Raw genomic sequence first — 52,456 nt, 5'->3', positions numbered from 1 at the left:
CCGACGATCATGGGCGAGGTCCGTCGGCATTTCCGGGACAACAGCTGGTCGGTCAAGGTGCCGCGCCGGCTCAAAGAGCTGCACCTGCGGCTCGGGTCGGCCACCGCCGATCTCTCCCAACGCCTGGGCCGGGCGCCGACCGCAACCGAACTGGCCCGCGAGCTGGAGATGAGTCGCGAGGAGGTCGTCGAAGGGCTGGTGGCGGGCAGCTCCTACAACACGCTGTCCATCGACAGCGGCGGCAGCTCCGACGAGGACGACGTCCGATCGATCGCCGACACCCTCGGCGACATCGACGCCGGGATGGACCGGATCGAGGATCGCGAAGCGTTGCGGCCGCTGCTCAACGGGCTTCCCGAACGGGAACGCACTGTGCTGGTGCTCCGGTTCTTCGAATCGATGACCCAGACGCAGATCGCCGAACGGGTCGGCATCTCGCAGATGCACGTATCGCGGCTGCTGGCCAAGTCCTTGGGCAAACTGCGCGATCAACTGGAGTAGCCGATCCTCAGCCGCCCAGCGCGTTCTGGACGGTCAGCGACGACATCACCGCGTCCGGGCCGTCGAAGCTGTCCTTCTTCAACGCCCGCAGGGTGTCGACCAGCTTCGGCTCGGCGCCGTTGTCCCGGGCGTGATCGGCGAGCTGCTCCGCCGTGCCCGGATAGTCGAAACCCGCAAGGCACTTCTGCACTTGGGTCACCTCGAAGCCCATCCCTGCGCAGTACCCGGCGGCAGCGCCCCGGAAACTCCCCGTCGGCGCAGTCCGTAGATCTCCGACCAGGTGCGAATGAGCTCGGATTCGTGCGCACCGCCGAACATGTAGACCGGTGAGGCGATCGGCAGCACCCGTTCGACGCGGACCAGCACCGCCTCGCGGCAGGGGAACTGTGGCCCCTGGGTCTCGGTCACCCACTGCCGCAGCCACTCGTAGACATCGTCGCCGGGCGGACGCAGTTGCGCCGTGCCCTTGAAGCGGTAACCGCGGCGTCGCAGGAAGTCCACCACGTTCACCTCGATGCGCGGATCGCGGCGCAGGTCGGCCACTGTGGTCGGCGAGGCCATGTGCATGAACGCCAGGTGCTCGTCGCCGTAGACCAGCAACGACTCCTTCGGCGACAGGTTGGGTGAGCCGTCCTCGCAGATGGTGGCCACGAATGCCAGCTTGGCGCTCGCCACGATCAGGCGCATGTCATCGTCGATGATGCACACCGCTCACCTCATCGTTTCGCAGCCGTCGTTCACCGCCCAGCGGTCGATTACCCGCCCGGGCCGGGAGTGAACCTCAGCTGCCCGGGGTCAGGCCGCGGGTGGCGGGACCCTCCAGCAGGGTGCCGTCGGGGGCGAAGCGCGAGCCGTGCAGCGGGCACTCCCAGGCCCGATCGGCGTCGTTCCAGGTGACGATGCCGCCGAGGTGCGGGCAGACCGGCGAGACGCGGTGCTCGACGCCGTCCACCCGGCAGTGGGCCTGCAGGTGCCACGGCGGTCCGCTGACCACGCCGGCGGCATCGTCGCCCAGGCCGTGCCGGCCGATCCGGGCCGTCGGGGCGATCCAGCCTTTCGCGAGGTTCACGCCGACTTCGAGATTGGCCGCCACGGCGGTGGGCAGGCCTCGTAGCTCGCGGGTGCTCCAACTGGCGAACGCCCGGTCCCAGGACGGTCGCCGGCCCAGCAGCCGACCCGACAACGCCAGCGCGGCGGCCGCCCCGTTGGTCATGCCCCATTTGTTGAAACCCGTTGCCACATAGATGGTGTTGCTGTCGGGAAGGATGGGGCCGACATAGGGCAGCTCGTCGATGGGCGCGTAGTCCTGCGCCGACCACAGGTGTGTGCGGGCCGCGCCCGGGAAATGCCGGAGCGCCCACGACTCGAGTTCGGCCACCCCGTCGCTGGGATACTTGGCGCGGCCGACGGTGTGACCCGCCCCGCCGACCAGCAGGCGCTCGGAGCCGTCGGCCGGGGCGTAACGCAGTGACCGGGTGGGGGAATCGGTGGAGATCATCATCGGGCGGGGGATCTCGCCCGGCACGTCGAACGCCATGCAGTACGACCGGCTGGGTTTGACCCGGGCGAAGTATCCGCCGCGGTCCAAAATCGGGATCCCGGTGGCGAGCACCAGTTGGGCGGCCCGCAGTTCGGTGTCGCCCCGAGGGCCGTCGACATTCAGTCGGAGGCCGTCGTGTCCGCTGGAAACACGTTGCAGCCGAGTGTGTTCCGCAAGTTGGCCGCCGGCGGCGAGGAATTCGGCGCGCAGCGCGTCCAAGAACTGCATCGGATCGAACTGCGCCTGCCCTTCCAGCCGTACCCCACCGTGGTAGGGGAACGGCACGTCGGCCCGCGGCTCCCAGCTCACCGGCAGCCCCAGTTCGCGGCACGCGTCGTACTCGGCGCGCGCCGCGGCCACCCCGCCCTCGGACTGGGCGTAGCTGTAGGCGTCCTCGCGCTGCACCGCGACGCCGGCCGTCGCGCAGAACGACAGCAGCCAGTCCTGGCCGGCGCGATTGCCTTCCAGGTATCCACCGGCGCGTTGCCGGCCCTGCTTGGCCGAGATGCTCGAGAGCTGGGTGGCCTGCAACAGGCTGATCTTGGCGGTGGTGTTGCCGGTCGCGCAGGCGCCGACGGTCCGGGCCTCCAGCACCAGCACCTCCCGGCCGGCGCGTGCCAGCAGCACCGCGGTCATCAGTCCGGTGATACCGGCGCCGGCCACCACGACGTCGGCGCGGCCCGGGAGGTCGGCCGCGGTGTCGGAGGCCGGTGAGGTGGTGATCCGGTCGGCGAGCCACAACGAGGTCATGGCCGATCAGTTACCCGGTAGCACGGCGGTGAAACGTATAGCCGCAACGAGCAGCGGGTTTCGGCCGTGCTGCGCTGGGTATGCGATCGCCACGAATCGGCAGCCGTACCCCGGAAGGGACAGTCATGGACGCACTGACGTTTCTACGTGCCGACCACGAAAGCGTGTTGGGGATGTTGGAGGTGCTCGACGGCGCGCCGCAGGGCGACGGTGCGCGGGAGAGCGGCCTGGCGACCATGGTCACCAATCTGGTGATCGCCGAATCCCAGCACGAGGCCATCGAAGAGCAGCTGTTCTGGCCGGCGGTCCGGGCGGCACTCGAGGACGGCGACCACTTGACGGACCACGCCATCGCCCAGGAGGAGGCCGGCAAGACGCTGCTGCAGCTGCTCGAGGATGGCACGCCCGGCGAGCTCGAATACCACCGCGCGCTCGATGAATTCGTGGTGGTGGCCCGAGAGCACATCGAATACGAGGAGAATGTGGTGTGGCCGCGATTCAAGTCGGCGGTCAGCGCGCAACAGCTCGAGCAGTTGGGCGACAGACTGCAGACCGCCAAGAAGATCGCACCCACCCGGCCGCACCCCAACGCCCCGTCGGGTGGATTGGCGCAGAACACCGTGGGCGTGGCTGCTGCCGCCGTCGACCACCTGCGCGATCAGCTCAGCGGCCGGGCGGCGGACAACCCGCCCGACGCCCCCAAGAGCTGAGCGCGGTCAATCCGGCGGTTCGTCCGTCGAGCCGTGCTTGCGCGCCTCGCGTGCCCTGGCCTCGGTGTCGTATTCCTCGGCGGCTTTGGCATCGAGCCGGTCGACGGTGTTCTCCAGTGACGTCGGCTGTTCCGGCTGTTGGTCACGCTGTGTCATCGGACCGGCTTCGCGCGCTCGTCGGCGTTCTCCAGGTGACTGAACTCCTTGTTGTGAACGAACATGGTGGCTCCCTCGGCCAACGACGGATCTTGAATGCCCGCGGCGTACCCGTAACGACCGTCGTCAAACATTCGCTCGACGTCGGTCCCGAGCGTGTTTGTGCTGCGGTGTGCGCGGGTAGCCCGGCGATGTTCGCCGGAGACGGATGTTGGCGAGAGACGACGGAGGCGATCCGAATGCGGGCAGTGACATGGCAGGGCAAACGCAAGGTCCAGGTCGACACCGTGCCCGACCCGGTGATCGAGAAATCGACCGATGCCGTCATCGAGGTGACGACCACCAACATCTGCGGCTCGGACCTGCACCTCTACGAGGTGCTCGGCGCGTTCATGGACCCCGGCGACATCCTGGGCCACGAACCGATGGGCATCGTGGCCGAGGTCGGCAGCGCGGTCACCAACCTCAAGGCCGGTGACCGGGTGGTCATCCCGTTCCAGATCGCCTGCGGGCATTGCAGTATGTGTCGCCGCGGCCTGCCGACCCAATGCGACACCACCCGGGTGCGTGAGCAGGACACCGGTGCCGCACTGTTCGGCTACTCCAAGCTCTACGGCCAGGTTCCCGGCGGGCAGGCGCAATACCTGCGGGTGCCGCAGGCGTCCTACACCCACATCAAAGTGCCCGAGGGGCCGCCGGATTCGCGGTTCGTGTACCTGTCCGACGTGCTGCCCACCGCGATGCAGGCGGTGGACTATGCCGAGATTCCCGAGGGCGGGTCGGTGACGGTGCTGGGGCTCGGGCCGATCGGCGACATGGCGGCCCGGATCGCCGCCCACGCCGGCGTCAGGGTGATCGGCGTGGATCTGGTGCCCGAGCGGCTGGGCCGGCTGGCGCGCCGCGGGATCGAAACCATCGACCTGCGTGAGGCATCCGATCTCGGTGAGGTGATCCGCGACCGCACCGACGGGCGGGGGACCGATGCGGTTATCGACGCCGTCGGCATGGAGGCGCACGGCTCCGGCGGCGCCAAGGCGGTGCAGCAACTCAGTTCGCTGCTGCCGGATGCGGTCGCCGGTCCGTTGATCAGCAAAGCCGGCATCGACCGGCTCGCCGCGCTGTACTCGGCGATCGACATCGTGCGTCGCGGCGGCACCATCTCGATCATCGGCGTCTACGGCGGCAAGCTGGATCCGCTGCCGATGTTCACCCTGTTCGACAAGCAGGTCACGCTGCGGATGGGGCAGGCCAACGTCAAACCGCGCGTCGAGCGGTTGATGCCGCTGCTCACCGACGCCGACCCGCTGGGCGTCGACACCTTCGCCACCCACGAGCTGCCGATGGAGGAGGCGCCGCGCGGCTACGAGATCTTCCAGGAGAAGCGCGAGGGTGCGGTGAAGATCCTGCTCAAGCCGTAACACTCAAGCCGTAACACTCAAGCCGGTGCCGGCCAACAGGTGCGCGGACTCGAACAGCAGTGCATGCGCGAACGCCTGCGGCAGGTTGCCGCGCAGCTGACGCTGGCCGACGTCGTACTCCTCGGTGAGCAGCCCGGGCGGGCCACACGCAGTGCGGCCCCGCTCGAACCACTGCAGCGCCGCGAGTTCGTTGCCCTGCTGATGGTCTGCCAACGCCATGGCGAAGTTGCACAGCAGGAACGCCCCTTCGGCCTCGCCGAGGTCGCGCCGGTCTGGTCGGTAGCGGTAGACGAAGCCATCGCGGGTCAGCTCCCGGCGCACCGCGGCCAGCGTCGCCAGCGTGCGGGCATCATCGGCCGGGACGGCTCCGCGCAGTCCCGGCAGCAGCAACGCCGCGTCGATCCCCGGATCATCGGGGGCGCGCTGCCATCTGCCGTCGCGGTGCAGGCAGTCGTTGCTGGTGTCACTGACCAGCTTGTCGGCCAACTGCTGCCAGCGGGCGCCTTCGGCCAGAGACGCGACGCCGGCGATGCGGCGCAGCCCCGCCGCGCAGATCAGCCGGGAATGCGCCCAGCGTCGGTTGTCGAGCTCCCACACCCCGGAACCGGGTTCACCGCAACGGTTTTCGATCGCCTCCACCAGAATGTGCACCGCGCCCCAATGGGTGCTGTCCAGCCGGTCCAGTCGGGCCGCGGCGGCCAACAGCAGCAGCACCTCGCCGAACGTGTCGAGCTGGAACTGTTCACCGACCCGGTTGCCGGTCCTGGCGGCAGCACCGGGGTAGCCGGGCAGATGATCCAGATCCCGTTCGGGCGGCGGTGCGGCGGCGTCGACGCGGTAGGCCGGCCGCAGCTCGGGCCCGTCGGTCAACACCCGCTCGGACACGAACCGGACGGCGTCATCGAGCAACGGATGCGCCCCGGCGACGGCGATCGCCTGCCCGGTGTAGCACTGGTCGCGGATCCAGCAGTAGCGGTAATCGAAATTCCGCCCGGCGCTCGCCCGCTCCGGCAACGACATCGTCGCCGCCGCCACCATCCCGCCGCCGGTGCTGGTCAGGCCGCGCAGCACCGCGTAGGCCTGCCGGACATCGACGTCGGCGAGGGTCCCGGTGAACTCCGGAACCGCTTGCCGCCAACCGCTTTCGGTGACATGCCAGGCCCGCCCGGCATCGACCGGACGGTCCGGTAGTTCACGATCTGACAGCTCGAGCACCAGATCGCGATCGTGGCCCGGCAAGACGTCGACCACCATGCGCAGTGACCCGTCGGCGGCCCGGCGAGCCTGCCCGGCGCCGGTCCACCGGAACCGGTGCGGACCGGACCGACCGGTCCACCCCCCGTCGCGGCAGGACAGCCCCGCCATCGCCGTGGCGCCGAAGTCGGCCCGGACGTCCAATGCCACCTGCATCCGCGCCGGCCGGTCGAGTGCGGTGATGCGACGCAGCACCACGGCGGTGTGCGGGTCGCCGGGGAAGGCCAGCGCCTCGCGGCACTCGACGATGCCGTCGGTGGTGACCCAGCGGGACCGCCAGATCAGCGACCGCTCCTCGTACTGGCCGCCCCACACGTAGCGCAGCTGCGGGGTGACGGCGTACACCCCGCCGCCGCCGAGCAGCGAATTGAACACCGCCGGACTGTCCCACCGGGGCAGGCACATCCAGCAGAAGTCACCGCGCGGCCCGACCACGATCCCGCGCTCGCCGTCGGCGATCAGCGCGTACTGGCGCAGCACCTGCGGAGGGAACCGCTCCAGCAGCGATTGCCCCTCATCCATGGCCGGGTGCATACCCGTCGCCGGGGCCGGGTAGTCACCGAACCATGAGCCCGCTGCCCCCGGCGCCCGTCGACTCGGTGGACGTCGGCGTCTACACCGTTCCCACCGACACCGAGGAGTCCGACGGCACCCTGGTCTGGGACTCCACCACGCTGGTGCTGGTGTCGGTGCGCGCCGCCGGATGCGCCGGCACCGGCTACACCTACGCCGGCACGGCGGCGGCGACGGTGGTGCGTGACATGCTGGCCGGAGTCATCGCCGGCGGCGATGCGCTGACGCCGCCGGCCCGCTGGGTCGACATGCTGCACGCGGTGCGCAACCTGGGCCGGCCCGGACTGGCCGCCGAGGCGATCGCCGCGGTCGACATCGCGCTGTGGGATCTGCGGGCCCGGCTGCTGGACGAGTCGCTGGTCGTCGCGCTGGGTGCGGTCCGGGAGGACACCCCGATCTACGGCAGCGGTGGGTTCACCTCCTACGACGACGACACGCTGCGCGGCCAACTGGCGGGCTGGGTCGAGGAGGGCATCGGCCGGGTCAAGATGAAAGTCGGTCGCGACCCGGCCGCCGACCCGGCCCGGGTGGCGGCGGCCCGCTCGGCGATCGGCGATCGGGCCGAGTTGTACGTCGACGCCAACGGCGCCTACCACCGCAAGCAGGCGCTGGCCTGCGCCCAGCGCTTCGCCGAATGTCGGGTGCGCTGGTTCGAGGAACCGGTCAGCTCAGATGATCTGGAAGGCCTGCACCTGTTGCGCGAGCGGGCGCCCGCGGGCATGGACATCGCGGCCGGCGAATACGGCTACGACCTGCCGTACTTCCAGCGCCTGCTCGACGCCGGCGCCGTCGATTGCCCGCAGGCCGACGTCACCCGCTGCCTGGGCATCACCGGCGTGCTCAAGGTGGGCGCGCTGTGCGATGCGCGCAGCGTGGATCTGTCGCTGCACTGCGCACCGCAGATCAGTGCGCACGTCGGGACCGCACTGTGGCACCTGCGCCATCTGGAGTACTTCCACGACCATGTGCGACTCGAGCGGATGGCCTTCGACGGGGTGCTGCGCCCCGAGCAGGGCGGAGTGTTGCGTCCCGACCGCGGCGCGCCCGGCCACGGGCTGACGGTCAAAGCGGCGGATCTGGAACCGTTTCGGGTGGCCTGAGCCGTTCCGCGGCGAAATCCGCCGCCTGCGCGGTCATGCCGTTGCCCGCATAGGCCGCGTGCGCGGCGCCATCGGCACCCGCCGAGCAGACCGGGTCGCCGGGCGCGCACAACTCGATCGTCTTGTCCGCATAACCGGGCCCGATCGTCAGCGGCGGCGCCCCCAGCGAGTGCAGGAACTCCGCTGACGGCCGGCCCAGCAAAGCGACGGCGGCGACCCGGTCGGCCGCCTCGGGCCCCGGCGGGGGCGGGAACCCGTCGGCGACGGGCGCGGGCCCGGTGAGATAACCCATGAGCGCCGCGCCCCGCGAATATCCGCCGAGCACCAGCGCGGTGTCCGGGCACCCCGCCGCCATGTCGGTGATGTGGCCGGCGGCGTCGGCCACCCCGGCGACCGTCGGACCGAATTCGGGCACCGCCGGAAAGTCGACCGGGTGGACGCCCACCGAACGGCCGCCGAGGCGCCACCGCAGCGCGTCGATGAACTGCTGGCCCATCCATCCGACGCCGGGCGGTTCGGCGGTGCCGCGGGCGAACACCACCTCGACATCGGGGCAGCCGAACGCGGCCGCCTCCCCGGCGGGCCAGCACGGCAGCAGGCAGCCCCACAGGCAGGCCGCGGTGAATATCCGACTGATCACAGCAATTCCTCCGATACCCACAGCGCCTTGGCGGCAAACCGTGGTTTAGCTCGGGCCAAAACGGCAAGCCTACGTCGGTACCGTCACCGACGGGACTTTAGCCGAAGGGGATAGATCAATGATCACAACGTCTTTGACCAGGCTAGCTGCCGGCGCCGGTGGCGTGGCGCTGGCCCTGTCGGCCGCGGGCGTCGCGTCCGCGGATCCGGCGCAGGATCCAGCGGTCAGCACCACCTGCAGCTACTCACAGGTGGTAGCGGCGATGAACGCGCAATCACCGGAGACCGCAGCACAATTCAATTCCACACCGATGGCCCAGACGTTCCTGCAGGACTTCCTCGCCTCGCCCCCGCCGCAGCGTGAGCAGATGCTGCAACAGGCTCGGGGCGTGCCCGAGGCGGCGCAGTTCGTCAACATGGTCGGACCCATCGCCAAGACCTGTGACAAGTACTGAGTGATGGCTCGAGCTACCGGAGCCGGCAACACCATCGCCGATGCGGCCAAACGGGAAGCCGACGCCTACCGCGGCGACGACCCGCGGCCGCTGGGGGGATACGCGCTGGTGTTGCTGGTGTACGGCGGGTTGGTCGCGGCGGTTACCGTGGCCGCCGCGACCACCGGCCGCCAACTGCCGCAGCGGTGGGCGGCCGGGGATCTGCTGACGGTGACCCTCGGCGCTCACAAGCTGTCCCGCACCCTCACCAAGGACGCGGTCACCAGCCCGCTGCGGGCGCCGTTCGCCCATTACGCGGGCACCGGCGGCCCCGCCGAGGTGATGGAGGAGACCCGCCATTCCAGTCAGCTGCGGCACAGCCTCGGCGAGTTGTTGACCTGCCCGTTCTGCCTGGACATGTGGGCGGTCACCGCGTTCACCGCCGGGCTGGTGTTCGCGCCGCGGTTGACCCGGCTGGTCGCCGGCACGTTCACCGCGCTGGCCGGCGCGGATTTCCTGCAACTGGCCTACGCGAAGGCGCAGCAGATCACGCAGGAGTGAGTTCATGAGCGGTATCGCGTTCAACCTGCCCCGGGTGGTGACGCTGACCGCCGACCTCGCGCTGCTGGGTCTGGCGGCCACCCACGGTTACGTGTTGGCGACAACGGCGAGCCCGCCCGGCTATTTCGCGGTCTACTGCGTTGCGATGATCGTCGGCTGCCTCGCCGCCGCGGCCACCACCTGGATCGACGTCGATGACGTCGTGCCGGCGTTGGGGTGGCTGGCCGGCACCGTCAGCTGCGGCACATTCGTGATCGGCTATCTGGTCAGCCGGCTGGTCAGCCTGCCCGGACTGCCGACGGTGACCGGGAGGTGGGATCTGGCCCCCGGCAGCCTCGCGCTGGCCTGCGCGGGGGGTTTCCTCGCGCTGCAACTGTCGGTGCTGTCGGGAGTCAACGTCGCCTTCGGGCAGGGCAGGGCCTGGTACGACTGATGCTCGACTTCCCGGCGTGGCTGCGCGTCGAGCACTGGCTCAACGTGCTGTTCCTGACGCTGCTGATACGCAGCGGCATCGAGATCCTGTCCACGCACCCGAAGCTGTACCGGCACGACGACAGCGCGCCCGGAACCGAATGGGCGCGGTTCACCCGCAAGGTCATGCCCACCGACAAGCTCTACGACACCTTGGACGAGGAAGAGGACTACCACCCGGTGATCGCGCTGCCCGGCCACGCCCAACTGGGCATGGGGCGGCACTGGCACTTCTTCGCGGTGATCGGCTGGATCCTGGTCGGACTGTCCTACTACATCCTGCTTTTCGCGACCGGACAGTGGCACCGGTACTGGCCGTACTCCTGGTCGATCTTCGCCGACGCGTGGAACGACATCGTCACCTACCTCAGCTTCAACCTGCCGCCGCTGCTGCCCGGCGAGCCGCTGGACGCCATCCAGAAGCTGACGTACGCCGCGGTACTCTTCCTGCTGGCGCCGTTCCAGATCCTCACCGGCGCCGCGCAGTCACCGGCGATCGAGGCCCGATTTCCCCGCTACGTCCGGCTGTTCGGCGGACGGCAGAGCGCGCGCAGCCTGCACTTCCTGGGCCTGGCAGCGTTCGGGGTGTTCATCGTGATCCACCTGTCGATGCTGTTCTTCTGGGGGTGGGGCCGGCTGTGCGCGTTGATGATCTTCGGATCGGTCCGCAACACCTACTGGGCGACAGCGCTGTCACTGTTGATCGTCGCGGTGGTCGTCGCGGTGCACATCGCGGCGACGGTCTGGAGCCTGCGCAGCCCGGCCTCGGTGCGCCGGGTGCTCGGCGCGGTGATCGCCGTGCTGCGTCGGGGCCTGTTACGCCGGTTGGACTCTCGGCAGGACTACCCGGAGCGGATGCTCTCCGCCGAGCACCGGGTCAACGGCAAACCGCCCACCGCCGAGAACTACAAGGTGATGGCGGTGCACAACTTCGTCGATTGGCGCCTTCGGGTCGGTGGGCTGGTGGAGCAGCCGGCGACGCTGGATCTGGCCGGCCTGCGCGCCCTGGCCGCACCGCAGACCCAGCGGGTGCTGCACAACTGTGTGCAGGGCTGGACGTCCATCGGCGAATGGACCGGGGTGCCGCTGGCCGCGCTGCTGGATCTGGTGCGACCGCTGCCGCAGGCCCGCTACATCTGCTTTATGACCATGCAGGACAACAGCACCGACGAGCCCAGCGCACACGGCGGTGGACAGTTCTATGAGGTGTTCGACCTGAAACTGGCGCACAAACCGCAGATGCTGCTGGCGTATGCGATGAACGGCCGGCCGCTGCCGATCGAACACGGTGCGCCGCTGCGGCTGCGCGCCGAGACGCAGGTGGGTTTCAAGATGGCCAAGTGGATCAACCAGATCGAGTTCGTCGACGACTACGCCCACATCGGGAAGGGACGCGGCGGCTGGCGTGAGGACAACGTCTACTACAGCATGGACGGGGAGATCTAGCCGTGACCACCGATACCGCCGCCCGCCCCGAGCTGATCGACGTCGAAGCCGCAGCCCGCGAACGGGTCTCGGCGCTGGTGCGGGTACGCGGCGGACACTGCGCGGCCTGCGGCGGCACCGAGTTCGCGGTGGGCCAGGCGTTGTATCTGGGGTTTCTGTTCCTCGACGAGGACAACGACGCCTACCTGGTCGCGCTGACCTGTCGTGACCCGTCCTGCCCGCAACCGCGGACAGCGATCCGGCTGCGGCGCAAGGAATTCCTCGATTAGGCAACCACCGCGGCGTCAGTCACGCCGGCAGGTCGGGGCGGGCGAGACCGAACCGCTCCACCAGGTGGGCCACGCTGCGCAACTCGTCGCACACCGCCGCGACCCGGCGCTCGGCGTCGTCGTCGAGTTGGCCGCGGTCGTGGTAATACGCCAGCCGGCGCAGCCGCCCGGCCAGCGCGGTGCCCCACCGGATGCTCAGGTCGTAGATGTGCCAATCGTGTACTTGGGCGCGTTGCCCCAGTTCCCGCAATGCCCGCACCTGGTCGGTGAGCACCGCGACATCGTCGTCGATGCGGATCCGTTCGATCGAGCTCAAATCGGACCTCCCGTCGTCACAGCCGGGGCTTGGCGACACTTGCCACGACCGGCTGGCCCCGCAAGGTCAGATAGACGCGGTCGGGCCCGATCGCCATGCCGGACAGAGGGGCGGACCGGGCCGGCCCGGACGGTAGACCGGCCCGGTAGTCGATGACACGCAGCACCGGGATGCTGCCGTGTGGATAACCGGTGAACGGCGCCGACTCGAACACCGTCACGGCGGTGTCGGTGGCGGCATACACCCGGTTGTCGTCGGAACCCAGATAGCGGATCGGCGAGGAGACCGGCGAACGGCCGATCTCCTGCAAACCGTGTCCACCGCGGGCGGATTCGACGGCGTAGAGCGTGTCGCCACGGCTGTCGGCCAGATAGACCCGGCTCGCCGCGGTGCCGTCCCCGGCGGCTGCCATGACGGCGGTCTGGTAACGGCCGCGGTGCTCGGGCGGCGATGCGGGGCCCTTGTAGTAGGAGATGCCGTGCGGTCCGTAGACGTGGAATTCGATGGCGCGCCCGCGGTTGGCGCCGTCGACGACGCCGGTGGCGCCGGCGGCCACCCGGGTACCGGGCAATTTGCGCAGCCCGTGCTCCTCGACCGGGGTCACCGTCGCCCCGTCGGCGGACAGTGCCAGCAGCACCCGCAGGCCCGAAACCTCGGACAGGTAGGCCGGGGACGGGCCGGCGTCGATGTCGCCGATCTGCTGCAGGCCGGCCAGCTCGATCGCCGCGACCCGGTTACGCGCCGGCTGGGGCACGAATACGGTCTGGTCGTCGGCGCGGCTGATCTGCACGTTGCGCCCGGCGTGCAGCGGCGCCGAGAATCTGCTGGCCGCGCCGGGCCGGTCGGGGTTGTCGACCGCGGCCAGCCGACCGTCGTCGGTGAGCGCGATCAGCGAGCCGGTCGCAGACGACCACACCGGGTCGCGCAGCGGGGTCTGCACCGGTACGGCGGCGGCTTCGGGCGCGCTTTGCAGCGACCGCCCCGGCAGCGAGCAGCCGGCGCAGACGAGCACGCCGACAGCCGCAGCGCCGCACCACCCCCGCCATGTCATTTCGCGGGGATACCCCCACCACCCGCCGGCTACACCGGTCCGTTTGTGCGGCTGGGGCATCGGGTATGGGGACGTCAAGCACATGAGCTGCCCGAAAGGGCCTGAGCTGCCCGAAAAGAAAGGGAGAGGCCGATGTCCGGATCGCGAGAGGGACTCCGCGTGGCGTTTCTGGTGGCGCCCGAAGGGGTCGAGCAGGTCGAGTTGACCGAGCCGTGGCGCGCGGTCGCCAAGGCCGGGGCGTCCCCGGTGCTCGTGTCGACGACCGCCGGACCGGTTCAGGCGTTCAACCACCTGGACCGCGCCGACGAATTCGACGCCGATCGGGTGGCCGACGACGTCTCAGCGGATGACTTCGATGCGTTGGTGCTGCCCGGCGGGGTGGCCAACCCCGACCAGTTGCGCACCGACCAGCGTGCGGTCGCGCTCGTGCGGGAGTTCTTCGATGCCGGCAAGCCGGTCGCTGTCATCTGCCACGGCCCGTGGACCCTGGTGGAAGCCGGGGTGGTGGCCGGGCGGCGGCTCACATCGTGGCCGAGCCTGCGCACCGACATCGTCAATGCCGGCGGGGAGTGGGTCGACGAACAGTTGGTGCGCTGCGACTGCGGCCCGTCGATCCTGCTGTCGAGCCGCAAGCCCGACGACCTGCCCGCCTTCTGCGACGCGTTGGTCACCGAGCTGGAGTCGTCGAAGGCGGCGCTGTGACCGGAGAACCGATGCCGGTGCCGGTCGACACCGACAACCATCGCGCTCGGCTCTGGGTCAACTGGGTGACGGCGCTGCTGACCGCCGCCGGAGCGGCCCTGGTGATGGTGGTCGCGACCGGGGCGGTGATGAGCACCGCCGCCTGCAGCACCACCGAGTGCCCCGACATGGGCCCGAGCGGCGTGGTGTTCGGCATCTTCTATTACGGTGCGCCGGTCATCGCCGCGCTGACCATCCTGATCTCGTTCTGGACCGCGGGCCGGCGGCGCGGATTCCTCGTCCCGTTGGCCGGTTGGGCGCTGCTGGGCCTCGATCTGCTGGCGCTGGTGATCGCCTTCCGGCGCTAGGAGAGCCCGACACTAGGAGAGCTCGGCACTAGGAGAGTAGGGCTTGCGGCGCCAGCTCTTTGAGCATGGTGGTGGTCCAGTCCAACTGCCGCAGCGTCTCGGGGTGGCACTGCGAAGCGAGCTCGAGCAGCGCGCCGTCGCGGGCGGCCCGGGCGCCCTGAGTCAGCAGCACCCAATCCACCGATACCGCCGCGGAGTGCAGGTGCAGGCTGCGGAGATCGGCCAGCAGCAGCAGGCCCGGCTCGGGCCGCCGGGCGAGCACCACGCTGGTCAACCGGCGCAACCACGACAACAGCCGCCCGGGCCGGGCCGGGGACTCGGCCAGCCGTAGCCCGTGGTCTCGTCCGGCCTGCGCGAGCCGGCGAACATGATCGTCTGACCACGCCGCGAGATCGGCACACAGGTGGAAGACGTCGTGGTCGGTCTTGTGTCGTTCGCCCACTCGGCGGAACCGGCGCGCCAGCGACGTCTCGGAGCGGTGCAGCTCCCGCAACGCCAGGTCGAGTTTCACCAGCCGCTCGGATCTGTCGCGGCGCGCTTGCGGATGCGCGCCACCGACGTCTTGAACAGCGGCTGCTTGGACACCGGATCCCAGTCGGTGATCGTCAGTTCGTTGGCCGCACGGTGGTGGCCCGCCCCGTCGGCGGCATCCCAATAGCCGTAGTGAAACGGCAGGAACGCCACCCCGTCCCGGATGCCGCCCACCCGGGCGCGGGCGTACACACTGCCGCGCGCCGAACGGATTTCGGCCATGTCACCGTCACCGATCCCGCAGCGTTGGGCATCGGCCGCCGACAGCTCCACCCACACCTGCGGGGCCGCGTCGTTGAGTTGCGGTGCCCGGCCGGTCTTGGTGCGGGTGTGGAACTGATAGACGGTGCGGCCGGTGGTCAGCCACAGCTCGCCGGCGCCGGGCAGCTCATGCGGCGGGGTGTAGCCGGCGGCCCGCAACACCGCCTTGCCGTCGGTGTTGGCCGCCCGGTACTCGGTGGGCCCGATCGCCGCTCCGGTGACCAGGTCCTTGCCGTAGCTCTCGCAGTAGTCCGGCTTGCTGAAGAACGCGCCGTCGGCATACAGCCGTTCGGTACCGTCGGGATGCTCGGCGTCACAGGGCCATTGGATTCCGCTGCCGCCGCGCAGCTTCTCATAACTGAGCCCGGTGTAATCGCAGGGGCGCCCGGCGCTGCAGCGCTGCCAGGCCGCGAACGCCGACTCGGGATCCTTCCAGGAGATCAGTGGGGCGCCGTCGCGATCACAGAAGTCCATCCGCTGCGCGTAGTCGCAGAAGATGTCCAGATCGGGGCGGGCCTGCCCGGGCGGGTCGACGGCCTTGTCGGAGAGGTGCACCGTGCGGTCGGCATTGGTGAACGTTCCGGTCTTCTCGCCCCACGCCGCCGCCGGCAGCACCACATCGGCGAGTTCGGCGGTCTCGGTGCGGAAGATGTCCTGCACCACCAGGAACAGCCGCGATTGACCGAGGATCTGCCGGATGCGGCGCAACTCCGGAAGCGACACCGCCGGATTGGTGGCGCTGACCCACAGCATTCGCAGACTGCCCTGCTCGGCGAAGCGCAGCATCTGCATGGCGTGGGTGTGCTCGGAGTAATGCGGGATCTTCGCGGGATCGACGTTCCACAGCCGGGCCAGCTCGGCGACATGTTCGTCGTTCTGCCAGTTCCGGAACGCCGGCAGATCACCGTTGGCGCCGCATTCGCGGGTGTTCTGCGCGGTCGGCTGCCCGTTCATCTGCAGGATCCCGGCACCCGGGCGGCCCAGCATGCCGCGAATCAGGTTGAGGTTGTTGACCTGAACAGCCGCCGCGGTCGCCTGATGGGATTGGTAGAAGCCCTGCAACACCGTTGACAACAGCCGCTGCGCATGACCGAGGATCTCCGCGGCCCGCCGCAGCTGCCCGGCCGGCACATCGCAGATCCGCGCCACCCGCTCCGGCGGATACGGCGCGACGCAGCCGGCCAGTTCGTCGTAGCCGACGGTGTGGGCGGCGACGTAGTCGTGGTCCACCCAGTCGTTCGCGATCACCTCGTGCAGCAAGCCGTTCATCAACGCCAGGTTGGTGCCGGGGACCGGCGCCAGGTGGACCGTCGCCGCTTTGGCGACCGCCGTTTCGCGCGGGTCGACACAGATGAGCTGCGGCGGGTCGGCGCCGGCCAACCGGTCCAGCATGCGTGACCACAGCACGGTCTGCGTCTCTGCCACGTTGTGGCCGTACAGGGCGATCACGTCGGCGTGATCGACGTCGGTGTAGGAGCCCGGCTGGCCGTCGCAGCCGAACGTCTCCTTCAGCGCCCACTCGGCGGTGGCGGTGCACAACCGGGTGTTGCCGTCGATGTGATTGGTGCCCAGCCCGGCGTGGGCGATCACCGCGAGCGTGTAGTACTCCTCGAGCAGCAGTTGACCGCTGGTGTAGAAGCCGATCGCGCTCGGGCCGATATCCCGCAGCAGTGCCTGCGTGGTCGACACGATCCGATTCATCGCGGTGTCCCAGTCGGATTCGACCAGCCGGCCGCGGTCCCGCACCAGCGGCACCGTCAACCGATCGGGGGAGTTGTTGGCCTGCCAGCCGAACAGGTCCTTGGGGTCCACCCGGCCGTGGTTGACCCGGTCGACGCTGCGGCCCCGCACCCCGACGATCCTGCCGTCGTGCGCGGCGATGTCGATACCGTCGCCGTTGGAATGCAGAACCGCCGCCGACTGCGTCCAGTCCACCTCGTCGGCGCCCAGGCCGTCGCTGAGCTCGGTGTCGACCCGGTCGGGCCATCGCTGCCCAGCGGCATACGGTGTCCGCGCACCCCAGGGCTCGGCGATGCGGTCGGTCATGACGTCCGGTTACCCGCTGATCGTCGTGGGTATGCCTAGCCGATATGGCCGAGATGGATCACCGCCGAGCACCTGTGCTGGAAGCCCTGGCCGACTACCACCGCAAGGACCGGTACGGCTTCAGCCCGCCGGGACACCGTCAAGGCCGCGGTGCCGATCAGTCGGTGCGTGATGTGCTGGGAGCCGACCTGTTCCGCGCCGACGTACTGGCGCGCGGCGGGCTGGACGACTGGCAGGCGCGCGGCGATGTGCTGACCGACGCCGAGCAACTGATGGCCGACGCGGTCGGCGCCGAGATGGCGTTCTTCTCCACGTGTGGCAGTTCGCTTTCGGTGCGCGCTGCGATGATGGCGGTGGCCGGCGGTGCGTCCGGCGGACTGCTGCTACCACGCGACAGCCACAAATCGATCGTGGGCGGTTTGATCTTCTCCGGCATCCAGCCGCGCTGGATCACCCCGCGCTGGGACGCCGAGCGACATTTCTCTCACCCGCCGTCACCGGATCGGGTCGCCGGGGCGTGGGAGGAACATCCGGATGCCGCGGGCGCGCTGATCGTCAGCCCGTCGCCCTACGGCACCTGCGCGGACCTGGCCGCTATCGCCGAGATCTGTCACCAGCGCGGCAAGCCGCTGATCGTCGACGAAGCCTGGGGCGCGCACCTGCCCTTCCACGACGACCTGCCGACCTGGGCGATGGATGCCGGCGCCGACGTCTGCGTGGTAAGCGTGCACAAGATGGGAGCCGGGTTCGAGCAGGGTTCGGTGTACCACATCCAGGGTGATCTCATCGACCGCGAGCGGCTCACCGCCTGCGCCGACCTGTTGATGACCACCAGCCCGAGTGTGCCGATCTACGCGGCGCTGGACGGCTGGCGCCGTCAGATGGTGCAACACGGGAACGAAATGCTGGACGCCGCATGCAAGTTGGCGCGGGACGTGCGCGCGCGTATCGACGAGTTGCCCGACGTTGCGGTGCTCGACGATGTGCTGTTGGGTGCGGAGGCCTCCCACGACCTGGACCGGCTGCAGGTGCTGGTGGACGTCGCGGCGACCGGCACGTCGGGTTACCAGGCGCGGGACTGGCTGCGCGAACAGCGCTGTCTGGACGTGGGATTGGCCGACCATCGCCGGATCCTGGCCACCCTGTCCTTCGCCGACGACCGCGGCAGCACCGACCGGTTGCTGGACGCGTTGAGCGGATGGCGGGATGCCGCACGGTCTTTCGACCCGCCGGCTCCGATCCGGCTGCCCTCGCCCGAGGAGATGCAGCTGGAGAGTGTGCAGCTGCCCCGCGACGCGTTCTTCGGCCGCACCGAGATGGTTGCCGCATCGCAGGCCGCCGGCCGTATCGCGGCCGAGCAGCTCACGCCCTATCCGCCCGGCATCCCGGCGGTGGTGCCCGGCGAACGCCTCGACACCGCGGTCATCGACTATCTGCGGTCCGGTCTGGCGGCCGGAATGGCGTTGCCGGACGCCGCCGACCCCGCCCTCGAGCACATCCTGGTGGTGGCGTGAGCGTTTCGCCCTTGGCGGGCCGGGGTAGTCGGTAGCCATGACTCAGACGTCCTTGCAGAACCCGGTCGACGTGGTCGATTTCCTGACCGGCCAACATGAACGGATCAAGGCGCTCTTCGACGAGACGTTGCGGGCCGCCGGTGCCGAACGCGAGGAATCCTTCGTCCGGTTGCGCCGGCTGCTGGCGGTGCACGAGACCGCCGAAGAGGAGATCGTGCACCCGCGGGCCGCCCACGAACTCGACTACGGTCGCGAGATGGTCAAGGCGCGGCTGGCCGAGGAGAAGCAGGCCAAGTCGGCCCTGGCCGAGCTGGAGGACGTCGACGTCGATTCGGAGTTCTTCACCGAGAAGCTCCGGGAGCTGCGCGACGACGTCATCGAGCACGCCGGCCACGAAGAACGCGACGAGTTCGCCGGGCTGCGTGCAGAACTCGGCGACACCGAACTGCAGCTGCTGGAACGGGCGGTCGAGCTCGCCGAGGCGATCGCGCCCACCAGACCGCACGCCGGAGTCGAGAGTGCACCGGCCAATGCGTTCGTGGGGCCGTTCGCCTCGATGGTGGACCGGGCCCGCGACGCGATCCTGGGGTACGCCTCATGATCGGACTCGGTTTGCTGCTGCTGATCCTGGGGCTGGTGTTCGACGTCTACCTGCTGTGGGCCATCGGGATCGTCTTATTGGTGATGGGCGTGGTGTTCTGGGTGCTGGGAGCGGTCGGGCGTCCGGTCGGCGGCAGGCGTTACTGGTACTGACCGCCATGGCAGCCGTGCTGGAACGCGATGTCGCCGACGGCGTTCACCGGCGCGGCGGTCAACGTCTACCTGATCGAGGACGACAGCGGTGTCACCGTCGTCGACACCGGCCTGCCGGCCACCTGGAGACCGCGCTGGAACGACTCGGCCGCCAGACCGGTGACGTGCGGGCGGTGGTGTTGACCCACGCCCACTTCGACCATGTCGGTTCGGCCAAGCGGGCCCGCGGCCGGTGGCAGGTGCCGGTGTTCGTGCACGCTGCCGACCAGTACCCCGCCGGCGCGCTGTTCGTGCTGCCCGGCCACGGCGAGCCCTGGCACCACGGCATCGCCTCGGCTGCCGAAGCCGCGTTGCGGGCCGGGCCGTCCTGAGTATCAGACCTGGCCGCCGGCCCCCAACGTGCGCTGCATGTCCGGCTTCATCGCCACCAACTGCGCGTTCCAGTAACCCCAGCTGTGTACCCCGTTGGTGTCGAGGTTGAAGGTCGCGTTGTGGCCGCCCGCGCCGGTGTAGGCGCCCCGAAAGGCGTTGTTGCTTTCCATGACCACCTGCTCGATCACCTGACCCGGCAGGCTGCCTTCGCCGATCTCCGACGGGGTGCCGTTGCCGCTGTAGACCCACAGCCGGGTATTGGCGCCCGCCAGTCGTCCGGCCTGGACCGTCGGATCGTTGCGCTGCCAGCCCGCGCTGCCGGTCGGCCCCCACATGTCCTGCGGGTTGAAGCCGCCCTCGTCGTTCATGGCCATTCCGATCAGCATCGGGCCGTTGCCGCTGGACGGGGTCAGCAGCGCCGAAAGCGAGGCGGCGTAAGCGAATTGCTGCGGATGGTAGGCCGCCAGGATGAGCGCCGAGGATCCGGACATCGAAACGCCGACCACCGCGTTGCGGGTGGAGCGCACGCCTCGGCCGGCCAGGAAACTCGGCAGCTCACTGGTCAGAAATGTCTCCCACTTGTAGGTCTGGCCGTTGGCCGACCCGTACCAGTCGGTGTAGAAGCTGGAACGTCCGCCGACCGGCGCCACCACCGAGATCCCGGAACCGCTGTACTCGTTGAACGCCGGCGTTTCGATGTCCCAGCCGCTGCGGTCTTCGCGGGCCCGCAGGCCGTCGAGCAGGTAGACCGCCGGCGCGCCGCCGCCCTGGAATTCGACGGTGATGTTGTGGCCCATGCTCGGCGATGGCACCGAGAGGAATTCCGGAGCGGCGGCGCCGGCCGGCGCGGCCGCTCCCAGGCCGATCAGTCCCGGCAGCATTGCCGCCGCCGCGGCGGCGTGTGTGACCTTGCGCCGACGCTTCGTGTTGTTCCACATTTGTTCTCCCCTTTCGCACACATCCGAGCGCCAAGGCCAGTCGGCCGGGTGCGCCAGAGGGGAGAGATCGACACAGGGCCCGTGCGGCTTTGGTTTTTCATACCTCGGCATCATGAGACACCGCGGATGGTTGCCCTACAGTCTGAAGACACCACACCTAACCTTCTTGTCTTAACAAAGTGGGGGACCGTTGTCCAGAGACCGGCGCGGAAGAAAAAATTGAGATTCGCGGTTTGAGCCGCAGCCGTGGTGGGCACCTACACCGACATGTCCGCGCTTGGCTCCCGTAATCGCATCGGCCCTCTGGTGATGACAGCATCCGCTGCCGGTGCCGCAATTCTTTTCACCCACGGCGTTCCCGATGCGAGCGCCCAGCCTTGTCCCGATACCGAGCTGGTGTTCGCGCGCGGAACCGGTGAGCCGCCCGGCGTCGGGCCCACCGGACAGGCATTCGTCAGCGCACTGAGCACCCGGCTGGCCCCGCGCCCGTTGTCGGTCTATGCGGTCGACTACCCGGCCACCGACCAGTGGGGCACCGGTGTCGACGGTATTCGGGACGCGGGTGCGCACGTGGTCTCGCGGGCGACCACCTGTCCCCAAACCAAGATGGTGCTGGGCGGCTACTCGCAGGGCGCCGCGGTGATGGGCTTCGTCACCTCGGCGCAGGTACCCGAGGGCGTCGACCCGGCGACGGTGCCCAAGCCGCTGGATCCCGATGTCGCCGAACACGTGGCCGCGGTCGTGCTCTTCGCGATGCCCAACGAGCGGGCGATGCAGTTCCTCAAGGAACCCACGATCGCGATCGGCCCGTCATACCAGGCCAAGACCTTGCAGGTCTGCGCGCCGGAGGACGCGGTCTGCTCCGAGGGGCTGAACTTCGCCGCGCATGACAGCTACGCCGGAGATGACGCCACGATGGTCGAACAGGGGGCCGACTTCGCCGCTCACCGGCTGCAGAGCCGGCTGGGATAGACGCTGGCCGGCCGCAGCCGCCGTCGCCGGCGCTGGCGGCGCGACCAGATCCGGGTCGCCGATCCCGCCGAGGTTCGGCGCTCCATCCGGGGCACCGCCATCGGCAACTTCATGGAGTGGTACGACTTCGGCGTCTACGGCTACCTCGCCACCACGATCGCGCGGGTGTTCTACCCGGGTGCCGGCAGCCTGATCGGCGCCTTCGCCACGCTGGCCGCGGCGTTCGCGATGCGTCCGCTGGGCGGGTTGGTCTTCGGCCCGCTCGGGGACAGGATCGGGCGCAAACGGGTGCTGGTCACCACCTTGGTGCTGATGACGCTCGGCACCACCGCCACCGGGCTGCTGCCCGACTACCGCGCCATCGGTGTCGCGGCGCCGATCCTGCTCATCGCGACCCGAATGGTGCAGGGCTTCTCGGCGGGCGGCGAATACGTCGGCGCCATGGTCTACGTCGGCGAGCAGGCCCCGGACAACAAGCGGGGCATGATGGCCGGATTCCTGCCGCTGAGTTCGCAGGCCGGTTATGTCGTCGCCGGCGCGCTGGTGACCGGGCTGCAGACCGGGCTCTCCGATGAGGCCATGCTCAGCTGGGGATGGCGAATCCCGTTGCTGCTCAGCGCCCCGCTGGGGCTGGCCGCGCTATATCTGCGGCTGCGCCTCGACGAATCGCCGGCATTCCGGCAGTCCGGCGGGGGCCGGGGCGATGGCTCCGGTGACGACGACTCCGCCGCCGCACAGCTGCGTCGCACCACCAGACAGTGGCGGCCGCTGGCGCTGTGCATCGCCCTGGTGCTGGCCTACAACGTGACCGATTACCTGCTCACCGGGTATCTGCCCAGTTACCTGCAGACCTCCGCTCGGATCCCGTACCCCGGCGGGCTGCTGCTGATCGTGCTCACACTGCTGGTGATGATGGCCACCGTGGTGCCGACGGCGCGATTGTCCGACCACATCGGCGTCAAGCCGGTGCTTTGGGCGGGAACCATCATGCTGGTGGCGCTGTCGGTCCCGGCGTTCATGCTGATCCGCTCCGCCGGCAGTTACCTGGCGGCGTTCGCCGGGGTGGTGCTGATCGGGGCGATGCTGCTCTGCTTCGATGCCACCCTGCCGGCGACCCTGCCGGCGCTGTTTCCCACCCGGGTGCGCTACGGGGCGCTGGCCATCGGCTTCAACCTGTCGGTATCGGCGTTCGGCGGCACCACGCCGCTGGCCGCCGAGGCCCTGGTCTCGAGCACCGGCAATCCGATGGCGCCGGCCTACCTGCTGATCGCAGCCGGTGTGATCGGCGCGTTGGCGCTGGTCTTCACCCCGGAGGTGGCAGGCAGGCGACTGCCCGGCTCGGGGCCCGCGGTCGAAAGCGAAGCGCGGGCCCGCGAGCTGGTCGAGGGGCGAGACCCTTAGTGGACCCGGCGCAGCCCCGGTACTTCGGAGAGCGCTTCGGCCACCGAGGACGTCGTCGGCAACGCGTTGGCAGGGTCGCAGATTCGTAGCAGCCGGCTGACCGCCGGCCCCGGCACCGTGGTGCAGTAGGTCACGGTGTCGGCGCACCGGTCGACGATGTTTCGCAACGCTGAGAAGCCCGCGGTGCCAATGAATTCCAAGTCACTGAGGTCGAGGACCAGCCATTGGCATGACGTCGCGCAGTGGTGCACGTGCTCGGCGAGTTCGCCGGCGTTCGCGGCGTCGAGCTCGCCGACCACGCTGATCACCGCGCCGGCACGCCCCCATCGGGTGACGGACCGGGCGGTGTGGCTCTCCCAGGTGTCGGACGTCGGGACGGAATCTATTCGAGGTGCCGGGAACACCGGCTCGGCCACTTTCAGAGCGGACATTTGATCACTCCATCAGTCGAAACTCGTACTGTGGGATCGCGTCGATGCGAGTTACACCTTCACGGACGAGGTTAGGAACAGGGAGTGGGCCTCCCTGGTCTGCGTGCTTGACGCGTCTTCCGGGTGGCTGTGAACTCAACCTGTCCATGAACCTACGCCGTTCCTCGCCGCAATGCAACGGATTGGTAACGGTGCTGCGATGAACTCGTGGCGAATTGCCTTGCAGCAAACCGCTTCGAGGACCTTTTCGACGTTTAGCGCCGAGGACCGCGGGTAACAAGCGGTTATGGCGTTTCCGCTGACCACCCGGCGTTCGGTACTCGTCTGGCACGTGCACGGCTCCTGGATGGACTCCTTCGTCGCCGGCGGACACCGCTACCTCATTCCGGTCGACTCTCCACACGACCCCGACGGTCGCGGCCTGTGCGGGCGCGACTGGCCGCAGGCCGTGGAGATCCCGTTGGGCGAACTGCACGACCAGGACGTCGACCTGGTGGTGCTGCAGCGCCCGCACGAACTGGAACTGGCTGCGCGGCTGCTGGGCCGTCGGCCCGGTATCGACGTTCCCGCGGTCTACGTCGAGCACAACACGCCGCGGCCGTTCGTGGTGGAGAGCCTGCACCCGATCGCCGACCGCGACGACATCCCGCTGATCCACGTCACCGACTTCAACCGGCTGATGTGGGACAACGGCCGCGCCCCCACCACGGTCATCGACCACGGGATCGCCGATCCCGGCCACCTGTACACCGGCGACATCGCCGCGGCGGGCGCCATGATCAACGAACCGGTGCGACGGTGGCGCACGGTGGGCGCCGACCTGCTGGGCGCGTTCGGGCAGTCCGCGCCGGTCGACGTCTGGGGGATCGGCACCGACGAACTCAACGACCCGGCTCATCGCTGCGCAGGCGTCACCGGTCACGGCGACCTGCGAACCGCGCTGCTGATGAAGGAACTGGCGCATCGACGCGTCTACCTGCACACCGCGCGCTGGACGTCGCTGGGTTTGTCGCTGCTGGAGGCCATGTTCCTGGGCATGCCGGTGGTGGCGGTGGCGTCGACCATGGCACCGCTGGTCGTCCCCCCCGAGGCGGGCGTCGTCAGCGCCGACGTGGACACCTTGCGGACGGCGCTGCGCGGGCTGGTCGCCGACCGCTACCTGGCCGAGGTGGTCGGCAAGGCGGCCCGCGACTATGCGCGGGACCATTTCGGGCTCGACAGATTCCTGCGGGAGTGGGATCGGGTCATCGACGCGCAGTGCACGGCGGGGCCGTGACTACCAGGGGAGGATCGCGATGAGGATCGCCATGGTTTCCGAACACGCCAGCCCGCTCGCCGCGCTCGGCGGAGCCGACGCCGGCGGCCAGAACGTCCACGTCGCCGAGTTGTCGGCGGCACTGGCCCGCCGTGGCCACGACGTCGAGGTCTACACCCGCCGCGACGATCCCGACCTGCCCGACCGGGTCGAGACCGAGCAGGGCTACACGGTGGTCCACGTGCCGGCCGGACCCGCGCGGCAGGTGCCCAAAGATGAACTGCTGCAGTACATGGGGTCGTTCGGGTGTTACCTGGATCAGCAGTGGGACCGCGAACGGCCCGACATCGCGCACGCGCATTTCTGGATGTCGGGGATCGCCACCCAACTGGCCGCCAAACGCCGCCGGGTGCCGACGGTGCAGACATTCCATGCGCTGGGCGTGGTCAAGCAACGGCATCAGGGGCACCGCGACACCAGTCCCGCCGAGCGACTGCGGCTGGAGACCCGGGTGGCGCGCGACGCCACCTGGGTGACAGCCGGTTGCAGCGACGAGGTCTTCGAGTTGATGCGCCTCGGCCGGGACCGATTGCGGATCTCGGTGGTGCCCTGCGGTGTCGACGTGGACCGGTTCACCCCGCACGGCCCGACCGCCCCGCGATCGGGGCGGCGCCGCATCGTCGCGGTCGGACGGTTCGTGCCCCGCAAGGGATTCGACACCGTGATCGAGGCACTGACCACCGTCCCCGCCGCGGAACTGGTGATCGTCGGCGGGCCGGAGCGAGCCGAGCTCGACACCGTCCCGGAGGCCTGCCGGTTGCGGAAACTGGCCACCGATCTCGGTGTGGCGGACCGGGTTTCGCTGTACGGTTCGGTTGCCCGCGAGGATATGCCGGCGCTGCTGCGGTCGGCGGACGTGGTGACCTGCACGCCGTGGTACGAACCGTTCGGCATCGTGCCGCTGGAGGCGATGGCCTGCGGGGTGCCGGTGGTGGCCTCGGCGGTGGGCGGCATGCTCGACACCGTCGTCCACGACCTGACCGGCCTGCTGATCCCGCCGAAGGATCCCCGCGCATGTGCCAACGCGGTGACCGCGATCCTGCGGGACCGGCGCGGGGCGGCCGCGTTCGGCGCCGCCGGCCGGGAACGGGCCCGCGCGAGGTACTCCTGGGAGCGCGTCGCCACCGACACGTTGCGGGTCTATGACCGGCTGCTGCCGGTGCGAGCGCCGGTCCGCACCGCGGCACGGGCGGCGGGGCAGGACTGACCCCGACGCGGTTGCCGCACCCGGGGCATCGGAGGAACATTGAGTCCATTGGAGGGGGGCCTCGGACGGAGCAATGCGATGGCGGTTGCGGACCGCAACGACATGATGCGTGAGGTGGCGGACCTCGTCCGCACACTGGATCAGCGCCCACACCCCGATACAGACGATCCGCTCGACGAGCTGCTGACGAGTCTGCTCGGTCATATGCCCTGCGCCCAGCATGCCGGCGTCACCGTCACGACGTCGGAAGCCGAAGTGCAGACGCTGTCGGCGACGGGCCGGTACCCGGTTGCGCTCGATGACATCCAGCGTCGTTGCCAGGAGGGGCCGTGCCTGACCGCGGCGTGGAAACACCACCTCGTTCGGCTGGACGACATCTGCTGCGAGCAACGTTGGCCGGCCTTCTGCCGGGAGGTGGCCGAGACGACGCCGATCCGGTCCATCCTGGCGTTCGAGTTGTTCACCGGCCGGGGAAGCACCGGAGCCCTGAACTTTTACGCCGAGAGCGCCAATGCCTTCGACGACGAGGCGGTGGAATTGGGTCTGATGCTGGCCACCCACGCCGCGCTGGCCTGGCACATGGTGCGCCGCGACGAGCAGTTCCGCAGCGCGCTGGCCTCCCGCGACGTCATCGGGCAGGCCAAGGGGATGCTCATGGAGCGGTTCGACCTCGATGCGGTGCGTGCCTTCGAGCTGCTCAAACGGCTGTCGCAGAACATGAACACCCCGCTTGCCGACGTGGCGCAACAGGTGGTCGGCCGGCGGGAAGTCGGTTCGTGAGCCACCGGCGCCGGGAGCGCTAGAGCCGGTTCTCCGGTCCGACCACCGCCCATACCGTCTTACCGCTGGGGGTGGGGCTGCTGCCCCAGGCGCGGCACAGGGCGCCGACCACAGCGAGCCCGGATGACTGCCGGGAGCCGGCCGCGGCCTCGCGGAGCATCGCCGGGGAGCGGTCGGTGTCTTGGACGGCGATGGTGAGCGTGGCCGCCGTGCTCTCCAGCAGGATCACCGGTGCGCTCTCGGTATGGCGAAGCACATTCTCCACCAACGCATCGACGATCACCTTGGCGGTCGGTGTCAGCTGCTCCAGTGACCAGTTCACCAGCCACCCGCCGACGAAGGCGCGGGCGTCGCGCAAACTGCTGAGGCGCTGCGGCAGCTCGATCCGGGCCCGGCGACGGGGCTGCCTGTGGTCTGCCAGCGACGCCAAAGCGCTCTCCACATCGGCATGCACCGGGACATAGCGGGTCACGCCGGTGCGCGCGATCCGCGCCGCCATCTCCGGTCGGGCGCATATCAGCACGACCGGAATGCCGGGCCAGGTGCTCACATGCCAACGTGCGCTGGTGAACACCGACCAGGCCGACGGCGCCGGCACTTCCAGGCCGCCGACGTCGACCAGCACCGCCAGCGGTTCATCCAGCGCCGCTTTGATCACGCAGTTGCGGACTTCGAGGTAGGTGCCGCTGTCCAGCCTGCCGACGGCGTGCAGCAAGCACACTCCGGCCACGGCGTCCGCGGACACCGTGAGCCGACTGCGTCTCCTACCCAGGGCCGGCGTCCCGCTCGTCATCGACCATGGCTGGTCGGCGGGGGAGCGCCGTGGTGACGTCGTCGCCCTCGTGGGCCGGTCCCGGGCTCGACATGCCGAGGGGAACCTGACCGGCCGGCCGGAAATGCACTCTCCACTATCGCAGTCCACACATCAGACGGACTACCCATCGGGCAACGGGGACAACCGTCGTGCGGTGGTGCCCAGCCGGTGAGCCTCCCGGCCGCGGCGTCAGTCGACGGTCAGCAGCGTGTGGTCCACCAACGAGACCGAGTCGGGGCTGAATGTTCCGCTCATGGCTGCCAGGAAACGCTCTGCGAGTTCGCGCACTTTGATGTTGGTCTCCTGGGAGCGCCACACCAGGATGTCGAATGCCCGTTCGGCGGAGATGCCGTAGGCGACCATCAGCACCCCCTTGGCCTGTTCGATCGCCGCTCGGGACTTGGCGACCTCGGAGACCGCGGCGCTGACGTCGGACTGCAGCACGTCGGTCACGTCGACGTAGAAGCCGACCGTGCCGGTCACCACGCCGGCGTCGTCGATCATGCGGTCACCCACCACGATCACCCAGTGCACCTGCCCGCCGGTGTCGACGATCCGGTGCCGGCTGCTGAACGGCTCGCCCTGGATGACGCGCTCGAGCACCTCGGCGACCTGGGGACGGTCCTCGGGGTGCTTGTGTTGCAGCAGCAACTCGGTGTTGGGGACGACCGTTCCGGGCTCATAGCCGTGCATGCGCGCCACGGTGTCCGACCACTCCCAGCGCTGCTCGCCGAGAAAATACCGGAACCGACCGACGCGTTGCGGCTCGCCGTGGCCGACGACCAGATCGAGGTCACTTTGGACCTCGTCGTCGCCCACCGCCGCGAACTGCGCGTTGACATCCCCGACCATCGCACCCGCCTTCTTTACCCACACCATATGAGTTGATCCCAACGGCCGGCGGCGAGCCGCGGTCTGGAATCACAGGAAGGAACGCAAGGACGCCCTGACCGGCGCTGTCTGCTGAACGCCCAAGCTGTGCGTAACTATCCACAATTTCCGAACACCGCGCAACCGAATCACGTTTTGTTTCCCCGCCCGCGCTCCCGGGTACCTGCTGATGACGCGCGGTGTTCGTTCCAGCAAAGTGGACCGCCGCCTCAGTGACGACCCGATCGAACTCGATGAAAGGAGTCCGACGTGAAGTTCTCTACGACTGCAGCCAAGACGGCCGCCGGCGCGGCGGGAATCGCCGCGCTGAGCGTCTTCGCCGCGCCCACCGCGGCGGCCGAGCCGGCGATCCAGCCGTTCGGCACGCCCGAACAGCTCAACGACGGCGCGCTGGCGACGTCCTACACGGTCAGCAACCTGGGGCCGGCCAACGTGGTCATCCCCGGCTACCAGCCGGACGGCAAGCTGTACCAGGCTGATGTGACCGCCCGCGCGGACCGGGGGACGGTGACCCCGCTGGTCACCGCCTTCAACGCCAGGGCGGCCAACAGCGACACCTACCGGGTGATCAACACCGTGCCCACACCGGGCGGTATCCACCCCGGCCCGATCGCCCAGGGCGCGTCGGCCGACGGCAAGATCTACTTCGACGTCACCGGACCGCCGCCCGACGGCGTGGTCTACAACGACGGCGTCCAGGATGTGCTGATCTGGACGAACAAGGCCTGACGCCCACCCGAGATGGGCCCGATCGGCAGGATCGGGCCCATTCGGATGCCTCCCATATGCGCGCCCTCGACCGTGTCCTGATCACCGGCGGAGCCGGATTCCTCGGCAGTCGGCTGTGCACCCTGCTGCTCGCCGAGGGCGCGCAGCGGGTCTGGTGCGTCGATGACCTCTCCACCGCATCGGAAGCCAATCTTGCTGTAGTACAGCAGCTTTCCGGCGTCGAGTTCGTCGAACACGACATCGCCGAAGGGTTCCCCGATCCCCGCCGATTCGGGCCGCTGGATGCCGTTCTCCACCTCGCCTCGGCGGCATCGCCGCCGGACTATCTGCGGCTGCCGATACCGACACTGCGGGCCGGCGCCCAGGGCACCGCGGCCGCGCTGGCGATGGCCGAGGCGTGCGGCGCCCGATTCGTGCTGGCCTCCACCAGCGAGGTCTACGGTGATCCGCTGGTTCATCCACAGGACGAAAGTTACTGGGGCAACGTCAATCCCATCGGACTGCGCAGCGTCTACGACGAAGCCAAGCGGTTCGCCGAGGCGCTGACGTTCGCCTATCAGCGGGCCCGCGGCGCGGACGCCGGGGTGGCCCGGATCTTCAACAGCTACGGGCCGGGAATGCGCCTCGACGACGGCCGGATGGTCCCGACGTTCTGCGGTCAGGCGTTGCGCGGCGAGCCGATCACCGTCGCCGGAACCGGTCGCCAGACCCGGTCGCTGTGCTATGTCGACGACACCGTCGCCGGGCTGATCGCGCTGACCCGCCACGACGTCAGCGGCCCGGTCAACATCGGCAGCCCGGACGAGCTCACCGTGCTCGAAGTCGCCGAACTGATCCGCGAGCGGTCCGGCAGTGCCTCGCCGATCCGGCACATCGCCGCCGCGGAGGACGACCCGCAGCGGCGCTGCCCGGACATCCGGCGCGCCCGTGAGTCGTTGGGCTGGGCGCCGAAGGTCGGTGCTGCCGAAGGGCTCGATGCGACCATCGCCTGGTTCCGGACCCAGATCGACGCCACCGCAACGGTTTAGCGAACCGTTTCTAGCACCCGTTTAGCAGCGTTGCTGGTGGGTATCTCCTCTGCAAGCAAAGCGGTTCTCGCGGTCGGGGGAGGTTGTGGTGCGAGTACTGGGCATCAACGCGGTCTTCCACGATCCGGCCGCCGCGCTGGTCGTCGACGGCCGGATCGTCGCGGCCGCCGAAGAGGAGCGGTTCTCCCGGCGCAAGCACGGCAAGCAGGCGGTGGCGTTCTCCACCTGGGAGCTGCCGGTGCAGGCTGCCCGGTGGTGTCTGGAGCAGGGTGGGATCTCCCCGGCCGACGTGGATGCGGTCGGCTACTCCTATGACCCCGCCCTGGCGGAAGGCGAAGTGCTCGAGGGTCAGGACCGCGACTGGGAACACCTGCGCACCATGTACGCGCGCCGGGCCCCGCTGTTTCTGGCTTCGGCGCTGCCCGGGCTGGACCCCGGCGTGGTGCGCCATGTGCGCCACCATGTCGCGCACGCGGCCTCGGCGGCACTGGCCTCCCCGTTCGGCGACAGCGCCGTGCTGGTGGTCGACGGCCGCGGCGAGGCCACCTCGATGCTGGCCGGCGAATACCGCGACCAGAAGCTGGATATCCTTGCCTTCCAAGCGCTGCCGCACTCCCTGGGCCTGCTCTACGAGGACCTCACCGAGCATCTCGGGTTCATCCGGTCCAGTGACGAGTACAAGGTGATGGCGATGGCCTCCTACGGCAGGCCCGGCTTCGCCGAGGAGTTGCGCAAGCGGGTGTATTCCTGCCCGGACGGCACGTTTCGCACCCAGGGCGTCGACTTCACCGAGCTCACCCGACGCCGTGGACGCGATGAGGACGACCTGGACCCGGTGCACGCCGACCTGGCCTGCAGCGTCCAGTTGGTGGTCGAAGAGGTGCTCGCCGACACGGTGGCCTGGCTGGCGGCGCACACCAAGGCCGACACGCTCTGCCTGGCGGGGGGAGTGGCGCTGAACTGCGTGGCCAACACCGCGCTGTCCAACCGTGGTGACTTCCGCCAGATCTGGGTGCAACCGGCCGCCGGTGACTCCGGCACCGCGCTGGGGGCGGCGTTGGCCGTGGCGGGGGAGCACACCGAGCCGATCGCGGCGATGCCGTCGGCGTCGCTGGGCCGCTCCTTCACCGACGAGCAGATCGCCGGGGCGCTGGCCGAAGCCGACATCCGTTACGAACGCCCCGCCGACATCGCGGTTGCGGTCGGCGAAATACTGGCCGGCGACGGCATCGTCGGATGGTTCCAGGGGGCTGCCGAGTTCGGCCCACGGGCACTGGGGAACCGGTCGCTGCTGGCCGACCCCCGCCGCGCCGGCAATCTGGAGCGGCTCAACCGGGTCAAGGGCCGCGAACAGTTCCGCCCGGTCGCACCGATGGTGCTTGCCGAGCGTGCCGCGGAGATCTTCACCGGCGGTCCGCTGCCCAGCCCGTACATGCTGTTCGTCCACGACGTCGTCGAGGACTGGCGCGAGCGCATTCCCGCGGTCACGCACGTCGACGGCACCGCGCGCATCCAGACCGTCGACACCGACCAGCCGTTGCTGCACGCGATGATCAGCGCATTCGCGCAGCGCACCGGGGTGCCGGTGGTGGTCAACACCAGCTTCAACACCGCCGGACGGCCGATGGTGGACAGCCCGCGCGACGCGCTGGAATGCTTCGGCAGTGCCCCGATCGACGCATTGGCCATGGGGCCCTTCCTGATTCGGCGGCATGGGCAATGACCCCGAGCTATGCGGTGGTGATCCCCACCATCGGGCGCCCGTCACTGAACCGGCTGCTGGCCGCGTTGGGTGAAGGCGAGCGACAGCCGGCCGGCGAGGTGATCCTCGTCGACGACCGGCCGGGACGGGCCCGGCCGTTGCGGCCGGAAACAGGGTTCCCGGCGGTCACCGTGCTGCGCTCGGGTGGGCGCGGCCCGGCCGCGGCCCGCAACGCCGGCTGGCGCGCCGCCCGCGCGGACTGGATCTGCTTCCTCGACGACGATGTGGTGCCCGGGCAGAACTGGTGCGCCCGACTGGAAGCCGATTTGCTGGCCGCGCGCGCCGATGTGGTCGGATCGCAGGCCAGGATCGTGGTGCCGGTGCCGGAGGATCGCCGCCCGTTCGACGACGAACGACGCACGCTGCGCCTTTCCGGCGCCCGGTGGATCACCGCCGACATGGCCTACCGGCGCGAGGCACTGGTGGCCTGCGGCGGTTTCGACGAGCGCTTCCCGCGCGCGTACCGCGAGGACGCCGACATCGCGCTGCGGCTGACCCGGGCCGGCGGCCGGATCACCACCGGCAGCCGCGAATCGCAACATCCCATCCCGCCGCGCAGCGGTGTCTTGAGCAGTGTCAAAGCCCAGCGCGGCAACCGCGATGACGCGCTGATGCGCCGCAAGCACGGCCGCGCCTGGCGCACCGCGATCGGCGAGGGCCGCGGACGGCTGCCGCTGCACCTGCTCAGCTGCGGCGCCGCGCTGCTGGCCGTGCTGGGTCTGTCCACCGGCCGGCGCGGGATGCTGCGGGCCGGGGGACTGGGATGGCTCGGGCTCACCGGTGAATTCACACTGCGCCGGATCGCGGCCGGGCCCCGCAGTGGCCGCGAGATCGCCGCGATGGTGATCAGCAGTGCGCTGATTCCGCCCGTCGCGGTGGCCCACCGCATCCGCGGCGCCCTGCGGTTCCGCACGGCGCCGGCTGAACCCCCGCTGGCGGTGCTGCTCGACCGCGACGACACCCTGATCAAGGACGGCCCGTATCTGGCCGATCCGGCCGGGGTGATCCCGCTGCCGCACGCCCGGCGGGCGCTGGCGCGGCTGCGCCGGCACGGTCTGCGGCTGGCGGTGGTGAGCAATCAGTCCGGGGTGGCCAAGGGATTGATCAGCCCCGAGCAGCTGGCCGCGGTCAATTCCCGGGTGGACGAACTGCTCGGCCCGTTCGACAGCTGGCAGGTCTGCCAGCACGATGACGGCGACGGCTGCGGCTGCCGCAAACCCGCTCCGGGGCTGGTGTCGGCGGCCGCCGCGGCACTCGGGGTGGCGCCGCGGCGTTGCGTGATGATCGGCGACACCGGCGGCGACGTGGCCGCCGCGCTGGCCGCCGACGCCGGCGCGATCCTGGTGCCCACCCGGCGCACCCGGAACGCCGAGATCGCCAACGCTCGCGCCAATGCCGCGGTGGCCCGCTCACTGAACGCGGCGGTGTCCCTGGTGCTCAAGGGGATTCGGTGAGCACCGCGGTCATCGCACGGCTCGACAGTCTCGGTGACGTGCTGATCACCGGGCCGGCGGTGCGGGCCGTCGCCGCGGCCCACGACCGGGTGGTGTTCCTGGCCGGGCCGCGCGGCGCCGCCGCCGCCGAACTACTGCCCGGGGTGGACCGGGTGCTGCGATGGCGGGCTGGCTGGGTGGACTTCGACGCCGGCCCGGTGACCGCACCGGCGGTGGCCGAACTGGTCGACATGCTGGCCGCCGAACGGCCCGATGCGCTGTTGATCCTCACCTCTTTTCACCAGTCGCCGCTGCCGCTGGCACTGATCGGCCGGATGGCCGGGGTGGCCTGGATCGGGGCGATCTGCACCGACTACCCCGGCAGCCTGCTGGATCTGCGCCATCCCGACCCCGGCGACATCCCCGAACCGCTGCGGGCGCTGTCGCTGGCGCAAGCCGCGGGCTGGCAGCTGCCGCCCGGCGACGACGGGCGGTTGCGGGTCAAGGGATTGCCGCGGCTTTGCGGTCCGCTACGCGCAGCACTGGGCGCCGGCGATTACGTGGCGTTCCACCCCGGGGCAGCGGTACCGGCCCGGCGGCCCTCGGCAGATCGGTCCGCCGAGTTGGTGGCCGCGCTGGTGCGGGCCGGGCATCGCGTCGTCGTCACCGGCACCGCCGCCGACCGGGAGCTCACCGCCCGGGTCGCCGGTGATCAGGCAACCGACCTGGGCGGGTGCACCACCTTGGCCGAGCTGGGTGCGGTGTTCGCCGGTGCCCGGGCGGTGGTGGCGCCCAACACCGGGCCGGCCCACCTGGCCGCGGCCGTGGGCACGCCGATCGTCTCGTTGTTCGCGCCGGTGGTGCCCGCGCAGCGCTGGCGGCCCTTCGGCGTTCCGGTGGTGCTGTGCGGTGATCAGGGTGCGCCGTGCCGCGGCAGCCGCGCCCGAAACTGTCCCGTCGCCGGCCATCCCTGTCTGGACGGCATCGCCGCCGCAGACGTGGTGGCGGCCGTGGCCCGAATCGGAAGTCCCCGAAAAGAAAGAAGTGCTCCCATGATCACACGGCACATGGCCGAGCTGGAGCAGGCGATCGCGCGGGTGCGCCCGGCGGCCCCCCAACTGTCGGAGTGGGGAGCGAGACTGGCCGAGGTGCTGGTCGGCGGCGGCCGGTTGCTGGCCTGCGGCAACGGTGGCAGCGCCGCGGAAGCCCAGCACCTGACCGCGGAACTGGTCGGCCGCTTCCATCACGAACGAGAACCGTTGTCGGCCATCGCCTTGCACGCCGACACCTCGGCGGCCACGGCGATCGTCAACGATTACGGCCCGGAGGAGATGTTCGCCCGCGGGGTGCGCGCCCACGGCCGGCGCGGCGATGTGCTGGTGTCGCTGTCGACCAGCGGCACCAGCCGCAACGTGCTGGCCGCGGTGAAGGCGGCCCAGGAGGTCGGGGTGACCACCTGGTCGTTGACCGGGCCGGGGCCCAATCCGCTGCTGGCGATGAGCGACGACGGTATCGGCGTGGAGGCCGACTCGACGGCCACCGTGCAGGAGATCCACCTGCTGTTGCTGCACAGTCTGTGCCTGGCCGTTGACGCGGTGCTTCTTGACGGGGATCGGGAACTGAGATGAAACCGCTTGTGGTGGTAGGCGATACGATGCTCGATGTTGATGTCGACGGCACGGCCAGTCGGCTGTCCCCGGAGGCCCCGGTGCCGGTGGTCGACCCGGAGCGGATCTGGCAGCGGCCCGGCGGCGCCGGTCTGGCGGCGGTGCTGGCGGCCCGGGAATACCCCGACGTCGTGCTGGTCACCGCGACCGCCGACGACGCCACCGGCCGCAGCCTGGCCGCGATCTTCGCCGGCGACCACCCGGGCATCCGGGTGATCGAGCTCCCGTTGTGCGGCGGCACGCTCAGCAAGATCCGGATCCGCGCCGGGGGGCAGTCGGTGGTGCGCGTGGACCACGGCGACGGCTACGCCGCCGTGGGACGGCTGCCCGCCGAGATCAGTGAGCTGTTCGGCGAGGCCGCCGCGGTGTGTGTGGCCGACTACGGACACGGCGTCGCATCCCACGAGGAACTGCGTTCGATGCTGACCGCCGCCACCGCGCGTACACCGGTGGTCTGGGATCCGCACCCGCGCGGCGCGGTGCCCGTTCCGCGGTGCGCCCTGGTGACGCCGAACGACGCCGAGGCCAAGATCTTCGCGCCGTCCGCGGGCGGCGGACAGCGGGCCGACGCGCTGCGGCGGGCCTGGAACTCCGGCGCCGTCACCGTCACGCTGGGCGCCGGCGGGGCGATGTTCGCCGACGCGCGGCACGCCGCGCAGCACATCCGCGGGCCCGGGGCGGCCGGCGGCCGCAGCGATACCTGCGGCGCCGGCGACCGGTTCGCGGTGGCCGCCGCGATGGCGCTGGCCGACGGCGCCGACGCGCTGACGGCGGCCACCGCCGCGGTCACCGATGCGTCCCGCTTCGTGGTGACCGGCGGAGCGGCCGGCGTGTCGAGCGCCATGCCGATGCCGGGCGGGATCGACCTGACCACCCCGGGTGCTGCGGTCACCGGAATGACGGCGGTGACGGCGCTGGCCCAGCGGGTGCGGCGGCGCGGCGGCACGCTGGTCGCCACCGGCGGGTGCTTCGACCTGCTGCACACCGGGCACGTCCGGTTGCTGAGGCGGGCCCGCGACCTGGGCGACGCGCTGGTGGTGCTGATCAACTCCGACGACTCGGTGCGCGCGCTCAAGGGCGCCGGGCGCCCGGTGGTGGCCGCCGAGGACCGCGCCCGGGTACTGGCCGCGTTGGCCTGCGTGGACGGTGTGGCGATCTTCCACGAGACCTCACCGACGGCGGTGCTCGAGCGGCTCCGTCCCGACATCTGGGTCAAAGGCGGCGACTACGGCGGGGTGGAACTACCCGAGGCGGACACGGTGCGCCGCAACGGCGGCCAGGTGATGGTGCTGCCCACCATCCCGGGCTACTCGTCGTCGAAGTTGATCGCCGCCGTGCGCTAGCAAGCAGAAGGAGTGTCAGATGGACGAACTGGGCAACATCCTGATCGCCGGCGGTGCCTCCGGGCTGGGCGCCGCGACGGTGCGGGCGGTGCGACGCGCCGGCGGGACACCGCTGGTCATCGACATCGCCGAGCCCGACCATGACGGCGGTGAGGTGGCCTACCGGCGCGCCGACCTCGCCGACACCGCGGCGGTGGAGAACGCCGTCGCCGAATTGGCCGGTGTCGCAGGCCAACCGCTGCGCGGGGTGTTCACCCCGGCGGGCGTCGACAGCTGCGGTCGGCTGGATCACGTCCCGGCCAAAGACTGGGAGCGGGTGCTGCATGTCAATCTGTTGGGCACCGCGGCGGTGATCCGGGCTGCGCTGCCGTATCTCGACTCCGCGGGCGCTCGCATTGTCACCTGCGCGTCGACGCTCGGCATCAAAGCGGTCAGCGATGCCACCGCCTACTGCGCGTCCAAGTTCGGGGTGGTCGGATTCACCCGGGCGCTGGCCGCCGAACTGGCCGGTGAGGTCGGCGTGACGCTGCTGATCCCCGGCGGAATGACCACGCCGTTCTTCGACGGCCGCGCCGAGCAGTACAAGCCGCCGCCGGACGCCAAACTCAACGATCCGGACCAGGTGGCCGAGGCGGTGCTGTTCGCGCTGCGCCAGCCGATCGGCAGCGAGATCCGGGAAATGGTGGTGTGCTCCAGCGAGGAAGCGTCGTGGCCGTGACCGACCGAGCCGTCCTGGTGCTGCGTGCGCTCGGAGTGGGCGACCTGCTCACCGGCGTCCCGGCGCTACGCGGGCTGCGGCGGGCGTACCCGTCGGCGCGGATCGTGCTGGCCACGCCGGGACCGCTGGAACCGCTGGCGCGGTGCTGCGGCGCGGTCGACGAGGTGACGCCGACCGCCGGCCTCGGCGAACTGCACTGGTCCGGTCCGGCGCCCGAGTTGGCGGTCAACCTGCACGGCAGCGGTCCACAGAGCATCGCCGACCTGATGTCCGCCGGTGCCGAATCCTTGATCAGCCACGCCAATCCCGACTATCCCGCGGTGCAGGGGCCGCCCTGGCGCGACGACGTGCACGACGTGGACCGATGGTGCATGTTGCTCGAATCGGCGGGAATCTCCTGCCGGCCCGAGGAACTCGGTATCGGCCGGCCGCCGGGATACCCGCGCCGCGACGGCGTGGTCGTGATTCACCCCGGGGCCGCGGCCGCCGCGCGGCGCTGGCCGGCGGACCGGTTCGGCGCCGTCGCCGCCGCGTTGAGCCGTGCCGGGTACCGGGTGGTGGTGACCGGGTCGGCCGCGGAACGCTCGCTGGCCGAGATCGTCGCCGCCTACGCCGGGCTGAGATCGACCTCGGTGCTCGCCGGTGAACTGGACCTGCTGGGCATGGTCGCGTTGATCAGCGATGCCCGGCTGCTGGTGTGCGGGGACACCGGCATCGGCCACATCGCCACCGCCACCGGCACCGCGTCGGTGCTGCTGTTCGGGCCGACCCCGCCGGCGCACTGGGGTCCGCGCGGCCCGGGCCCGCACATCGCCATCTGGACCGGTGATCGCGGCGACCCGCACGGTGACCGTCCGGACGCCGGACTGCTGCTGATCACCCCGGCGCGGGTGATCGCGGCGGCCCGGGAGATTCTCGCGGAGTGCGCGTGAGCACCTCGGTAGGTGTCATCGGCGCCGGATATGTCGGCTTGACCAGCGCGGTGTGTCTGGCCGCCAACGGCGTCGACACGGTGTGCATCGACACCGACCGGCGTCGCGTCGCCGAATTGGCCGCCGGCTACGCCGCCATCGACGAACCGGGCATCAACGACCTGCTGACCGCCGGGTTGGCGGACGGCACCCTGCGGGTCAGCGGCGATTACGGCACGCTGGCCGACCGCGACGTCGTCTTCGTCTGCGTGCCCACTCCGACCGGTGACGACGGCGGCGCCGACCTGAGCGCCGTCGAACGGGTCATCGGCCGGCTGGCCGGCACCATGGCGCCGGGATCGGTGGTGGCCGTCAAATCCACGGTTCCGGCGGGCACCTGCCGGCGTATCGGGGCGACGTTGGCGGCTCGCGGCATTCAGGTGGTGGCCAATCCCGAGTTCCTGCGGGAGGGTTTCGCCGTCGAGGATTTCCAGCACCCCGACCGGGTGGTGATCGGAGCCGATGAGGGGCAGCGGGCGGCGGCCGACCGGGTGGCGCAACTCTATGCCGGAGGGTGCGCCACCATCTTGGTGATGAGCCCGGAAAGCGCGGAGCTGGCCAAGTACGCCAGCAACGCCTTCCTGGCGGTCAAACTGTCCTTCGTCAACTCGCTGGCCCAGCTCTCCAGCCGGGTCGACGCCGATATCGCCGATATCGCCCGGTGCATGGGCGCCGACCCGCGCATCGGCCCGCACTTTCTGCGGCCGGGCCCGGGTTGGGGCGGCTCCTGCCTGCCCAAGGACAGCGCAGCCCTGGTCTGCACCGGCCGGGCGCACGGGGTCGAGCTGCGGGAGATCGAATCGGCCCGGCGTACCAACGCCGCTCAGGTGCAGCGCATCGCCGCCATACTGGGTCGGCAGACGGGCCGCCCACCGGCCGAACTGAAGGTCGCGGTGCTGGGACTGACGTTCAAAGCCGGCACCAGCGACATCCGGGACTCCCCGGCGATCGCAGTCTGCGCCGGCCTGCAGCGGATCGGCGCCCAGGTCACCGCCTACGATCCGCGGCTGGCGGCGATCGACACCGCGCGGCTGCCCACCGCCGTCGCCGACGACCCCTACGTCGCCGCCAAGGACGCCGACGCGATCGTGGTGCTCACCGAGTGGCCCGACTTCGCCGCGCTGGACTGGGATGCCATCGCCCGCTGCGCCGCCCCCGGTGCGGTGGTGCTCGACACTCGCAACATCGTCGACCGCGGCGCGGTCGGCGGAGCTCGGCTGGCCTGGCTGGGCAACGGGACACCGGGCGGCTACTGATCCCGCGGTGGCGGGACCCCGGTTCACCGCGACCACGATTAGTCACCGCCACGACGGGTATGCCATGCGTCATGACGACCCTGGGTTACGCGTTGTCCTGCGAGGAGTTTCATCCCAACGAGCTGGTCCGGCAGGCGGTCCGGGCCCAGCAGGCCGGTTTCGAGGCGCTGTGGATCTCCGATCACTTCCACCCCTGGACCGACCGGCAGGGCCAGAGCCCGTTCGTGTGGTCGGTGATCGGAGCACTGTCGCAGGCGTGCACGCTGCCGATCACCACCGCGGTCACCTGCCCGATCGTGCGCACCCACCCGGCGGTGATCGCACAGGCGGCGGCGACCAGTGCCGCGCAACTCGACGGCCGCTTCGTGTTGGGCGTCGGTACCGGAGAAGCGTTGAACGAACACATCACCGGCCGGCGCTGGCCCCCGGCCGCGGTGCGGCGCGGCATGCTCGACGAGGCAGTCACGGTGATCCGGGAGCTGTTCACCGGCGAGCAGGTCAACCACCACGGGCGCTACTACACCGTGGAGAACGCCCGGCTCTACACGTTGCCGCCGACGCCGACACCGATCTATGTCTCCGGATACGGACCGCGCTCGGCGCGGCTGGCGGGCCGGATCGGTGACGGCTACCAGTGCAGCATGCCCGACGGCGACCTGGTCTCGGAGTTCCACCACGCCGGCGGCGTCGGCAAGCCCGCTCAGGCCGGCTTCAAGGTGTGCTACGGGTCCTCGAAGGACGACGCGGTGCGCACCGCGCACGACTTGTGGGGCACCGAGCAACTGCCCGGCGAGCTGGGCCAGAACTTGCCCACCCCGGCGCATTTCGAGCAGGCCGCGAGCCTGGTCACCGCTGAAGCGGTGGAACAGTCGGTGCCGGCCGGACCGGACGCGAAGCCGTACCTGGACCGCATCCGGGAGTTCGCCGGCGCCGGTTTCGACGAGGTCTACCTCCAGCAGATCGGTGACGACCAGGAGGGGTTCTTCGCCTTATGGGAATCCGAGATCGCCCCGGAATTGGCGGCGTGAGCCGTGGCGACGACGAACGTGCCGGGAGCGCAACGTTATCTGCCCGACAGGCGGACGCTGGGCGCACTGCGGGACGCGGCCGCCGGCTGTCACGGCTGCGAGCTGTATCGCGACGCCACCCAGACCGTGTTCGGCGAGGGGCCCAGCGGCGCACCGTTGATGCTGGTCGGTGAGCAACCCGGCGACCAGGAGGATCGGCAGGGCCACCCGTTCGTCGGTCCGGCCGGACGGCTGCTGGACCGGGCGATCCACGACGCGGGCATCGACCCGGAGCTGGTGTATGTCACCAACGCGGTCAAGCACTTCAAATTCACCCGCCGGGAAGGCAAGCGCCGGATCCACCAGAAGCCCGGCCGAACCGAGGTGGTGGCGTGCCGGCCGTGGCTGATCGCCGAGATCGACGCGGTGCGCCCGCAACTGGTGGTCTGCCTGGGCGCCACCGCCGCGCAATCGCTGCTGGGCGCGGCGTTCCGGGTCTCCACCGGACGCGGGGAGCTGCTGAACCCGCCGACCGGTGCCAAATGCCGGCCGCCGGTGCTGGCGACCGTGCATCCCTCCGCGGTGCTGCGGGATCGCAGTGACCGGCGCGACGAGGCCTACCTGGCGTTCGTCGACGACTTGCGCGTGGCCGCCGGTGCTGTGACCGGCGAGCACCGCTTGCACGGCGCTGTTTGACGACGAGGGTGACGGGTAACCGGTTGCCCATAGAAGGGAGCGCACCATGCCGAAAACCGCGGACTTCATCATCGACCGGTTACGCCAGTGGGGGGTGCACCGGATCTTCGGCTATCCCGGTGACGGCATCCTGTCCATGCTCGGCGCACTGGACCGTGCCGATGGCGATCCGGAGCTGATTCAGCCCCGCCACGAGGAGATGGGCGCCTTCATGGCCACCGGGCACGCCAAGTTCACCGGTGAGCTCGCCTGCTGTCTGGCCACCTCCGGCGGCGGGGCGATCCACCTGCTCAACGGGCTCTACGACGCCAAACTCGACCACCAGCCGGTGGTCGCCATCGTCGGCCAGCAGAAGCGGATGTCGCTGGGCGCGGCTTTCCAGCAGGAGATCGACCCGATGTCGCTGTTCAAAGACGTCTCGTCGGACTTCATCCAAACCTGCATGGCGCCGGTACAGGCACGCCACCTGGTCGACCGGGCGTGCAAGGTGGCGCTGACGAATCGGACGGTGGCCACCATCATCCTGCCCGAGGACGTCGCCGAGGAAGACGCGGTGCCCTCGCCGCCACGGGTGCACGGCGCGGTGTACAGCAGCGTGGGCTGGTCGCGGTCGCGGATGCTTCCGGCGCAGCCGGAACTGCGCAAGGCCGCCGACATCCTCAACGAGGCCGAGAAGGTGGCGATTCTGATCGGCGCCGGCGCCGCCGATGCTGGTGACGAAGTCGTGCAGGTGGCCGATCTGCTCGGCGCCGGGGTGGCCAAGACCTCGCTGGGCCGGGCGTCGCTGCCCGACGATCTGCCGTATGTCACCGGTCCGATCGGGCTGCTCGGTTCCACGGCCAGCGAAGCGATGATGTCCGGCGCCGACACCCTGTTCATGATCGGATCGAGCTTCCCCTACTCCGAATGGCTGCCCAAAGAAGGGCAGTGCCGGGGAGTGGAGATCAACCACGACGGCCGGATGATCGGCGTGCGGTATCCGATGGACGCCAATCTGATCGGCGACTCGCAGGACACCCTGCAAGAGCTGATTCCGCTGCTCAAACGCAAAGAAGACCGGTCCTGGCGCAAGAAGATCGAAAGCGAAGTGCAGGAGTGGTGGCGGGTGCTCGACAAGCGGGCCCACGACAAGGCCGACCCGCTCAACCCCGAACTGGTGGTGCACGAACTGTCCAAGCGACTGCCCGACAACTCTGTCATCACCACCGATGCCGGCTCGGTGGCCAACTGGTGGGCGCGGCACCTGCGGCTGCGGCCGGGCATGGCCGCCTCACTGGCCGGCAACCTCGCCACCATGGGTCCGGGCACGCCGTATGCGATCGCCGCCAAGCTGGCGCACCCGGGCCGCCCGCTGATCGCCCTGGTGGGCGACGGGGTGTTCCAGATGAACGGCATGGCCGAGATGATCACCGTCAAGCGGTACAAGGATCGGCTGTCCAAGGGGCCGCTGATCTTCTGCGTGTTCAACAACCAGGACCTCAACCAGGTCACCTTCGAGCAGCGGGCGATGGGCGGAGAGCCGAAATTCGAAGGGTCCCAGCATATCCCGGACGTGCCGTACGCCGAGTTCGCCAAGCTGCTCGGGCTGACCGGTATCCGCTGCGACGACCCGAAGAACATCGGAGACGCCTGGGACCAGGCGCTGGCGGCGTCGGGTCCGGTGGTGCTGGAAGTGGTCGTGGATCCAGATGTGGCACCGGTTCCACCGCAGATCCGGAAGGACATCGCGAAGAACACCGCCAAGGCGATGATCAAGGATCCCGACCGGGTCAGTGTCACCAGCAAGGGCGCCAAGCAGAAGATGCACGAGTTCACCGAGTCGGCCAAGCAGGCGGTGCGCGACCTGCGCGACAAGGACGACGCGTGAGGTCGAGCGGGTGATCCCGCCCGAAGCGATGCCGCAGTTGCGCAAGTGACCAGTGGCGTTTGTCCGCGGCTGCAGCCGGGTAAACCGGCTAGGTGAACCCCACCATCACCACGTACGCGACCCGACCCGAGCTACTGACCCCGGCCGGCGTCTATGCGCCACAGCAGGATTCGCATCTGCTGGTCGACATCATGGAATCATCGGGGCTGGCCCGCCGGCGCCGGGTGCTCGACCTGTGCACCGGATCCGGTGTGGTGGCGATCGCGGCAGCCGAAATGGGCGCCGGCAGCGTCACCGCATTCGACATCTGCCCGCGCGCGGTCCGGTGCGCCCGGGACAACGCGGGTGCGGCCGGGGTCGATATCGAGATCCGGCACGGCCCGTGGACCGGCGCGTTGGCCTGCGAGCCGTTCGACCTGATCGTGTCGAATCCGCCCTATGTGCCCAGCCCGCGGCACAGCGGGCCGATCCCGGTGGCGGGCGGGCCGGAGTGGTCGTGGAACGGTGGCGTCGACGGCCGGATCGTGCTGGACCCACTGTGCCGCTCGGCTGCCACGTTGTTGCGCAGCGGCGGATCGGTGTTGCTGGTGCAGTCGGCGCTGGCCGATGCCGGCCGATCGCTGAAAGCGTTGCGGGACAGCGGCCTGGATGCGGAGATCGCGGCGTCGCGGTGGATTCCGTTCGGCCCGGTGCTGTCCGCGCGTGCCGACTGGCTGGAGCGATCCGGCCGGATGCCCCGCGGCTGCCGCGAGGAGCAACTGGTGGTGATACGGGCGGACAAGCCATGAGCGAGCCGCAGCCCCACCTGGTACAGCCGGTGCGAAACGGTCCGGTGCTGGTCGCCGGGCCGGTGCGCATCGAGACCCCCGGCGGCGTCGTCGAATCGGATCGGTTCATGGTCGCGATCTGTGCCTGCGGGCGCAGCCGCACCTACCCGTTGTGCGACACCAGCCATCGGCGGCGTGATCCGTCGACGCGCCACCGCGACGCCGACACAGCCGAAGCCGAGTAGCCGACCGAGGCTGCGCTACTGCTCGATGTCGTAGTCGTCGTGGGGAAGTGGAACGCTGATCGCCTGCTCGATCACGTCGGCCGGGTTGGCGTCCAACTCGTCGATGTTCTCGAGATGGGCCGGGTCCAGCCCGTCATCCTGGTCGCCGGCGTCGGCCGCCAGCGACTGTTCGGCGCGATCTGCCTCCGGGATGTCGTCGCTTGGCGACGGTCCTTCAGCGTCGATCATCATGTCCCCTTTCGGTTCTGCGCTCGCGCGCTGCGCCCGCTCGCGTCACCCGCTGCGCGACGAGCAGGGCATAGTCCGACTTCAGTTGGTCGTTGTCCGATCTCAGTCGGTTGTTGGCCGACTTCAGCCTGGTGTTGTCCGATTCCAGTCGGACGTTTCTGGCTTCCAGGCCGAGGATCTCACCGATGCCGGCCACGTTGACCCCCACATCGGCCAGCTCGACGATTCGCCGCAGCCGTGCCAGGTCGTCGTCGCTGTAACGGCGGGTGCCGCCCGCAGTGCGCGACGGGGTGAGCAGGCCACGCCGCTCGTAGAGCCGCAACGTCTGCGGACCGATGCCGGACAACTCTGCAGCCACGGAGATGCTGTATACCCCGAGCCCGGATCGGGCATTCATCTTCTCGGTCAAAGCGCGTCGCTTCCGCTCGTCGGAGGAACCTCTTGCACGAAACTACCATCGGTGCTATATAAAAATCTATGTCAGCGGACATAGATGATCTGCTGCAGATTGAGGAGGTGGAGATGATGTTGATGCGTACCGATCCGTTCCGTGATCTCGACCGCTGGACCCAGCAGGTGCTGGGCACCGCGGCGCGGCCGGCGGTCATGCCCATGGATGCCTGGCGCGACGGCGACCAGTTCATCGTCGAGTTCGACCTGCCGGGGATGAAGGAAGACTCCCTGGACCTCGGAGTCGAACGCAACGTGCTGACGGTGCACGCCGAACGGCCCGGCCTCGATCAGAACCGCGAGATGGTGTCGGCCGAACGGCCGCGCGGTGTGTTCAGCCGACAGCTTTTCCTGGGCGACAACCTCGACGCCGAGCAGATCCAGGCCAGTTACCAGGACGGGGTGCTTCGGGTGACCATTCCGGTCGCGGAGAAGGCAAAGCCGCGCCGGATCAAGGTCGCCAGCGGATACGGCGAGCGGGCCATCAACGCCTGATTGCGAGGGGCCGGGAGGCGGCCTGCATGGTGAAGGAGGTGAGCAGCATGACCACCGACACGTTGCCCGCGGCGGTGCTGGACGAGGCGGACCGCATCGTGCGCGCCGAATGGCTGCGCCTGCTGACCGCGGCGATCCCGGAGCGCTGGCACGCGGTGCGCACCGAAACGCCCGCCGCCCGGCCCCGACCCCCCAAGCTCGCCATTCGTTGCGCCACACCCGAGCGGCGTGGCGCGCCACCACCGGGAAGCCCTCGGAACCGGTCGGACACGCGGCGGCGCAGCCGGCGAGTGTGGCCGACGCAACGGTCGCCTCCGGGAGGCCTCCGAGGTCCCGATGTTGTCCGCCGAGTGATGACGGGAGGTGATGGTCCGACGCGATGAGCGCCGCGAGGTTCGGCGTGGCGCCGCTGCCCACCCTGCTCTCCCGGGCAGCGGGCCCGCCGGCCCGCAGCAGGAAAGTATGTCTTGGAGTTGGTGAGCGACCGTGGTGATGAGCGACAGCCCCGATCCCTACGACGTTCTGGGAGTGCCGCATTCGGCTACCCAGGCACAGATCAGCCATGCATTCCGCACCAAGGTGCGTACCCTGCACCCCGACACCGGCTATGCGGGTTCGTCACCACCCGATGATGCGGCCGCACGGCTGCGGCGGCTGCTGCGCGCATATGACGCATTGCGTCAGGGCGGCCACCAAGACGCGGGGACCGGTCCGGTGACGATCCCCGTCAGCTACCGTCGGCGGCCGCCGTCATCGCAGGATTACCTGCGGGCAGGCCCGGTGCGCCGGCACCGCTGACCGTGAGCTCGACCGGCTCGTCGAATTCCCGGCATGCAGATCAACGTCCTTGGGCACCAACCCAGACATCGGCTTCTGGCCGCATTTCGCCCCCGGTGTCAATGTCGATGTGCTCGAAGCCGATCAGATCGAACAGCCGGCGCACGATCGGCCGATCGCTGTGCAGCACAGCCACCCGATCATGAGCGGCGCAACAACGGTCGAGCAGCAGCAGCTGCCGGTGGCCCACGAAGTCCAGCTCCCGGGCGTCGATCTCCAGGGGGGCCTGCGACAGCAACGGCAGGATGCGATGCAGGGTGGCGGCGAACAGGGCATCACTCGCGGCATCGAGATTCCCGGCCAGCGCGACCGCGTTGCGCCGGGCGGGCTGGTGGTACAGCCGGAACGGGGTCGACGTCGGCCCGGCCCCGGCGTGCAGACACAGCAACCCCGCCGCGGCCTCGCCGAGTTCGGCGGTGTTGTACCCGCACAGCGCCGCTACGGGCAGCGTCGAGATTCGCCGGTCCCCGAGGAACTCCAGCGCCGCCTGCGCCTCACGCTGCTCCGGTGTGCGGGCCACCGGCGTCACATCGATGACGACGCGCAGCCCGTTGTAGCCGTCGGCGACCGCCGCGATCGCGGCGGTCGCATAACGCTCGGCCATGCCCCCGGCGTCCACGACGTCGCCACCCGCCCGGAACAGGAAGTGCTCCGGCACCGTTTTGACGTCCACCTCGTCGGCGGCAGTGCCTAGGCCTGCCGCGGCGAGTCCGGCTCGGATCCTGGTGGGATCGTCGTCGCCGACATAGCCGACCCGCTGACCCAGATCCAGGCCGACCGCCAGGTATTCTGCTGCGCGGCAGATGAATTCGTGGTGATCCCGGTATTGCCAGCCGATGTGGCCGAACTCGCCCGAGGGGTCGGCCCGGTGGGTGTCCATCATGCTGACTCCCTCATCCGCAGGTGTGCCTGCACCGTGGTCCCGGATGCTGCGGTGTGGATTCGCACCAGATCCGCGGTGGCATTGACCACGAACAACCCGAATCCCTGCTGGTCGTCGTGAGTGATCGGCCGCCGGCCGGCCATCGGGTCCGCGAGGTGGCCGGAGTCGCGCACCTGGCAGATCAATTGGCCGGCCGACTCCCAGAGCAGCAGGGTGCACGGGCCGCGCCCGTGCTGCAGGCTGTTGGAGGCCAGTTCGTTGACGATCAGTTGCAGGTCGGCGATGTCGGCATCGGAGAACCCGAACCAGCGGGCGTACTTGGCGGAGAACGCCCGGGCGGAGGCCAGATCGGTGAGTGTGTTCAGGGTGCAGTTCGCCGCGGTCGGGCTGCTCGGCAACGGCTCGTTGTAGCGTGCCCAGGCCGCCTCCGGGGCGAACGCCGCGCTGTTGCGCTGCGGATGTCCGGCCCCATCCAGGCGCGGATGGGTGATCTCGGCGTCGACCAGGATGTCGGCGCTCAGATTCGTTGCGTCATACGGGCATACAGCCGTGATCTCCCGGCCGGTGAACGCCCGGTTGATCAGCGCCTCATGTTGGACACAGGCCGGATACTCCTGGTCGGATCGGCCCTGCCAGACCGGTTCGCCGACCAGTCGCACCGGTCCGGTGGGATGTTGGGCGGCGAACGCGCCGAACACGCCGCCGAGGATGTGCCCGGGATTGCGTCCGACCCGGGTCATATCCGCCATCGTCACGGATGCGGCCGCCCGCTCGGGAAGGGCGTCTCGCAGCAGCGAGAGATTGGGTTCGGGCACCGCCACCAGGATGGGGGTCCCGGCGGCCGCGCTGTCGGCGAGGAACGGCACCAGGCGCTCCACGTATTCACTCGGCGAGCGGTAGAACAGCGCGATATGACCGAAGGAGCCGTGGCCGGCAACGGCAGCCATCGCATGTGCCCCTGTCATTGAGCGGGCCGCAAAACCTGATCAGTTTAACGCTGCCCGGCGACGGCGCTGGTCAATACCAGTAGCGCCGGCCCGCCACCGGGCGCCCGATCGCTCCGAGAATCCACAGTGCCGCGCCGATCACCACCAGAATGATTCCGATCGTCCACAGCACGTTGATCTTGAGAACGAGCGCCAGAATGAGCAAGATCACTCCGAGTGCAATCATCACCGATCCCTTCTCTTTTACACGATCCGAACAACCGCACCCTGCGAAGAGGGTTGCGGCAAATGGCAATCCGTCACGACCGGGTTGAAACCGAGATAGTTCAGCGGGCCGGCCAGCGTGGTGACCGCGATGGTTCCGGCGTTCGCGCAACTGGTCTCATGACCGTGAAAATAGTCTCGCTGCCATGCGGCGAAGGCGCCGATAAGTAGCCATATCAGCACAATCGCACCGGCCAGTCCACCGATCCGCATCCGTCCTCCATTCATCTGTACATCGCATAATTCCCGCTTCCATCGCGGTCGAAACACTCGATGTTTGGTGCCGGCAGCAGCGGGGTACTGCCGCAAATCTGCGGACATCGAAGAACGCGAGGAACGGAGTGCGGCTGATGATGTTGCTGGACCCGGGCGAATCCGGTTTGCGGGCGGGAAGTCACGCGGAATGGATCGGCGAAGCCGGCGACCTCGTCGATCACCTGCTGCGCAACGTCGCACACGGCCGCTTCGAGCGGTCCTTGTCGGCGATGACGGCGCTGGCCGCGGTGGTGACGACCGCCGAGATCTATCTCGAGCATTACAAGGCCGGCTTCGGCAACAAGTGGATGTGGAGTCCGGTGCTGGTCACGCCGCCGGTGGTGATCGCCGGCATCGGCGGTGTGTTCTCCCGCCGCTGGGCCAAACGCTGGCTGCCGTTGACCGCCGGCGTCTATGCCGCCAACGGCCTGCTCGGCGAGTATCTGCACGCCCGCGGGGTGGCCCGTAAGCCCGGCGGTTGGCGGCTGGCGTCCTACAACGTTCCAATGGGCCCGCCGATCGCGGCGCCCGGGCTGATGGCGATGGTCGGCGGAATGGGACTGCTGGCCGCGGTGCTGCGCCGCGAACGCTGACGGCCCGCAAGCCCATGGCCGACACCTCCCGCCCCGACCACCTGCCGAACCTGCGCGCCGATCGCCAACCTCCGCACCCGTCCTGGCTGCCCCGGCAGCGCCGCGGCACCACACCGCAGATGATCGGTCGCTACCCCGATTTCGACGTGCTCGAGTCGCAGGGCAGCTGGGACGAGGCCACCCGCAAGGTGGTGTTGGCCCGACTCGGGCCGCCGGGGCCGTTGCGGTTCTTCACCGCTACCGAGGAGCCCACCCTGCGGGCATTCTGCGACATCGTGCTGGCCCAGGACGAGGAGCCGCGGGTGCCGGTCGCCGAGTTCATCGACGCCAAACTGGCCGACGGCCGGCTCGACGGCTACCAATACGCCGATATGCCCGAGGACGGCGATACCTGGCGGCTGGTGCTGCAAGGCCTCGACGAGGCTGCCCGGCAGCGGTACGGCAGAGCGTCGTTCGCCGACGCCGAAGTCCCCAGCCAACTGGCGATGGTCGAACAGTTCTCTCGCGGCGGGCTCTACGGCGGCGCATGGTCGCGGTTGAACGAGAGTCGGGCATGGTCGGTGTGCATGCGTATGGCATTGACGGCGTTCTACTCGCATCCGTGGGCGTGGAACGAGATCGGATTCGGCGGACCGGCTTACCCGCGCGGATACCTGCGGCTCGGTGGACCCAGCGGCCCGGCCGCGGTGCGTGAACCGTTCGAAAGCCGCGGTGCCATCGACAAGGACCCGGTGAGACTGGTGCAAGAAGAGGGCTCGTAGTGGGTGATTTCTGGCGGGGCCTGCTCAAGGGATCGCTGGGCCCACCCGACAATGACTCACGGTTCCTGCTCGACGTGCAATCGCGGCAATTGCCCGGTGAGAAGACGATGCGCCGGTATGCCACCGATGACCAGGTCGACCTGGTCGTCGTCGGGGCCGGCGCCGGGGGATCGGTGCTGGCGCAACGGCTGGCGCGGGCCGGCTGGCGGATCGTGATCATCGAGGCGGGGCCGTTCTGGCATCCCGACACCGACTGGGTCTCCGATGAAGCCGGATCGCATCCGCTGTACTGGACGCAGAAACGCATCATCGGCGGCGACGACCCGATCGAGTTGGGCAAGAACAACTCCGGCCGCGGCGTCGGCGGGTCGATGGTGCACTACGCCGGCTATTGCCCGCGGTTTCATCCCAGCGACCTGCGGACCTACCGGCTGGACGGGGTCGGGGCGGACTGGCCGATCGACTACTCCGACATCCGCCGCCACTACGAAGTGCTCGAGTCCGAACTGCCGGTGGCGGGGCAGAATTGGCCGTGGGGTTATCCGCATCGCTACCCGTCCTCGCCGCATCCGATCTCCGCTGCCGCATCGAAGCTGTGGGAGGGCGCCCGCAACCTCGGGATCGAGATGCGGGTCGGGCCGGTCGGGATCGTCAACGGCACCTTCGGAAACCGGCCGCACTGCATCTACCGCGGCTACTGTCTGCAGGGCTGCAAAGTCAACGCCAAGGCCAGCCCCTATGTCACCCACCTGCCCGACGCGCTGGCACACGGCGTGGAGATCCGGGCGGACAGCATGGCCGCCGGGATCGAACTCGACGACACCGGGGCGGCCCGCGGTGTGGTCTACCTCGACGGCGACGGCACCGAGCACCTGCAGCGCGCCAAGGTCGTCGCGGTTGCCGGCTACTCCATCGAAACCCCACGGCTGCTGCTCAATTCGACCAGTCCGCGGTTCCCGAACGGGTTGGGGAACAACACCGACCAGGTCGGCCGCTACGTCATGGTCCAGGGCGCCGCCCAGACCGCCGGCCGATGGCCCGAGGAGCTGCGGATGTACAAGGCGCCGCCGCCGCAGGTGAGCAGCGAGCAGTTCTACGAAACCGACACCGCGCGCGGATTCGCCCGCGGATTCTCCATCCAGACCGTCTCGCCGCTGCCGATCGGCTGGGCCGAGCACGTGCTCGCCGACGGGCACTGGGGTCGGGCGATGCGCGAATACATGCGCGACTACAACCACTGGAGCACGATCGGCGTCCTCAACGAACTACTGCCGCTGCCGGACAACCGGATCACCCTGGCCGATGAGACCGACAGCTTCGGCATCCCGGTGGCCCGAATGGATTACACCCGGTGTGACAACGACAAGGCGAACATGGCGTACTCGACTCGGGTGATCACCGACATCCTGTACGCGGCCGGCGCCCAGGACGTGCTGACCATCCAGCGGTATGCCCACTTGATCGGCGGCGCCCGGATGGGCACCACGCCGGAGAACTCGGTCGTCGACGCCGACCACCGGGTATGGGGGGTGCCCAATCTGTTCCTCTCCGACGGCTCGGTGTGCCCGACCCAGGGGTCGGCCAACCCGGCACTGACCATCATGGCGCTGGCCTCCCGGCTCGCCGAGCGGCTGGCCGGAAAGCAGGTACCGCAGAAGGGATCCCAGTCATGACTCAGACCGTCGTCATCACCGGAGCCAGTGCCGGGATCGGCCGAGCGGTTGCGCAGCGGTTCGGTGCCCGCGGCGCGAAGGTGGCTCTGCTCGCCCGGGGCGAATCCGGATTGCGGGGTGCGGCGCGCGACGTCGAGGATGCCGGCGGGACCGCGCTGCCCCTCAGCACCGACGTCGCAGACTACGCCGCCGTGGCCGCCGCCGCCGACCGAGTCGAGGACGAACTCGGACCGATCGACATCTGGGTCAACGTGGCCTTCGCCTCGGTGTTCGCGCCGTTCAGCGAGATCGGACCGGAGGAGTTCAAACGGGTGACCGAGGTCTGCTACCTCGGCTTCGTCTACGGCACCATGGTGGCGCTGGCGAGGATGAAACCCCGTGACCGCGGCACCGTGGTGCAGGTGGGGTCGGCCCTGGGGGAGCGGTCCATCCCGCTGCAATCGGCGTACTGCGGTGCCAAACACGCCGTCAACGGCTTCACCGAGTCGGTGCGCTGCGAGTTGCTGCACGAACGCTCCGGGGTCAACATCACCATCGTCCAGATGCCGGCGGTCAACACCCCGCAGTTCTCCTGGGTGCTGTCCCGGCTACCTCGCCATCCGCAGCCGGTTCCGCCGATCTACCAGCCGCAGCTGGCCGCCCGGGCCGTTCTGCGGGCCGCCGACCAGCCGCGGCGCAAGCAGTACTGGGTCGGCGAGAGCACCGTCGCCACCCTGCTGGCACAGCGCGTCGCCGCACCGCTGCTGGACCGCTACCTGGCCCGTACCGGCTACGACTCGCAGCAGACCGGTGAGCGCGTCGACGGTGTGCCGCCGCACAATCTTTGGGAGCCGCTCGACCAGCAACCCGGTAGCGACCACGGGGCGCGCGGGGAGTTCGACGACTCCTCGCACGCGCACAGCCCGCAGCTCTGGGCGGCCCGGCACGCCGGGCTGGTCGCCGGTGCGGCCACCGCGCTGGCGGCGACGGGAGCCAGGGTGCTGGCTGCCCGCCGGCGGTGATCTCACCGTTTCCTTAGAGATGAGGTCCGGATCCGGCCCGGTTCCTGTCGGACCCTCGAACTACTGTTCGGTTTATGGGTAGGGATGCGCTCGCCGATCGAGACACCGTCATGGGG

Annotated in this window: 63 protein-coding genes and 1 pseudogene (1 of these 64 cut by a window edge); 42 read left to right on the top strand and 22 right to left on the bottom strand. The window is 69.6% G+C overall.

All coding sequences use genetic code 11. From position 1 onward, the window contains the following. Positions 1 to 501, top strand: partial view of an RNA polymerase sigma factor SigF gene (locus tag AWC24_RS18295; protein WP_085087576.1) — the 3' portion only. 288 nt of this gene lie to the left of the window's left edge; the window shows 501 of its 789 coding nt (coding positions 289-789); its start codon lies off the left edge, out of view; its stop codon occupies positions 499 to 501. Between the two features lie 7 nt (positions 502 to 508). Here AWC24_RS18295 and AWC24_RS18290 read toward each other — a convergent pair whose 3' ends face one another. The 3 genes from AWC24_RS18290 to AWC24_RS18280 all read right to left on the bottom strand — a co-directional run bounded on the left by AWC24_RS18290 (position 509) and on the right by AWC24_RS18280 (position 2,791). Continuing rightward, positions 509 to 691: a DUF2795 domain-containing protein gene (locus AWC24_RS18290; protein WP_234807425.1), complete on the bottom strand. Its 183-nt coding sequence runs from the start codon at positions 689 to 691 to the stop codon at positions 509 to 511. A 5-nt stretch (positions 692 to 696) separates the two neighbouring features. Further along, the gene (locus AWC24_RS18285) at positions 697 to 1,209 is read right to left on the bottom strand and encodes a pyridoxamine 5'-phosphate oxidase family protein (protein WP_085087570.1); all 513 of its coding nucleotides are present in this window, start codon (positions 1,207 to 1,209) and stop codon (positions 697 to 699) included. Between the two features lie 73 nt (positions 1,210 to 1,282). Then, positions 1,283 to 2,791, bottom strand: a complete 1,509-nt coding sequence (locus AWC24_RS18280) for an FAD-dependent oxidoreductase (protein WP_085087567.1) — start codon at positions 2,789 to 2,791, stop codon at positions 1,283 to 1,285. Positions 2,792 to 2,916: 125 nt separating this feature from the next. On the opposite strand from AWC24_RS18280, the gene AWC24_RS18275 reads away from it, so the two are divergent. Further along, positions 2,917 to 3,501, top strand: coding sequence for a hemerythrin domain-containing protein (locus tag AWC24_RS18275; RefSeq protein ID WP_085087563.1), 585 nt, complete (start codon positions 2,917 to 2,919; stop codon positions 3,499 to 3,501). A gap of 6 nt (positions 3,502 to 3,507) precedes the next feature. Here AWC24_RS18275 and AWC24_RS22575 read toward each other — a convergent pair whose 3' ends face one another. Further along, the gene (locus AWC24_RS22575) at positions 3,508 to 3,657 is read right to left on the bottom strand and encodes a hypothetical protein (RefSeq protein ID WP_165757761.1); all 150 of its coding nucleotides are present in this window, start codon (positions 3,655 to 3,657) and stop codon (positions 3,508 to 3,510) included. Then, positions 3,654 to 3,791 carry a hypothetical protein gene (locus AWC24_RS22570; RefSeq protein ID WP_163705306.1) on the bottom strand — a complete coding sequence of 46 codons (138 nt, stop codon included), beginning with the start codon at positions 3,789 to 3,791 and terminating at the stop codon, positions 3,654 to 3,656. Before AWC24_RS22570 ends, AWC24_RS22575 begins: the two co-directional genes overlap by 4 nt. Positions 3,792 to 3,896: 105 nt before the next feature. Here AWC24_RS22570 and AWC24_RS18270 point away from each other — a divergent pair, with 105 nt between their 5' ends. Next, the gene (locus AWC24_RS18270) at positions 3,897 to 5,075 is read left to right on the top strand and encodes an alcohol dehydrogenase catalytic domain-containing protein (protein ID WP_085087560.1); all 1,179 of its coding nucleotides are present in this window, start codon (positions 3,897 to 3,899) and stop codon (positions 5,073 to 5,075) included. Positions 5,076 to 5,078: 3 nt separating this feature from the next. Here AWC24_RS18270 and AWC24_RS18265 read toward each other — a convergent pair whose 3' ends face one another. Beyond that, positions 5,079 to 6,851: a glycoside hydrolase family 15 protein gene (locus tag AWC24_RS18265; RefSeq protein WP_085087841.1), complete on the bottom strand. Its 1,773-nt coding sequence runs from the start codon at positions 6,849 to 6,851 to the stop codon at positions 5,079 to 5,081. Positions 6,852 to 6,895: 44 nt separating this feature from the next. On the opposite strand from AWC24_RS18265, the gene AWC24_RS18260 reads away from it, so the two are divergent. Then, a complete protein-coding gene (locus AWC24_RS18260) occupies positions 6,896 to 8,002 on the top strand; it encodes an enolase C-terminal domain-like protein (protein WP_085087557.1) in 1,107 nt (368 codons plus the stop codon). On the opposite strand, the gene AWC24_RS18255 is transcribed toward AWC24_RS18260, so the two are convergent. After that, entirely contained in the window at positions 7,965 to 8,642 is a 678-nt protein-coding gene (locus AWC24_RS18255) for a cutinase family protein (RefSeq protein ID WP_085087553.1), read from the bottom strand. The two genes, AWC24_RS18260 and AWC24_RS18255, sit on opposite strands and share 38 nt — an antisense overlap. 118 nt (positions 8,643 to 8,760) lie before the next feature. Between AWC24_RS18255 and AWC24_RS18250 the strand changes: the two genes are divergently transcribed. The 5 genes from AWC24_RS18250 to AWC24_RS18230 are packed head-to-tail and all read left to right on the top strand — an operon-like array spanning position 8,761 to position 11,822. Further along, positions 8,761 to 9,096, top strand: coding sequence for a hemophore-related protein (locus AWC24_RS18250; protein ID WP_085087550.1), 336 nt, complete (start codon positions 8,761 to 8,763; stop codon positions 9,094 to 9,096). A gap of 3 nt (positions 9,097 to 9,099) precedes the next feature. Further along, on the top strand, positions 9,100 to 9,636 hold the full coding sequence (locus tag AWC24_RS18245) for a DUF1360 domain-containing protein (protein WP_085087838.1): 537 nt from the start codon (positions 9,100 to 9,102) through the stop codon (positions 9,634 to 9,636). A gap of 4 nt (positions 9,637 to 9,640) precedes the next feature. Next, the gene (locus AWC24_RS18240) at positions 9,641 to 10,069 is read left to right on the top strand and encodes an oxidoreductase (RefSeq protein WP_085087547.1); all 429 of its coding nucleotides are present in this window, start codon (positions 9,641 to 9,643) and stop codon (positions 10,067 to 10,069) included. Continuing rightward, on the top strand, positions 10,069 to 11,553 hold the full coding sequence (locus tag AWC24_RS18235; protein WP_085087545.1) for a molybdopterin-dependent oxidoreductase: 1,485 nt from the start codon (positions 10,069 to 10,071) through the stop codon (positions 11,551 to 11,553). The genes AWC24_RS18240 and AWC24_RS18235 overlap by 1 nt, the downstream gene beginning before the upstream one ends. Positions 11,554 to 11,555: 2 nt before the next feature. Further along, the gene (locus tag AWC24_RS18230; RefSeq protein WP_085087542.1) at positions 11,556 to 11,822 is read left to right on the top strand and encodes a hypothetical protein; all 267 of its coding nucleotides are present in this window, start codon (positions 11,556 to 11,558) and stop codon (positions 11,820 to 11,822) included. 19 nt (positions 11,823 to 11,841) lie between these two features. On the opposite strand, the gene AWC24_RS18225 is transcribed toward AWC24_RS18230, so the two are convergent. Both AWC24_RS18225 and AWC24_RS18220 read right to left on the bottom strand, forming a co-directional pair. Next, positions 11,842 to 12,138 carry a hypothetical protein gene (locus tag AWC24_RS18225; RefSeq protein ID WP_085087539.1) on the bottom strand — a complete coding sequence of 99 codons (297 nt, stop codon included), beginning with the start codon at positions 12,136 to 12,138 and terminating at the stop codon, positions 11,842 to 11,844. A 16-nt stretch (positions 12,139 to 12,154) separates the two neighbouring features. Continuing rightward, on the bottom strand, positions 12,155 to 13,189 hold the full coding sequence (locus AWC24_RS18220) for a hypothetical protein (RefSeq protein ID WP_085087536.1): 1,035 nt from the start codon (positions 13,187 to 13,189) through the stop codon (positions 12,155 to 12,157). Between the two features lie 132 nt (positions 13,190 to 13,321). On the opposite strand from AWC24_RS18220, the gene AWC24_RS18215 reads away from it, so the two are divergent. Further along, on the top strand, positions 13,322 to 13,891 hold the full coding sequence (locus AWC24_RS18215) for a type 1 glutamine amidotransferase domain-containing protein (RefSeq protein ID WP_085087533.1): 570 nt from the start codon (positions 13,322 to 13,324) through the stop codon (positions 13,889 to 13,891). Beyond that, entirely contained in the window at positions 13,888 to 14,238 is a 351-nt protein-coding gene (locus tag AWC24_RS18210; RefSeq protein ID WP_085087530.1) for a hypothetical protein, read from the top strand. Before AWC24_RS18215 ends, AWC24_RS18210 begins: the two co-directional genes overlap by 4 nt. Positions 14,239 to 14,266: 28 nt before the next feature. Here AWC24_RS18210 and AWC24_RS18205 read toward each other — a convergent pair whose 3' ends face one another. Continuing rightward, the gene (locus tag AWC24_RS18205) at positions 14,267 to 14,749 is read right to left on the bottom strand and encodes a hypothetical protein (protein ID WP_085087527.1); all 483 of its coding nucleotides are present in this window, start codon (positions 14,747 to 14,749) and stop codon (positions 14,267 to 14,269) included. Further along, on the bottom strand, positions 14,746 to 17,076 hold the full coding sequence (locus AWC24_RS18200; RefSeq protein WP_085087525.1) for a molybdopterin oxidoreductase family protein: 2,331 nt from the start codon (positions 17,074 to 17,076) through the stop codon (positions 14,746 to 14,748). Before AWC24_RS18200 ends, AWC24_RS18205 begins: the two co-directional genes overlap by 4 nt. Before the next feature lie 53 nt (positions 17,077 to 17,129). Between AWC24_RS18200 and AWC24_RS18195 the strand changes: the two genes are divergently transcribed. Genes AWC24_RS18195 through AWC24_RS23150 form a run of 5 tightly spaced genes read left to right on the top strand, consistent with a single transcriptional unit; the run spans position 17,130 to position 19,714 of the window. Further along, positions 17,130 to 18,590: an aminotransferase class I/II-fold pyridoxal phosphate-dependent enzyme gene (locus tag AWC24_RS18195; protein ID WP_085087834.1), complete on the top strand. Its 1,461-nt coding sequence runs from the start codon at positions 17,130 to 17,132 to the stop codon at positions 18,588 to 18,590. Positions 18,591 to 18,627: 37 nt separating this feature from the next. Continuing rightward, on the top strand, positions 18,628 to 19,191 hold the full coding sequence (locus AWC24_RS18190; RefSeq protein WP_085087522.1) for a hemerythrin domain-containing protein: 564 nt from the start codon (positions 18,628 to 18,630) through the stop codon (positions 19,189 to 19,191). Further along, the gene (locus tag AWC24_RS22565) at positions 19,188 to 19,343 is read left to right on the top strand and encodes a hypothetical protein (RefSeq protein ID WP_165757760.1); all 156 of its coding nucleotides are present in this window, start codon (positions 19,188 to 19,190) and stop codon (positions 19,341 to 19,343) included. Before AWC24_RS18190 ends, AWC24_RS22565 begins: the two co-directional genes overlap by 4 nt. 27 nt (positions 19,344 to 19,370) lie before the next feature. Continuing rightward, the gene (locus tag AWC24_RS23155; protein WP_234807424.1) at positions 19,371 to 19,526 is read left to right on the top strand and encodes a hypothetical protein; all 156 of its coding nucleotides are present in this window, start codon (positions 19,371 to 19,373) and stop codon (positions 19,524 to 19,526) included. Further along, entirely contained in the window at positions 19,517 to 19,714 is a 198-nt protein-coding gene (locus AWC24_RS23150; protein WP_234807423.1) for an MBL fold metallo-hydrolase, read from the top strand. Before AWC24_RS23155 ends, AWC24_RS23150 begins: the two co-directional genes overlap by 10 nt. A 3-nt stretch (positions 19,715 to 19,717) precedes the next feature. Here the strand turns inward: AWC24_RS23150 and AWC24_RS22555 are convergent, their stop codons facing one another. Beyond that, positions 19,718 to 20,653 carry an esterase family protein gene (locus AWC24_RS22555; protein ID WP_085087519.1) on the bottom strand — a complete coding sequence of 312 codons (936 nt, stop codon included), beginning with the start codon at positions 20,651 to 20,653 and terminating at the stop codon, positions 19,718 to 19,720. Between the two features lie 309 nt (positions 20,654 to 20,962). On the opposite strand from AWC24_RS22555, the gene AWC24_RS18175 reads away from it, so the two are divergent. After that, positions 20,963 to 21,625 (top strand): cutinase family protein, encoded by a 663-nt coding sequence (locus tag AWC24_RS18175; RefSeq protein WP_234807422.1) that lies wholly within the window; start codon positions 20,963 to 20,965, stop codon positions 21,623 to 21,625. 48 nt (positions 21,626 to 21,673) lie between these two features. Then, positions 21,674 to 23,026, top strand: a complete 1,353-nt coding sequence (locus tag AWC24_RS18170; RefSeq protein ID WP_407663436.1) for an MFS transporter — start codon at positions 21,674 to 21,676, stop codon at positions 23,024 to 23,026. On the opposite strand, the gene AWC24_RS18165 is transcribed toward AWC24_RS18170, so the two are convergent. Beyond that, positions 23,023 to 23,457, bottom strand: a complete 435-nt coding sequence (locus AWC24_RS18165; protein ID WP_085087513.1) for an STAS domain-containing protein — start codon at positions 23,455 to 23,457, stop codon at positions 23,023 to 23,025. The genes AWC24_RS18170 and AWC24_RS18165 overlap by 4 nt on opposite strands. A gap of 286 nt (positions 23,458 to 23,743) precedes the next feature. On the opposite strand from AWC24_RS18165, the gene AWC24_RS18160 reads away from it, so the two are divergent. The 3 genes from AWC24_RS18160 (at position 23,744) to AWC24_RS18150 (ending at position 26,759) form a co-directional block, all read left to right on the top strand. Beyond that, the gene (locus tag AWC24_RS18160; RefSeq protein ID WP_085087511.1) at positions 23,744 to 24,733 is read left to right on the top strand and encodes a glycosyltransferase; all 990 of its coding nucleotides are present in this window, start codon (positions 23,744 to 23,746) and stop codon (positions 24,731 to 24,733) included. Between the two features lie 19 nt (positions 24,734 to 24,752). Further along, positions 24,753 to 25,979, top strand: coding sequence for a glycosyltransferase (locus AWC24_RS18155; RefSeq protein ID WP_085087508.1), 1,227 nt, complete (start codon positions 24,753 to 24,755; stop codon positions 25,977 to 25,979). 78 nt (positions 25,980 to 26,057) lie between these two features. Next, a complete protein-coding gene (locus AWC24_RS18150) occupies positions 26,058 to 26,759 on the top strand; it encodes a GAF and ANTAR domain-containing protein (protein WP_085087505.1) in 702 nt (233 codons plus the stop codon). Between the two features lie 19 nt (positions 26,760 to 26,778). Here AWC24_RS18150 and AWC24_RS18145 read toward each other — a convergent pair whose 3' ends face one another. Together AWC24_RS18145 and AWC24_RS18140 are read right to left on the bottom strand one after the other, a co-directional pair. Further along, positions 26,779 to 27,504 (bottom strand): STAS domain-containing protein, encoded by a 726-nt coding sequence (locus AWC24_RS18145; protein ID WP_165757759.1) that lies wholly within the window; start codon positions 27,502 to 27,504, stop codon positions 26,779 to 26,781. A gap of 258 nt (positions 27,505 to 27,762) precedes the next feature. Beyond that, positions 27,763 to 28,425, bottom strand: coding sequence for a PAS and ANTAR domain-containing protein (locus AWC24_RS18140; RefSeq protein ID WP_085087824.1), 663 nt, complete (start codon positions 28,423 to 28,425; stop codon positions 27,763 to 27,765). 288 nt (positions 28,426 to 28,713) lie between these two features. Here AWC24_RS18140 and AWC24_RS18135 point away from each other — a divergent pair, with 288 nt between their 5' ends. The 15 genes and pseudogenes from AWC24_RS18135 (at position 28,714) to AWC24_RS18070 (ending at position 43,953) form a co-directional block, all read left to right on the top strand. After that, positions 28,714 to 29,193, top strand: coding sequence for an MPT63 family protein (locus AWC24_RS18135; RefSeq protein WP_085087503.1), 480 nt, complete (start codon positions 28,714 to 28,716; stop codon positions 29,191 to 29,193). 56 nt (positions 29,194 to 29,249) lie between these two features. Next, positions 29,250 to 30,221, top strand: a complete 972-nt coding sequence (locus AWC24_RS18130) for an NAD-dependent epimerase/dehydratase family protein (protein ID WP_085087500.1) — start codon at positions 29,250 to 29,252, stop codon at positions 30,219 to 30,221. Positions 30,222 to 30,309: 88 nt separating this feature from the next. Then, the gene (locus AWC24_RS18125) at positions 30,310 to 31,944 is read left to right on the top strand and encodes a carbamoyltransferase family protein (protein WP_085087818.1); all 1,635 of its coding nucleotides are present in this window, start codon (positions 30,310 to 30,312) and stop codon (positions 31,942 to 31,944) included. Further along, complete coding sequence (locus AWC24_RS18120; RefSeq protein ID WP_085087497.1) at positions 31,941 to 33,437, top strand: HAD-IIIA family hydrolase; 1,497 nt, start codon at positions 31,941 to 31,943, stop codon at positions 33,435 to 33,437. The genes AWC24_RS18125 and AWC24_RS18120 overlap by 4 nt, the downstream gene beginning before the upstream one ends. Before the next feature lie 230 nt (positions 33,438 to 33,667). Continuing rightward, positions 33,668 to 34,300 (top strand): annotated as a pseudogene (locus AWC24_RS23450) (glycosyltransferase family 9 protein); the annotation flags it as partial. A 168-nt stretch (positions 34,301 to 34,468) separates the two neighbouring features. Then, the gene (locus AWC24_RS22545) at positions 34,469 to 35,044 is read left to right on the top strand and encodes a D-sedoheptulose-7-phosphate isomerase (RefSeq protein ID WP_165757764.1); all 576 of its coding nucleotides are present in this window, start codon (positions 34,469 to 34,471) and stop codon (positions 35,042 to 35,044) included. Positions 35,045 to 35,070: 26 nt separating this feature from the next. Next, complete coding sequence (locus AWC24_RS18110; RefSeq protein WP_234807420.1) at positions 35,071 to 36,426, top strand: PfkB family carbohydrate kinase; 1,356 nt, start codon at positions 35,071 to 35,073, stop codon at positions 36,424 to 36,426. Between the two features lie 19 nt (positions 36,427 to 36,445). Then, entirely contained in the window at positions 36,446 to 37,144 is a 699-nt protein-coding gene (locus AWC24_RS18105) for an SDR family oxidoreductase (RefSeq protein WP_085087492.1), read from the top strand. After that, complete coding sequence (locus AWC24_RS18100; RefSeq protein ID WP_234807419.1) at positions 37,141 to 38,076, top strand: glycosyltransferase family 9 protein; 936 nt, start codon at positions 37,141 to 37,143, stop codon at positions 38,074 to 38,076. Before AWC24_RS18105 ends, AWC24_RS18100 begins: the two co-directional genes overlap by 4 nt. Then, positions 38,073 to 39,371, top strand: a complete 1,299-nt coding sequence (locus tag AWC24_RS18095; RefSeq protein WP_085087815.1) for a UDP-glucose dehydrogenase family protein — start codon at positions 38,073 to 38,075, stop codon at positions 39,369 to 39,371. Before AWC24_RS18100 ends, AWC24_RS18095 begins: the two co-directional genes overlap by 4 nt. Positions 39,372 to 39,442: 71 nt before the next feature. Next, positions 39,443 to 40,399: a TIGR03557 family F420-dependent LLM class oxidoreductase gene (locus AWC24_RS18090; protein ID WP_085087486.1), complete on the top strand. Its 957-nt coding sequence runs from the start codon at positions 39,443 to 39,445 to the stop codon at positions 40,397 to 40,399. A 3-nt stretch (positions 40,400 to 40,402) separates the two neighbouring features. After that, positions 40,403 to 41,074, top strand: a complete 672-nt coding sequence (locus AWC24_RS18085) for a UdgX family uracil-DNA binding protein (protein ID WP_085087483.1) — start codon at positions 40,403 to 40,405, stop codon at positions 41,072 to 41,074. A gap of 46 nt (positions 41,075 to 41,120) precedes the next feature. Further along, positions 41,121 to 42,941: a thiamine pyrophosphate-requiring protein gene (locus AWC24_RS18080; protein ID WP_085087480.1), complete on the top strand. Its 1,821-nt coding sequence runs from the start codon at positions 41,121 to 41,123 to the stop codon at positions 42,939 to 42,941. A 104-nt stretch (positions 42,942 to 43,045) separates the two neighbouring features. Then, entirely contained in the window at positions 43,046 to 43,729 is a 684-nt protein-coding gene (locus AWC24_RS18075; RefSeq protein ID WP_085087812.1) for a HemK2/MTQ2 family protein methyltransferase, read from the top strand. After that, positions 43,726 to 43,953 (top strand): CDGSH iron-sulfur domain-containing protein, encoded by a 228-nt coding sequence (locus AWC24_RS18070; RefSeq protein ID WP_085087477.1) that lies wholly within the window; start codon positions 43,726 to 43,728, stop codon positions 43,951 to 43,953. Before AWC24_RS18075 ends, AWC24_RS18070 begins: the two co-directional genes overlap by 4 nt. 15 nt (positions 43,954 to 43,968) lie before the next feature. Here AWC24_RS18070 and AWC24_RS18065 read toward each other — a convergent pair whose 3' ends face one another. Further along, positions 43,969 to 44,181, bottom strand: coding sequence for an Rv3202a family protein (locus tag AWC24_RS18065; RefSeq protein ID WP_234807418.1), 213 nt, complete (start codon positions 44,179 to 44,181; stop codon positions 43,969 to 43,971). After that, positions 44,168 to 44,578, bottom strand: coding sequence for a MerR family transcriptional regulator (locus tag AWC24_RS18060; RefSeq protein ID WP_085087809.1), 411 nt, complete (start codon positions 44,576 to 44,578; stop codon positions 44,168 to 44,170). Before AWC24_RS18060 ends, AWC24_RS18065 begins: the two co-directional genes overlap by 14 nt. Positions 44,579 to 44,703: 125 nt before the next feature. On the opposite strand from AWC24_RS18060, the gene AWC24_RS18055 reads away from it, so the two are divergent. Further along, positions 44,704 to 45,126, top strand: coding sequence for an Hsp20/alpha crystallin family protein (locus AWC24_RS18055; protein ID WP_085087806.1), 423 nt, complete (start codon positions 44,704 to 44,706; stop codon positions 45,124 to 45,126). Here the strand turns inward: AWC24_RS18055 and AWC24_RS18050 are convergent. After that, positions 45,116 to 45,331, bottom strand: coding sequence for a hypothetical protein (locus tag AWC24_RS18050; protein ID WP_085087472.1), 216 nt, complete (start codon positions 45,329 to 45,331; stop codon positions 45,116 to 45,118). The genes AWC24_RS18055 and AWC24_RS18050 overlap by 11 nt on opposite strands. A 287-nt stretch (positions 45,332 to 45,618) precedes the next feature. Here AWC24_RS18050 and AWC24_RS18045 point away from each other — a divergent pair, with 287 nt between their 5' ends. After that, positions 45,619 to 45,924 (top strand): J domain-containing protein, encoded by a 306-nt coding sequence (locus AWC24_RS18045; RefSeq protein WP_234807417.1) that lies wholly within the window; start codon positions 45,619 to 45,621, stop codon positions 45,922 to 45,924. Between the two features lie 40 nt (positions 45,925 to 45,964). Here the strand turns inward: AWC24_RS18045 and AWC24_RS18040 are convergent, their stop codons facing one another. The 4 genes from AWC24_RS18040 to AWC24_RS18030 form a co-directional block, all read right to left on the bottom strand. Further along, on the bottom strand, positions 45,965 to 46,846 hold the full coding sequence (locus tag AWC24_RS18040) for an MEDS domain-containing protein (RefSeq protein ID WP_085087466.1): 882 nt from the start codon (positions 46,844 to 46,846) through the stop codon (positions 45,965 to 45,967). Next, on the bottom strand, positions 46,843 to 47,793 hold the full coding sequence (locus AWC24_RS18035) for an anti-sigma factor RsbA family regulatory protein (RefSeq protein WP_085087464.1): 951 nt from the start codon (positions 47,791 to 47,793) through the stop codon (positions 46,843 to 46,845). Before AWC24_RS18035 ends, AWC24_RS18040 begins: the two co-directional genes overlap by 4 nt. Positions 47,794 to 47,863: 70 nt before the next feature. Continuing rightward, positions 47,864 to 48,019 (bottom strand): hypothetical protein, encoded by a 156-nt coding sequence (locus AWC24_RS22540; protein ID WP_085975726.1) that lies wholly within the window; start codon positions 48,017 to 48,019, stop codon positions 47,864 to 47,866. Positions 48,020 to 48,036: 17 nt separating this feature from the next. Further along, positions 48,037 to 48,270, bottom strand: a complete 234-nt coding sequence (locus AWC24_RS18030; protein WP_085087803.1) for a hypothetical protein — start codon at positions 48,268 to 48,270, stop codon at positions 48,037 to 48,039. Positions 48,271 to 48,407: 137 nt separating this feature from the next. Between AWC24_RS18030 and AWC24_RS18025 the strand changes: the two genes are divergently transcribed. The 4 genes from AWC24_RS18025 to AWC24_RS18010 are packed head-to-tail and all read left to right on the top strand — an operon-like array spanning position 48,408 to position 52,340. Then, positions 48,408 to 48,905 (top strand): hypothetical protein, encoded by a 498-nt coding sequence (locus AWC24_RS18025; protein WP_085087800.1) that lies wholly within the window; start codon positions 48,408 to 48,410, stop codon positions 48,903 to 48,905. Positions 48,906 to 48,919: 14 nt separating this feature from the next. Continuing rightward, complete coding sequence (locus AWC24_RS18020; RefSeq protein ID WP_085087461.1) at positions 48,920 to 49,666, top strand: gluconate 2-dehydrogenase subunit 3 family protein; 747 nt, start codon at positions 48,920 to 48,922, stop codon at positions 49,664 to 49,666. Continuing rightward, positions 49,666 to 51,339 (top strand): GMC family oxidoreductase, encoded by a 1,674-nt coding sequence (locus tag AWC24_RS18015; protein ID WP_085087458.1) that lies wholly within the window; start codon positions 49,666 to 49,668, stop codon positions 51,337 to 51,339. Before AWC24_RS18020 ends, AWC24_RS18015 begins: the two co-directional genes overlap by 1 nt. Then, positions 51,336 to 52,340 (top strand): SDR family oxidoreductase, encoded by a 1,005-nt coding sequence (locus AWC24_RS18010; RefSeq protein ID WP_085087456.1) that lies wholly within the window; start codon positions 51,336 to 51,338, stop codon positions 52,338 to 52,340. The genes AWC24_RS18015 and AWC24_RS18010 overlap by 4 nt, the downstream gene beginning before the upstream one ends. Positions 52,341 to 52,456 lie beyond the last annotated feature (116 nt).

Origin of the sequence: Mycolicibacter senuensis, from assembly GCF_002101885.1 — a bacterium.
Classification (GTDB): domain Bacteria; phylum Actinomycetota; class Actinomycetes; order Mycobacteriales; family Mycobacteriaceae; genus Mycobacterium; species Mycobacterium senuense.
This window is presented reverse-complemented; position numbering and strand designations above follow the sequence as displayed.

Excerpts from the sequence above, each read along its gene's own strand:
- AWC24_RS18050 (WP_085087472.1), bottom strand. The coding sequence starts at position 45,331 with ATGGCGAGCTTGGGGGGTCGGGGCCGGGCGGCGGGCGTTTCGGTGCGC.
- AWC24_RS18020 (WP_085087461.1), top strand. The coding sequence starts at position 48,920 with ATGGCCGACACCTCCCGCCCCGACCACCTGCCGAACCTGCGCGCCGAT.
- AWC24_RS18110 (WP_234807420.1), top strand. The coding sequence starts at position 35,071 with ATGCTCGATGTTGATGTCGACGGCACGGCCAGTCGGCTGTCCCCGGAG.
- AWC24_RS18195 (WP_085087834.1), top strand. The coding sequence starts at position 17,130 with ATGGATCACCGCCGAGCACCTGTGCTGGAAGCCCTGGCCGACTACCAC.
- AWC24_RS22540 (WP_085975726.1), bottom strand. The coding sequence starts at position 48,019 with ATGATTGCACTCGGAGTGATCTTGCTCATTCTGGCGCTCGTTCTCAAG.
- AWC24_RS18080 (WP_085087480.1), top strand. The coding sequence starts at position 41,121 with ATGCCGAAAACCGCGGACTTCATCATCGACCGGTTACGCCAGTGGGGG.
- AWC24_RS18065 (WP_234807418.1), bottom strand. The coding sequence starts at position 44,181 with ATGATCGACGCTGAAGGACCGTCGCCAAGCGACGACATCCCGGAGGCA.
- AWC24_RS18120 (WP_085087497.1), top strand. The coding sequence starts at position 31,941 with ATGACCCCGAGCTATGCGGTGGTGATCCCCACCATCGGGCGCCCGTCA.
- AWC24_RS18250 (WP_085087550.1), top strand. The coding sequence starts at position 8,761 with ATGATCACAACGTCTTTGACCAGGCTAGCTGCCGGCGCCGGTGGCGTG.
- AWC24_RS18235 (WP_085087545.1), top strand. The coding sequence starts at position 10,069 with ATGCTCGACTTCCCGGCGTGGCTGCGCGTCGAGCACTGGCTCAACGTG.
- AWC24_RS22545 (WP_165757764.1), top strand. The coding sequence starts at position 34,469 with ATGATCACACGGCACATGGCCGAGCTGGAGCAGGCGATCGCGCGGGTG.
- AWC24_RS18105 (WP_085087492.1), top strand. The coding sequence starts at position 36,446 with ATGGACGAACTGGGCAACATCCTGATCGCCGGCGGTGCCTCCGGGCTG.
- AWC24_RS18130 (WP_085087500.1), top strand. The coding sequence starts at position 29,250 with ATGCGCGCCCTCGACCGTGTCCTGATCACCGGCGGAGCCGGATTCCTC.
- AWC24_RS18220 (WP_085087536.1), bottom strand. The coding sequence starts at position 13,189 with ATGACATGGCGGGGGTGGTGCGGCGCTGCGGCTGTCGGCGTGCTCGTC.
- AWC24_RS22570 (WP_163705306.1), bottom strand. The coding sequence starts at position 3,791 with ATGTTTGACGACGGTCGTTACGGGTACGCCGCGGGCATTCAAGATCCG.
- AWC24_RS22555 (WP_085087519.1), bottom strand. The coding sequence starts at position 20,653 with ATGTGGAACAACACGAAGCGTCGGCGCAAGGTCACACACGCCGCCGCG.
- AWC24_RS18090 (WP_085087486.1), top strand. The coding sequence starts at position 39,443 with ATGACGACCCTGGGTTACGCGTTGTCCTGCGAGGAGTTTCATCCCAAC.
- AWC24_RS18215 (WP_085087533.1), top strand. The coding sequence starts at position 13,322 with ATGTCCGGATCGCGAGAGGGACTCCGCGTGGCGTTTCTGGTGGCGCCC.
- AWC24_RS18275 (WP_085087563.1), top strand. The coding sequence starts at position 2,917 with ATGGACGCACTGACGTTTCTACGTGCCGACCACGAAAGCGTGTTGGGG.
- AWC24_RS18150 (WP_085087505.1), top strand. The coding sequence starts at position 26,058 with ATGGCGGTTGCGGACCGCAACGACATGATGCGTGAGGTGGCGGACCTC.
- AWC24_RS18045 (WP_234807417.1), top strand. The coding sequence starts at position 45,619 with ATGAGCGACAGCCCCGATCCCTACGACGTTCTGGGAGTGCCGCATTCG.
- AWC24_RS23155 (WP_234807424.1), top strand. The coding sequence starts at position 19,371 with ATGTCGCCGACGGCGTTCACCGGCGCGGCGGTCAACGTCTACCTGATC.
- AWC24_RS18070 (WP_085087477.1), top strand. The coding sequence starts at position 43,726 with ATGAGCGAGCCGCAGCCCCACCTGGTACAGCCGGTGCGAAACGGTCCG.
- AWC24_RS18055 (WP_085087806.1), top strand. The coding sequence starts at position 44,704 with ATGATGTTGATGCGTACCGATCCGTTCCGTGATCTCGACCGCTGGACC.
- AWC24_RS18240 (WP_085087547.1), top strand. The coding sequence starts at position 9,641 with ATGAGCGGTATCGCGTTCAACCTGCCCCGGGTGGTGACGCTGACCGCC.
- AWC24_RS18140 (WP_085087824.1), bottom strand. The coding sequence starts at position 28,425 with ATGGTCGGGGATGTCAACGCGCAGTTCGCGGCGGTGGGCGACGACGAG.
- AWC24_RS22575 (WP_165757761.1), bottom strand. The coding sequence starts at position 3,657 with ATGACACAGCGTGACCAACAGCCGGAACAGCCGACGTCACTGGAGAAC.
- AWC24_RS18060 (WP_085087809.1), bottom strand. The coding sequence starts at position 44,578 with ATGAATGCCCGATCCGGGCTCGGGGTATACAGCATCTCCGTGGCTGCA.
- AWC24_RS18175 (WP_234807422.1), top strand. The coding sequence starts at position 20,963 with ATGACAGCATCCGCTGCCGGTGCCGCAATTCTTTTCACCCACGGCGTT.
- AWC24_RS18010 (WP_085087456.1), top strand. The coding sequence starts at position 51,336 with ATGACTCAGACCGTCGTCATCACCGGAGCCAGTGCCGGGATCGGCCGA.
- AWC24_RS18040 (WP_085087466.1), bottom strand. The coding sequence starts at position 46,846 with ATGATGGACACCCACCGGGCCGACCCCTCGGGCGAGTTCGGCCACATC.
- AWC24_RS18155 (WP_085087508.1), top strand. The coding sequence starts at position 24,753 with ATGAGGATCGCCATGGTTTCCGAACACGCCAGCCCGCTCGCCGCGCTC.
- AWC24_RS18190 (WP_085087522.1), top strand. The coding sequence starts at position 18,628 with ATGACTCAGACGTCCTTGCAGAACCCGGTCGACGTGGTCGATTTCCTG.
- AWC24_RS18280 (WP_085087567.1), bottom strand. The coding sequence starts at position 2,791 with ATGACCTCGTTGTGGCTCGCCGACCGGATCACCACCTCACCGGCCTCC.
- AWC24_RS18245 (WP_085087838.1), top strand. The coding sequence starts at position 9,100 with ATGGCTCGAGCTACCGGAGCCGGCAACACCATCGCCGATGCGGCCAAA.
- AWC24_RS18200 (WP_085087525.1), bottom strand. The coding sequence starts at position 17,076 with ATGACCGACCGCATCGCCGAGCCCTGGGGTGCGCGGACACCGTATGCC.
- AWC24_RS18025 (WP_085087800.1), top strand. The coding sequence starts at position 48,408 with ATGATGTTGCTGGACCCGGGCGAATCCGGTTTGCGGGCGGGAAGTCAC.
- AWC24_RS18165 (WP_085087513.1), bottom strand. The coding sequence starts at position 23,457 with ATGTCCGCTCTGAAAGTGGCCGAGCCGGTGTTCCCGGCACCTCGAATA.
- AWC24_RS18265 (WP_085087841.1), bottom strand. The coding sequence starts at position 6,851 with ATGGATGAGGGGCAATCGCTGCTGGAGCGGTTCCCTCCGCAGGTGCTG.
- AWC24_RS18035 (WP_085087464.1), bottom strand. The coding sequence starts at position 47,793 with ATGGCTGCCGTTGCCGGCCACGGCTCCTTCGGTCATATCGCGCTGTTC.
- AWC24_RS22565 (WP_165757760.1), top strand. The coding sequence starts at position 19,188 with ATGATCGGACTCGGTTTGCTGCTGCTGATCCTGGGGCTGGTGTTCGAC.
- AWC24_RS18270 (WP_085087560.1), top strand. The coding sequence starts at position 3,897 with ATGCGGGCAGTGACATGGCAGGGCAAACGCAAGGTCCAGGTCGACACC.
- AWC24_RS18160 (WP_085087511.1), top strand. The coding sequence starts at position 23,744 with ATGGCGTTTCCGCTGACCACCCGGCGTTCGGTACTCGTCTGGCACGTG.
- AWC24_RS18260 (WP_085087557.1), top strand. The coding sequence starts at position 6,896 with ATGAGCCCGCTGCCCCCGGCGCCCGTCGACTCGGTGGACGTCGGCGTC.
- AWC24_RS18030 (WP_085087803.1), bottom strand. The coding sequence starts at position 48,270 with ATGCGGATCGGTGGACTGGCCGGTGCGATTGTGCTGATATGGCTACTT.